This is a genomic window from Hominisplanchenecus sp., from assembly GCF_046967715.1.
In the GTDB taxonomy this organism is placed as follows: Bacteria; Bacillota; Clostridia; order Lachnospirales; family Lachnospiraceae; genus Hominisplanchenecus; species Hominisplanchenecus faecis.
Map to the genome: position 1 here is coordinate 1 of NZ_JBKVNQ010000013.1, position 50,755 is coordinate 50,755.

Annotated in this window: 42 protein-coding genes and 1 pseudogene; all 43 read left to right on the forward strand. The window is 46.5% G+C overall.

Features of this window, described 5'->3' with window-relative positions; all coding sequences use genetic code 11:
* Nucleotides 1-59 precede the first annotated feature (59 nt).
* Nucleotides 60-2,627, forward strand: a complete 2,568-nt coding sequence (locus tag ACLTL4_RS03080; protein ID WP_022119011.1) for a heavy metal translocating P-type ATPase — start codon at nucleotides 60-62, stop codon at nucleotides 2,625-2,627.
* Nucleotides 2,628-3,014: 387 nt separating this feature from the next.
* On the forward strand, nucleotides 3,015-4,403 hold the full coding sequence (gene mgtE / locus ACLTL4_RS03085; RefSeq protein ID WP_022119012.1) for a magnesium transporter: 1,389 nt from the start codon (nucleotides 3,015-3,017) through the stop codon (nucleotides 4,401-4,403).
* Between the two features lie 170 nt (nucleotides 4,404-4,573).
* Nucleotides 4,574-5,017 carry an RrF2 family transcriptional regulator gene (locus ACLTL4_RS03090; RefSeq protein WP_022119013.1) on the forward strand — a complete coding sequence of 148 codons (444 nt, stop codon included), beginning with the start codon at nucleotides 4,574-4,576 and terminating at the stop codon, nucleotides 5,015-5,017.
* A 176-nt stretch (nucleotides 5,018-5,193) separates the two neighbouring features.
* Nucleotides 5,194-6,240: a [FeFe] hydrogenase H-cluster radical SAM maturase HydE gene (hydE, locus tag ACLTL4_RS03095; protein WP_248836008.1), complete on the forward strand. Its 1,047-nt coding sequence runs from the start codon at nucleotides 5,194-5,196 to the stop codon at nucleotides 6,238-6,240.
* Between the two features lie 17 nt (nucleotides 6,241-6,257).
* The gene (locus tag ACLTL4_RS03100; RefSeq protein ID WP_330589915.1) at nucleotides 6,258-7,397 is read left to right on the forward strand and encodes a rhodanese-like domain-containing protein; all 1,140 of its coding nucleotides are present in this window, start codon (nucleotides 6,258-6,260) and stop codon (nucleotides 7,395-7,397) included.
* Nucleotides 7,391-8,170 carry a ThiF family adenylyltransferase gene (locus ACLTL4_RS03105; protein WP_022119017.1) on the forward strand — a complete coding sequence of 260 codons (780 nt, stop codon included), beginning with the start codon at nucleotides 7,391-7,393 and terminating at the stop codon, nucleotides 8,168-8,170. The genes ACLTL4_RS03100 and ACLTL4_RS03105 overlap by 7 nt, the downstream gene beginning before the upstream one ends.
* Nucleotides 8,171-8,214: 44 nt before the next feature.
* Complete coding sequence (locus tag ACLTL4_RS03110) at nucleotides 8,215-8,586, forward strand: heavy-metal-associated domain-containing protein (protein ID WP_412290435.1); 372 nt, start codon at nucleotides 8,215-8,217, stop codon at nucleotides 8,584-8,586.
* Nucleotides 8,587-8,717: 131 nt separating this feature from the next.
* A complete protein-coding gene (locus tag ACLTL4_RS03115) occupies nucleotides 8,718-9,086 on the forward strand; it encodes a DUF6110 family protein (protein WP_147631144.1) in 369 nt (122 codons plus the stop codon).
* A 14-nt stretch (nucleotides 9,087-9,100) separates the two neighbouring features.
* Nucleotides 9,101-11,186, forward strand: a pseudogene (locus ACLTL4_RS03120) (heavy metal translocating P-type ATPase).
* A 280-nt stretch (nucleotides 11,187-11,466) separates the two neighbouring features.
* On the forward strand, nucleotides 11,467-11,679 hold the full coding sequence (locus ACLTL4_RS03125; RefSeq protein ID WP_022120021.1) for a FeoA family protein: 213 nt from the start codon (nucleotides 11,467-11,469) through the stop codon (nucleotides 11,677-11,679).
* Between the two features lie 50 nt (nucleotides 11,680-11,729).
* The gene (locus ACLTL4_RS03130) at nucleotides 11,730-11,951 is read left to right on the forward strand and encodes a FeoA family protein (protein ID WP_022120022.1); all 222 of its coding nucleotides are present in this window, start codon (nucleotides 11,730-11,732) and stop codon (nucleotides 11,949-11,951) included.
* A 150-nt stretch (nucleotides 11,952-12,101) separates the two neighbouring features.
* Nucleotides 12,102-14,606: a ferrous iron transporter B gene (gene feoB, locus ACLTL4_RS03135; RefSeq protein ID WP_412290433.1), complete on the forward strand. Its 2,505-nt coding sequence runs from the start codon at nucleotides 12,102-12,104 to the stop codon at nucleotides 14,604-14,606.
* A 34-nt stretch (nucleotides 14,607-14,640) separates the two neighbouring features.
* Nucleotides 14,641-14,778, forward strand: a complete 138-nt coding sequence (locus ACLTL4_RS03140) for a FeoB-associated Cys-rich membrane protein (RefSeq protein ID WP_022120024.1) — start codon at nucleotides 14,641-14,643, stop codon at nucleotides 14,776-14,778.
* A 13-nt stretch (nucleotides 14,779-14,791) separates the two neighbouring features.
* Complete coding sequence (locus ACLTL4_RS03145; protein ID WP_173896295.1) at nucleotides 14,792-15,238, forward strand: Fur family transcriptional regulator; 447 nt, start codon at nucleotides 14,792-14,794, stop codon at nucleotides 15,236-15,238.
* A gap of 200 nt (nucleotides 15,239-15,438) precedes the next feature.
* On the forward strand, nucleotides 15,439-15,726 hold the full coding sequence (locus tag ACLTL4_RS03150) for a DUF2325 domain-containing protein (RefSeq protein ID WP_022120026.1): 288 nt from the start codon (nucleotides 15,439-15,441) through the stop codon (nucleotides 15,724-15,726).
* Between the two features lie 14 nt (nucleotides 15,727-15,740).
* On the forward strand, nucleotides 15,741-16,292 hold the full coding sequence (locus ACLTL4_RS03155) for a DUF3793 family protein (protein WP_022120027.1): 552 nt from the start codon (nucleotides 15,741-15,743) through the stop codon (nucleotides 16,290-16,292).
* A gap of 111 nt (nucleotides 16,293-16,403) precedes the next feature.
* A complete protein-coding gene (locus tag ACLTL4_RS03160) occupies nucleotides 16,404-16,826 on the forward strand; it encodes a flavodoxin (RefSeq protein WP_022120028.1) in 423 nt (140 codons plus the stop codon).
* 313 nt (nucleotides 16,827-17,139) lie between these two features.
* On the forward strand, nucleotides 17,140-17,373 hold the full coding sequence (locus tag ACLTL4_RS03165) for a hypothetical protein (RefSeq protein WP_022120029.1): 234 nt from the start codon (nucleotides 17,140-17,142) through the stop codon (nucleotides 17,371-17,373).
* Nucleotides 17,374-17,445: 72 nt separating this feature from the next.
* Nucleotides 17,446-18,921, forward strand: coding sequence for a UDP-N-acetylmuramoyl-L-alanyl-D-glutamate--2,6-diaminopimelate ligase (locus ACLTL4_RS03170; RefSeq protein WP_147631149.1), 1,476 nt, complete (start codon nucleotides 17,446-17,448; stop codon nucleotides 18,919-18,921).
* The gene (priA, locus tag ACLTL4_RS03175) at nucleotides 18,922-21,228 is read left to right on the forward strand and encodes a primosomal protein N' (RefSeq protein ID WP_412320215.1); all 2,307 of its coding nucleotides are present in this window, start codon (nucleotides 18,922-18,924) and stop codon (nucleotides 21,226-21,228) included. It begins immediately after the preceding gene.
* A gap of 21 nt (nucleotides 21,229-21,249) precedes the next feature.
* Nucleotides 21,250-21,726, forward strand: coding sequence for a peptide deformylase (gene def, locus ACLTL4_RS03180; protein WP_022120032.1), 477 nt, complete (start codon nucleotides 21,250-21,252; stop codon nucleotides 21,724-21,726).
* Nucleotides 21,727-21,762: 36 nt separating this feature from the next.
* Nucleotides 21,763-22,692: a methionyl-tRNA formyltransferase gene (fmt, locus tag ACLTL4_RS03185; protein ID WP_022120033.1), complete on the forward strand. Its 930-nt coding sequence runs from the start codon at nucleotides 21,763-21,765 to the stop codon at nucleotides 22,690-22,692.
* Nucleotides 22,692-23,387 carry a zinc metallopeptidase gene (locus tag ACLTL4_RS03190; protein WP_173866525.1) on the forward strand — a complete coding sequence of 232 codons (696 nt, stop codon included), beginning with the start codon at nucleotides 22,692-22,694 and terminating at the stop codon, nucleotides 23,385-23,387. The genes fmt and ACLTL4_RS03190 overlap by 1 nt, the downstream gene beginning before the upstream one ends.
* Complete coding sequence (gene rsmB / locus ACLTL4_RS03195; RefSeq protein ID WP_412320216.1) at nucleotides 23,380-24,726, forward strand: 16S rRNA (cytosine(967)-C(5))-methyltransferase RsmB; 1,347 nt, start codon at nucleotides 23,380-23,382, stop codon at nucleotides 24,724-24,726. Before ACLTL4_RS03190 ends, rsmB begins: the two co-directional genes overlap by 8 nt.
* A gap of 9 nt (nucleotides 24,727-24,735) precedes the next feature.
* Nucleotides 24,736-25,782: a 23S rRNA (adenine(2503)-C(2))-methyltransferase RlmN gene (rlmN, locus tag ACLTL4_RS03200; RefSeq protein WP_412320217.1), complete on the forward strand. Its 1,047-nt coding sequence runs from the start codon at nucleotides 24,736-24,738 to the stop codon at nucleotides 25,780-25,782.
* A 4-nt stretch (nucleotides 25,783-25,786) separates the two neighbouring features.
* Entirely contained in the window at nucleotides 25,787-26,530 is a 744-nt protein-coding gene (locus ACLTL4_RS03205) for a Stp1/IreP family PP2C-type Ser/Thr phosphatase (RefSeq protein ID WP_022120038.1), read from the forward strand.
* Nucleotides 26,524-28,587, forward strand: a complete 2,064-nt coding sequence (gene pknB / locus ACLTL4_RS03210; RefSeq protein ID WP_022120039.1) for a Stk1 family PASTA domain-containing Ser/Thr kinase — start codon at nucleotides 26,524-26,526, stop codon at nucleotides 28,585-28,587. The genes ACLTL4_RS03205 and pknB overlap by 7 nt, the downstream gene beginning before the upstream one ends.
* Nucleotides 28,588-28,611: 24 nt before the next feature.
* A complete protein-coding gene (rsgA, locus tag ACLTL4_RS03215) occupies nucleotides 28,612-29,490 on the forward strand; it encodes a ribosome small subunit-dependent GTPase A (protein WP_022120040.1) in 879 nt (292 codons plus the stop codon).
* Between the two features lie 5 nt (nucleotides 29,491-29,495).
* The gene (rpe, locus tag ACLTL4_RS03220) at nucleotides 29,496-30,170 is read left to right on the forward strand and encodes a ribulose-phosphate 3-epimerase (protein ID WP_022120041.1); all 675 of its coding nucleotides are present in this window, start codon (nucleotides 29,496-29,498) and stop codon (nucleotides 30,168-30,170) included.
* The gene (locus tag ACLTL4_RS03225) at nucleotides 30,167-30,817 is read left to right on the forward strand and encodes a thiamine diphosphokinase (RefSeq protein WP_022120042.1); all 651 of its coding nucleotides are present in this window, start codon (nucleotides 30,167-30,169) and stop codon (nucleotides 30,815-30,817) included. Before rpe ends, ACLTL4_RS03225 begins: the two co-directional genes overlap by 4 nt.
* Nucleotides 30,818-30,973: 156 nt before the next feature.
* The gene (gene ychF / locus ACLTL4_RS03230) at nucleotides 30,974-32,071 is read left to right on the forward strand and encodes a redox-regulated ATPase YchF (protein WP_022120043.1); all 1,098 of its coding nucleotides are present in this window, start codon (nucleotides 30,974-30,976) and stop codon (nucleotides 32,069-32,071) included.
* A gap of 24 nt (nucleotides 32,072-32,095) precedes the next feature.
* On the forward strand, nucleotides 32,096-32,962 hold the full coding sequence (lgt, locus tag ACLTL4_RS03235; protein WP_022120044.1) for a prolipoprotein diacylglyceryl transferase: 867 nt from the start codon (nucleotides 32,096-32,098) through the stop codon (nucleotides 32,960-32,962).
* A gap of 27 nt (nucleotides 32,963-32,989) precedes the next feature.
* Complete coding sequence (locus tag ACLTL4_RS03240) at nucleotides 32,990-33,163, forward strand: hypothetical protein (RefSeq protein ID WP_022120045.1); 174 nt, start codon at nucleotides 32,990-32,992, stop codon at nucleotides 33,161-33,163.
* Nucleotides 33,164-33,404: 241 nt separating this feature from the next.
* Nucleotides 33,405-39,167: a CotH kinase family protein gene (locus ACLTL4_RS03245; protein WP_412320218.1), complete on the forward strand. Its 5,763-nt coding sequence runs from the start codon at nucleotides 33,405-33,407 to the stop codon at nucleotides 39,165-39,167.
* A 307-nt stretch (nucleotides 39,168-39,474) separates the two neighbouring features.
* On the forward strand, nucleotides 39,475-39,906 hold the full coding sequence (gene mraZ / locus ACLTL4_RS03250; RefSeq protein WP_022120047.1) for a division/cell wall cluster transcriptional repressor MraZ: 432 nt from the start codon (nucleotides 39,475-39,477) through the stop codon (nucleotides 39,904-39,906).
* 15 nt (nucleotides 39,907-39,921) lie between these two features.
* A complete protein-coding gene (rsmH, locus tag ACLTL4_RS03255; RefSeq protein WP_147631159.1) occupies nucleotides 39,922-40,875 on the forward strand; it encodes a 16S rRNA (cytosine(1402)-N(4))-methyltransferase RsmH in 954 nt (317 codons plus the stop codon).
* 42 nt (nucleotides 40,876-40,917) lie between these two features.
* A complete protein-coding gene (locus tag ACLTL4_RS03260; RefSeq protein WP_022120049.1) occupies nucleotides 40,918-41,433 on the forward strand; it encodes a septum formation initiator family protein in 516 nt (171 codons plus the stop codon).
* A 22-nt stretch (nucleotides 41,434-41,455) separates the two neighbouring features.
* A complete protein-coding gene (locus ACLTL4_RS03265) occupies nucleotides 41,456-43,834 on the forward strand; it encodes a peptidoglycan D,D-transpeptidase FtsI family protein (RefSeq protein ID WP_412320219.1) in 2,379 nt (792 codons plus the stop codon).
* A gap of 386 nt (nucleotides 43,835-44,220) precedes the next feature.
* Entirely contained in the window at nucleotides 44,221-45,948 is a 1,728-nt protein-coding gene (locus tag ACLTL4_RS03270) for a peptidoglycan D,D-transpeptidase FtsI family protein (RefSeq protein ID WP_412290502.1), read from the forward strand.
* 146 nt (nucleotides 45,949-46,094) lie between these two features.
* Nucleotides 46,095-47,057 carry a phospho-N-acetylmuramoyl-pentapeptide-transferase gene (mraY, locus tag ACLTL4_RS03275; RefSeq protein ID WP_179966530.1) on the forward strand — a complete coding sequence of 321 codons (963 nt, stop codon included), beginning with the start codon at nucleotides 46,095-46,097 and terminating at the stop codon, nucleotides 47,055-47,057.
* A 106-nt stretch (nucleotides 47,058-47,163) separates the two neighbouring features.
* Entirely contained in the window at nucleotides 47,164-48,519 is a 1,356-nt protein-coding gene (gene murD, locus ACLTL4_RS03280; RefSeq protein ID WP_022118344.1) for a UDP-N-acetylmuramoyl-L-alanine--D-glutamate ligase, read from the forward strand.
* A gap of 24 nt (nucleotides 48,520-48,543) precedes the next feature.
* The gene (locus tag ACLTL4_RS03285) at nucleotides 48,544-49,638 is read left to right on the forward strand and encodes an FtsW/RodA/SpoVE family cell cycle protein (protein WP_022118343.1); all 1,095 of its coding nucleotides are present in this window, start codon (nucleotides 48,544-48,546) and stop codon (nucleotides 49,636-49,638) included.
* 47 nt (nucleotides 49,639-49,685) lie between these two features.
* A partial coding sequence (murA, locus tag ACLTL4_RS03290) for a UDP-N-acetylglucosamine 1-carboxyvinyltransferase (protein ID WP_412320220.1) occupies nucleotides 49,686-50,755 on the forward strand: 1,070 nt, incomplete at its 3' end.

The window sequence follows — 50,755 nt, forward strand, 5'->3', positions numbered from 1 at the left end:
AGTAGGAATGAAACATAAAGGTTTATAACTTTTTATAAGTTTTCAGTAACGGAATTGCGATGGAACAATATTCGGTAACCGGGATGAGCTGTGCCGCCTGCAGCAGCAGAGTAGAAAAAGCAGTCAGTAAAGTTCCGGGTGTGACTTCCTGCTCGGTGAGTCTGCTGACAAATTCGATGGGCGTGGAAGGGACGGCAACTTGCGATGCGATCATCTCGGCGGTGGAAGCTGCAGGATATCATGCAGAAAAGAAGGGAACGGGCACAAAGGGAAATCAGGGCAGTGCGGCAAAGGATGATGCACTGCTGAAAGATACGGAAACACCAAAACTGAAAAAAAGGCTGTTTGCTTCGGTTGGTTTTTTACTGGTACTGATGTATTTCTCGATGGGGCATATGATGTGGAACTGGCCTCTGCCATCTTTCTTTGCGGGAAACCATGTGGCGATGGGACTGCTTCAGCTGCTTTTGACGGTCATTATCATGGTCATCAACCAGAAATTCTTTATCAGTGGTTTTAAAGGACTGCTGAATAAATCCCCGAACATGGATACGCTGGTAGCTCTTGGATCCGGAGCATCGTTTCTTTACAGTGTCTATGCACTGTTTGCGATGACGGATGCCCAGGTAAAGGGTGATATGGCAGCTGTCATGGCGTATATGCATGAATTTTATTTCGAATCTGCGGCGATGATCCTGACACTGATCACGGTCGGCAAAATGCTGGAGGCACGTTCGAAAGGAAAGACAACGGATGCACTGAAGAGTCTGATGAAACTGGCACCAAAGACAGCAGTTCTGCTGCAGGACGGTCAGGAAGTGACCGTTTCCATCGAAGAAGTACAGGCGGGTGACATTTTTGTAGTGCGTCCTGGAAAAAATATACCGGTGGATGGTATCGTTCTGGAAGGAAACAGTGCAGTAAATGAAGCGGCACTGACCGGTGAGAGTATTCCGGTTGACAAAGCAGAAGGAGATAAAATTTCTGCGGCAACAGTCAATCAGTCCGGATTTATCAAATGCCGTGCGACCAGAGTCGGAGAAGATACCACGCTTTCACAGATCATTCAGATGGTCAGTGATGCGGCAGCCACAAAGGCACCGATCGCCAAGATCGCAGATAAGGTTTCCGGTGTGTTTGTACCGGCAGTCATTACGATCGCAGTGATCACCTTCATCGTATGGATGCTGGCAGGCCAGACCTTTGGATATGCACTGGCAAGAGCCATTTCCGTTCTGGTTATCAGCTGCCCGTGTGCCCTCGGACTTGCGACCCCGGTTGCGATCATGGTCGGAAATGGTATGGGTGCAAAGCATGGAATCATGTTTAAAACAGCTGTTTCGCTGGAAGAGACCGGAAAAATGCAGATCGTAGCACTCGATAAGACCGGTACGATCACAAGCGGAGAGCCGAAAGTAACCGATATCATTCCGGCGGAAGGCGTAAGCGAAGAGGAGCTGCTTCAGATGGCATTTGCTCTGGAAAAGAAAAGTGAGCATCCGCTGGCAAAAGCGATCCTGCTGGAGGCAGAGCGGCAAAAAGTCAGAGCAGAGGAAGTATCGGATTTTCAGGCACTTCCGGGAAATGGTCTGACAGCCAGTCTTCATGGAAGCCGCCTCTTTGGTGGAAATATGAAATTTATCTCCGAAATCTGCAAAATTTCAGAGAAACAGAAACGCCAGGTGGAAGCACTGGCAGAAGATGGAAAGACGCCGCTGTTTTTTGCAAAAGAAGACCGTTTGCTCGGTGTGATCGCAGTAGCGGATGTGATCAAAGAAGAGAGTGCAAGAGCCGTAAAAGAACTGCAGAACATGGGAATCCGGGTAGTCATGCTGACCGGGGACAATGAGCGGACAGCAAGGGCGATCGGACGGCAGGCAGGCGTTGATGAGGTCATTGCCGGAGTCCTTCCGGAAGGAAAGGAAAGTGTCATCCGCTCTCTGAAAGAAAAAGGAAAGGTTGTCATGGTAGGTGACGGCATCAACGATGCACCGGCCCTGACAAGGGCAGATATGGGAATTGCAATCGGAGCCGGAACGGATATCGCAATCGATGCGGCCGATGTTGTGCTGATGAAGAGTAAGCTGGATGATGTACCGGCAGCGATCCGTTTGAGCCGTGCGACACTGAGAAATATCCATGAAAATCTGTTCTGGGCTTTTATTTACAACATCATCGGCATTCCGCTGGCAGCCGGAATCTGGATCCCGGTCTTTGGATGGCAGTTAAACCCGATGTTCGGGGCAGCAGCCATGAGCCTTTCAAGCTTCTGCGTGGTAACAAATGCACTGCGTCTGAATTTCTTCGGAATGTACGATGCAAAAAAAGATAAAAAAATAAAAAATCAGGTTACGTTACAGACTGTGAATGCAAAATCACAGATGCAAAATAAATCAAAGGAAAAGGAGAATCATACTATGGAAAAAACAATGGAAATCAAAGGAATGATGTGTGGACACTGCGAGGCAACCGTAAAGAAGGCACTGGAGGCACTGCCACAGGTAGAGGAAGCGATCGTCAGCCACGAAAAAGGAACTGCAGTTGTAAAGCTGAATGCAGAGATCGCAGATGAGACACTGAAAAAGACCGTAGAGGATAAAGACTATCAGGTAGTGTCTGTAAAGTAAGGCATAACGCATCTGTCTGCAATATTTGCCGCATGGCTGAACGGCTGCAAACTTTACAAAAACCATACAAAAGTTTGCTTTACAATTAAAGAAAAAGGAATTATAATGGTTGAGGGTCTGTAAAGCCCTCAACTTTTTTCTTAAATTTCAGTACAAAGGCAGGTGAACAGAATGGACAGTTGTGACAGTCATGGGCGAAGTAGAAGCATAGGATGGGAAGTGAGCAGCAGTCCGTTCTGTCTGGTTTTCTGATTTCTTATCCTATTTTCCGACTCCCCTGGACCGTTATGAAAGTTCAGTCATGTGCAGAAAATCATTTACAGTTTTGTTTTTCTGTATTTTTGTGTGGCTGAACGGTTACGAAAACAGAATAAGGAGGATGAGACATTGGAAAACAAAGATTATACATCAGAGATCCTGGGTATCATCAGAAGCAATGCTTCACCGGGCGTTATGCGGAATCAGCTCGAAGATTACCATGAGAATGACCTGGCAGAGGTGTTCCCGGATCTTACCATTGTAGAAAGAAGAAAGATCTGTCGTATCCTGGATACGGAGATGCTTTCCGATATTTTTGAACATATCGATGAGAAACCGGCAGCGGAGTATCTGGATGAGATGGATGTCAGAAAGGCAGCAAAGATCCTCTCCAGTATGGAGACCGATGCGGTGATCGATGTCCTGAAGATGATCCCGAAGGAGAAAAGAGCACTGCTGATCGAGCTGACCGATGCAGATACAAGAGAAGATATCGCTGTGATCGCTTCTTTTGATGATGAAGAGATCGGAAGCAGGATGACGACCAACTTTATCATGATCCGCGAGAATCTTACGGTAAAGCAGGCGATGAGCAGCCTGGTAGAACAGGCAGCAAAGAACGATAATATTTCTACCATTTTCATGGTGACGGAGGATCAGACGTTTTACGGAGCCATGGATTTAAAGGATTTGATCATTGCAAGACAGGATTCTCCGCTTGAGGATCTGGTTGTAACTTCTTATCCATATGTATATGGTCATGAGCTGATCGATGACTGTATTGAAAAACTGAAAGATTATTCCGAGGATTCTATCCCGGTATTAAATAATAACAATAAACTACTCGGTGTTATCACATCGCAGAGCATCGTATCACTGGTCGATGACGAGATGGGCGAGGATTATGCGATGTTCGCCGGTCTGACTGCGGAGGAAGATTTAAAAGAGCCTCTGCGTGAGAGTATCAAAAAACGTCTGCCATGGCTGCTCGTTCTGTTAGGTCTTGGTATGGTTGTTTCTTCTGTTGTAGGTATATTTGAGACGGTAGTAAGCCAGCTGACGATCATCATGGCATTCCAGTCACTGATTCTGGATATGGCAGGTAACGTCGGTACGCAGTCACTGGCTGTAACGATCCGTGTCCTGATGGATGAATCTCTGACCGGCAAACAGAAGTTCCAGCTTGTTTTGAAAGAAATGAAGATCGGATTCTCGAATGGTATGATCCTGGGAACGATATCGTTTGCTCTGGTGGGATTATATATCGCACTGTTTAAAGGCAAGACATTCCTGTTTGCCTATGCGGTGTCCGGATGCATCGGCCTCTCTCTGGTACTGGCGATGGTCGTTTCCGGAGCGGTTGGTACCTGTATCCCGCTGTTTTTCAAGAAGATCCATGTAGACCCGGCCGTTGCGTCCGGCCCGCTGATAACAACGATCAACGACCTTGTCGCAGTTGTGTCTTATTACGGACTGAGCTGGATTCTTCTGATCAATATACTGCATTTGGCAGGCTAAATTCAAGTCGAAAGAAAAAAAGACAATTGCACAGCGGCAGTTGTCTTTTTTTTGACGAAAGATAACATACCATATCGCTATGTTTTGAAGGTATTGACAAGTTTTCTGTTTTATGATACCATAATTAAAACCTAGTAAACATATGTGAAATATAAAGATAAGGAGTAGCTATGAAATTATCAATGAAAAGCAGATATGCATTTCGGGCATTGGCAGATCTGTCGATCCATTCCAAATCAGCACATGTGCCTCTGAATGTCCTTGCACAGCGAAATGGGATCTCGCCGCAGTTTCTGGAGCAGGTTTTCGCAAGCCTTCGAAGAGCCGGAATTGTCAGAAGCATCAAAGGACCGCAGGGAGGCTATTATCTGGCCAGACCGGCCAGTGAGATCACCGTCAGCGACATTGTCTATGCGATCGACGGTGATTATTATATAACAGACGAAAAGACAGCCGATCCCTGTAAAGATGAAGAAATATCCGATGTCATCCAGGAGCTGATCATCGATCCGCTGAACCGGCAGACGAAGAAAGTACTTCAGGGTGTCACACTCGAAGATATGGAGGAAGAATATTTAAAGCATAACGAAGAAGAATATATGTATTATATATGATGATGCCCGGGTTAAAAGCCTGAAACGAAACGGAGCAATCTGCAGGCATCCTTATTTTTAAAAGAACAAAACAGCGGTAAAGCTGACATAAAAAGTCGGCTTTACTTTTTTGCGTTTTCCATGTAGAATAACAGCGATAATAAAAACAACGGCAGAAAAAGGGTTGGGGGAATGGCATGGATTGCAGACCGATCATAGAAAAACTGAGAAAAGAACAGGATGCACAGATGGAGGAGCTTCGGTATCTTCTGGAGCATCTGGATGAAGAATCCAGTGCGTATCTGCGGGCGGCAGCAGCAGAAGAAGCGGTCAGGCACTTTGGCAGAAAGATTTATCTGCGAGGGCTGATCGAGTTTACCAACTACTGCAAAAATGACTGTCTCTACTGCGGTATCCGCAGGGGCAATCAGAATGCAGTGCGTTACCGTCTGACACTTTCACAGATCATGGAGTGCTGTAAGATGGGCTATGAACTGGGCTATCGGACTTTTGTGCTGCAGGGCGGCGAGGATGCTTATTTCAATGATGAACGGATGTGTGAGATCATTCGCTCGATCAAGAAAGAATATCCGGACTGTGCAGTGACGCTCTCGCTTGGCGAACGTTCAGAAGAATCTTACCGTGTGATGCACAAAGCAGGGGCAGACCGCTATCTTCTGCGAGAAGAGACATCCGTTCCGGAGCATTATGCGATGCTGCATCCAAAGCAGATGAGCCTGGAAAACCGACTGCACTGCCTTGAAATATTAAAAGAAACCGGTTATCAGACCGGATGTGGATTTATGGTGGGTTCACCGGGCTGGCAATTAGAATATCTGGCACGGGAACTGTGTTATATCAAAAAACTGAGGCCGCATATGATCGGCATCGGACCGTTTATCCCACACAAAGACACGGTATTTGCAAAAGAAACAGGAGGCAGTCTGGATCTGACTCTGAATCTGGTTGCCATGTTGCGGCTGATGAATCCAAACGCTATGATTCCGGCGACAACAGCGGTTGGCACGATCGATCCGAGAGGGCGTGAAAAGGCAATCCTTTCCGGGGCAAATGTCGTGATGCCGAATCTTTCACCGGTATCTGTGCGGAAAAATTATATGCTCTATGACAATAAACTGTGTACCGGGGATGAGGCGGCAGAATGTCGGAAATGTCTTGATGCGAGAATCCGCAGCATCGGCTATGAGATCGTCACAGACCGCGGTGATTACCGGGAATTTTAAAAGACAGGAGAAAAATTTTGGAAAACGTAAAAAGCTGCTCCCTTGCGGAGCTTGAAAATATGGAACAGGAAACGTATCAGCTGCTGGATATCCGAAGCATGGAAGCTTTTGATCATGGACATTTAAAAGATGCCCTCAATATTCCGGCAAATGAGCTGATTGAGCGAAAAGACGAACTTCAGACAGAAAAAAAGATCATTGTATACTGCCAAAGCGGTGTGATCAGTACCGATCAGGCAGAACTGCTTTCCGGGTTTGGATTTGATGCCTGCAGTCTGGAAGGCGGTTATGATAAATGGCTGCTGAACCATTTTCAGGAGACAGCCAGAAATGCGGATATTGAAAAGAGCATCCGCAAAAAATTCCATAAATCTATTTTCAGCAAATTTACAAAAGCAATCAATGAATATCAGCTTGTCCGGGAAGGAGATAAAATTGCTGTCTGTATTTCCGGCGGAAAGGATTCCATGTTGATGGCAAAACTGTTCCAGGAACTTCAGCGTCATCACAAATTTCCATTTGAAGTGGTCTATCTTGTGATGGACCCGGGCTATAACGAACGCAACCGTCAGATCATAGAGCAGAATGCAAAAATCTTAAACATTCCGCTGACGATTTTTGAAACGAACATTTTTGAAGCAGTTTATAATATTGAAAAATCACCGTGCTATCTCTGTGCAAGAATGCGGCGCGGTCATCTTTACAGCAAAGCAAAAGAGCTTGGATGCAACAAGATTGCACTGGGACATCATTTTGACGATGTGATTGAGACGATCCTGATGGGAATGCTCTACGGCGGTCAGGTGCAGACCATGATGCCGAAGCTTCACAGCATTCATTTTGAGGGCATGGAACTGATCCGCCCGCTTTATCTGATCCGGGAAGAGGATATCAAACACTGGAGAGACTATAACAGCCTGCACTTTATTCAGTGTGCATGCAGATTTACAGACACTTGTACGACTTGCAGGCCAAATGGGGAAAGTGCATCGAAGCGTATGGAGATCAAGCATATGATCGCAGAAATGAAAAAGGTCAATCCTTATGTAGAGACCAATATTTTCCGCAGTATTGAGAACGTAAATCTGGACACCGTTGTGGCATATAAGAAAAACGGAGTCAGACATTCATTTTTGGAGGATTATGAATCATGTTAAATCAGTTTTCGAGAACAGAGCTTCTTTATGGAAAAGAGGCAATGGAACGCCTGGCAAATGCGAGAGTTGCAATTTTCGGACTGGGCGGTGTCGGCGGTTATACAGCAGAAGCACTGGCACGAAGCGGAGTCGGTACTTTTGATCTGATCGATGACGATAAAGTCTGCCTGACAAATCTGAACCGTCAGATCATTGCGACCAGAAAAACGGTCGGAAAACAAAAAGTAGAAGTTATGCGTGACCGTATTCTGGAGATCAATCCGCATGCCAGGATCCATCTGCATAACTGCTTTTATCTGCCGGACCAGCGTGATCTGATTGATTTTGCGTCATGCACTTATGTGGTAGATGCCGTTGACACCGTGACGGCAAAAATCGATATTGTCATGGCGGCAAAAGAAGCAGGAGTACCTGTTATCTCCGCAATGGGAGCCGGAAATAAGATCCATCCGGAACTGTTTGAAGTGGCAGATATTTACGAGACATCCGTCTGCCCGCTGGCAAAAGTCATGCGGCGGGAATTAAAGAAACGTAAAGTAGACAGTCTGAAAGTGGTGTATTCCAAAGAGAAGGCACGCACGCCGATCGAAGATATGTCGATCAGCTGCAAGGCACACTGCGTCTGCCCGCCGGGTGTACAGAGAAAGTGTACAGACCGCAGAGCAATCCCGGGAAGTACGGCCTTTACACCGTCTGTCATGGGACTGATCATGGCAGGTGAGATCGTAAATGACATCGCACTTGGCGAAGAAAACAGACGCAAAAAGAAGTGAAAAAGATTATCAATTTTTTCAGCGTTACGTCAGGAGGGATGTATATGTCAACCATTATTATCTGTGCTATTTTAGTTGTGATCTGTTTCTTCGGAATCCGCAGTTCCATGAAACGTGTTTCAAACGGCTGCTGCGGAACCGGTGATGATGTGAAAAAAGTAAAAGCAGAGGATACCGATGTCTCTCATTATCCATATCATTTTGAAGTGGAAGTGGAGGGTATGACCTGCAGTCAGTGCAAAAAGAGAGTGGAGAATGCTTTTAACGAAAAGAAAGGCTTTTATGCGAAAGTAAATCTGAAACAGAAAAAAGCACAAGTTTACGCAAAAGAGCAGATTAGCACACAGGAGATCCAGGGTATCGTCAGATGCAGCGGTTATGATCCTGGAACCTGCAAAAAGATCGAATCCTTATAAAGTTTATCCATAGATAAATCTATTGATAAAAATTATCAATAATAAAAGAAAAAAATAATAGAAAAACACAAATCAGAGTGATATAATGCAAGGAAATTCAAAAATAAAACAAAACCAGGAGGTACAAAAGAATGTTAAAATGTTTAAAAAATGCAGATTGGAAAAAAACAGGAATTTTTGCAGCAGGTGTTGCTTTTGGTACAGCCGGTATTAAAGCACTGTCCAGCAACGATGCAAAGAAATTTTACACAAATGTTACTGCAGCAGTACTTCGTGCAAAAGAGTGCGTTATGCAGACGGTAACGAAAGTTCAGGAAAATGCAGGTGACATCTACGAAGAAGCAAAACAGATCAACGAAGAGCGTGCGGCAAAAGAAGCAGTTTATGATGATGAAGATTTAAAAGAAGTAGAGGATGAAGTGGAAGCAGAGGCTGAAGAAGCAGAAGCGGAAACAGAAGAAACAGCGGCAGAAGAGACAACAGAGGAAACTGCAGAATAGAGGTTTGAGGAAGATTGAAATTCAGAATTAAACACGAGATAAGAGGCAGGATCCGTATCCATATGGAGGCGAAACGCCTGTCTTATAAAGAGGCAGATCTTTTCCAGTATTATCTGGAAGAGCTGCCTCAGGTAACAAAAGCAGTTGTATATGAACGTACCGCAGATGCAGTGATCTGTTATCAGGGAGAACGCAGTACTTTATTAAAGAAGGTAGCTGCCTATCGCTGCAAAGATGTAAAAGTTCCGGATGGCATACTGGAACATTCCGGAAGGGAGCTGAATTCCCAGTATCAGGAAAAACTGGTTAATAAAGTTCTGTTCCATTACGGAAGAAAAGTATTTCTGCCGGCACCGATCGCCGCAGCTTACACTGGTTTCTGCTCAATCAAATACATCTGGAAGGGAATTCAGACACTTGCAAAAGGCAAGATTGAAGTTCCGGTACTGGATGGAACAGCCATCGGAGTTTCTGTACTGCGTGGTGACACGGCGACCGCAGGTTCGATCATGTTCCTGCTTGGCATCGGAGAACTGTTAGAAGAGTGGACGCACAAGAAATCCGTTGATGATCTGGCAAGGACGATGTCACTGAATGTAGATAAAGTATGGATAAAAGAGGCATCCGGCCAGGAAGTACTCGTATCCGCATCCAGGATCAGAGAAAATGATCAGATCGTGGTACATATGGGCAATGTGGTTCCGTTTGACGGAACTGTATCGGACGGAGAGGCGATGCTTAATCAGGCTTCTTTGACAGGAGAGTCTGCACCGGTACGCAAAACAGCCGGGAATACGGTATTTGCAGGAACCGTCGTAGAAGAAGGCGAGATCACGGTTCTTGTCCGCAAAGCAGGCGGATCAAGCCGGTATGAGAAGATCGCAGCCATGATCGAAGAGTCTGAAAAACTGAAATCCGGACTGGAGAGCAAGGCAGAGCATCTGGCAGACAAGCTGGTTCCGTATACACTTGCAGGAACCGTCCTTACCTGGCTCTTTACCAGAAATGTGACCAAGGCTCTCTCAGTGCTGATGGTAGATTTCTCCTGTGCACTGAAACTGGCAATGCCGGTATCCGTTCTTTCTGCGATCCGCGAAGCCGGAAGCTTCAAGATCACGGTCAAGGGAGGTAAATTCCTGGAAGCAGTGGCAGAAGCAGACACAATCGTATTTGACAAGACCGGAACGCTTACCGAGGCGAAACCGATCGTTGCAAAAGTGATCTCCTTTAACGGATACAGTGAAGACGAGCTGCTTCGCATCGCAGCCTGCCTGGAGGAGCATTTCCCTCATTCTATGGCAAAAGCAGTGGTAAATGCAGCCAAAGAGCGGCATCTGGATCACGAAGAGATGCATACAAAGGTAGAGTATATCGTGGCACACGGTATTTCTACTACGATCGAAGGCAAAAAAGCTGTGATCGGAAGCCATCACTTCATTTTCGAGGATGAAAAGTGCACGATACCGGAAGGAATGGAAGACAGGTTTGAAAACCTGCCGGAAGAATATTCCCACCTGTATCTGGCAATCCAGAACGAGCTTGCAGCCGTGATCTGCATTGAAGATCCGCTCCGAAAAGAAGCAGCAGGTGGTTGAACAGCTGCGTGAAGCAGGACTTTCCAAGATCGTTATGATGACCGGAGACAGTGACCGTACCGCAAAAGCAATCGCAAAACGTGTCGGTGTCGATGAATATTATTCCGAAGTACTTCCGGAAGATAAAGCAAACTTTGTTGAAAGGGAAAAACAGGCAGGACGCAAAGTCATTATGATCGGTGATGGAATCAACGATTCACCGGCACTGTCTGCGGCAGATGTCGGCATTGCGATCAGCGAAGGAGCAGAGATCGCAAGGGAAGTGGCAGATATCACTGTCGGTGCAGACGACCTCAAAGAGATCGTCAAACTCAAGAGACTGAGTGATGCACTGATGCAGCGTATCCGCAGGAACTACCGGATTATCGTCGGATTTAATACCGGACTGATCGTATGCGGCGTGACAGGCGTACTTCCGCCTACGACATCCGCACTGCTGCACAATACATCTACGCTGGTGATCGGACTGCAGAGCATGAAGAATCTGCTGGATGAATCGGAATAAAAGAAACAACAGCTGAAAACAAGAAACAGAATACATGGCAGTTACATTTTCTATATCAAAAGATATAACGGCCACCGTGTTCTGTTTTTTTAGTCGAAAAATCTCGTAGTATTCGTTATTTTTGAGAAATAAATATTAATAAAAAGTGTTTAATGAGAAAATGTATCAATAAAAACTAAAAAAAGTTGTTGACAGCTAATGAACATTAGCATATACTAACCATGAAGAAAAAGAAAAGGAGCCTGTTTTGAGCTTACTTTTATAAAAAGGGAGGTTGCAAATGATGCCTTTAACGATGGTGAACACAGGAGAACCGAGTGTGATCAAAAAGGTCGGTGGCAAAGAAGAAACCAGAAGATTTCTGGAGAAACTTGGATTTGTGCCAGGCGGAACTGTGACAGTTGTTTCTGAAATAGAAGGAAACCTGATCGTGAACGTAAAAGATTCCAGAGTTGCCATTGGCAAAGATATGGCCAACAAGATTATGGTCTGATGAAAAATGCTATCTCCGGAAAAATCAGAAAACAGAAAGGGTAGGCAGAGATGAAAACATTAAGAGAAGTTGCCTGTGGACAGACTGTCACAGTGAAAAAACTGAGCGGTGCTGGTCCGGTCAAAAGAAGGATCATGGACATGGGAATCACAAAAGGTGTCAGCATTTATGTAAGAAAAGTTGCACCACTTGGTGATCCGATCGAAGTAACCGTTCGCGGCTATGAATTATCTCTTAGAAAAGCAGATGCGGAAATGATTGAAGTAGAATAATTTTTTTTGTTCGTGGATTAGATGATGCTAACATAAATAAGAGATGCAAAATATAAATAAGTAAACACAAATAAAAATAAGCTGTGTAAATCAGCTCCCGGAAAAATGAGCCCGAAGGGTGATTGTTTTTTTGAGAAAGAGGAGGAAAGTATGTCAATTAAAATTGCATTGGCAGGAAATCCGAACTGTGGTAAGACTACACTGTTTAACGCACTGACAGGGTCTAACCAGTTCGTGGGAAACTGGCCTGGTGTAACCGTTGAGAAAAAGGAAGGTAAGCTCAAAGGCCATAAAGATGTAACCATTATGGACTTACCTGGTATTTATTCTCTGTCTCCATATACACTGGAGGAAGTGGTTGCCAGAAATTATCTGATCAACGAAAAACCGGATGCGATCATTAATATCGTAGACGGAACCAACATTGAGCGTAACCTGTATCTGTCCACACAGGTTCTGGAACTCGGTATTCCGGTGATCATGGCGGTTAACATGATGGATATCGTTGAAAAATCCGGCGATAAGATCTATGTTGACAAACTGAGCAAAAAGATCGGATGTGAGGTAGTTGAGATTTCCGCACTGAAAGGTACCGGAATCCAGAAAGCAGCAGAAAAAGCTGTCGCTCTGGCACAGAAAAACAAAACTTCCATTCCGGTTCATGAATTTACAAAAGATGCAGAGGACATCATTGAGAGAGTAGAAGACAAACTGGTCGGTGTTGTACCGGATGCACAGAGAAGATTCTTTGCGATCAAACTTCTGGAAAAAGATGATAAGATCCAGGATCAGATGAACACCAGCGTGGATGTATCCAAAGAGATCGCTGAGATGGAAGAAAAATTTGATGATGATACCGAAAGTATTATCACAAACGAGAGATATACTTACATATCTTCTATTATCGGAGAATGCTTAAAGAAAGACAGAAAAGAAAAACTGACTACTTCCGATAAGATTGATAAGATTGTAACAAACCGCTGGCTGGCACTGCCAATCTTTGCGGCAGTTATGTGGCTGGTATACTTTGTATCGGTAACAACCGTTGGTGACATCGCAACAGGCTGGGCAAACGATGGTGTATTCGGTGATGGATGGCATCTGTTCGGTATCGGAACAGCGTCCTACACAGAAGTTGCAGATGAATACACAGATGCAGAAACGATAGTAAATGGTTTCCTGGATTATGAAAGCGAGCAGGGCGTAGACGTAGAAAGCGTTCAGACAGCTCTGGATTCAGAAGCAGATGATTATGATCCGGCAGCAGCAAAAGCAGCTCTGACAGAGTTTGCAACAACCATTTCTGATGCAGATACAGCAACCTATTCTGTAGTAGATGAAGAGACAATGGCAGACGAAGAAGTAACTTCTACCGGTGCAGATTTCCAGGAAGCAGTAGCAACCATGGATAAATATGATTACACAGCTCCGGATCCGGCAGACTACGGCGTATGGATTCCAGGTATTCCGGTTCTGGTTGAGAATGTACTTGACAAAGTCGGCTGTGCAGAATGGCTGAGAGGTCTGATCCTGGATGGTATCGTAGCAGGTCTTGGTGCGGTTCTCGGATTCGTTCCGCAGATCCTGATCCTGTTCATCTTCCTGGCATTCCTGGAAGGATGCGGATACATGGCACGAGTTGCATTCATCATGGACCGAGTGTTCCGCAAATTTGGTCTTTCCGGTAAGTCCTTTATCCCAATGCTGATCGGCTCCGGCTGTGGCGTTCCGGGTATCATGGCTTCCCGTACGATTGAAAATGAAAGAGACCGTCGTATGACGATCATGACAACAACCTTTATCCCATGTGGTGCAAAACTTCCGTTTATCGCCATGGTTGCAGGAGCAATCTTCGGTGGAGCATCCTGGGTAGCACCATCTGCATACTTCCTTGGTATCGCAGCGATCATCTGCTCCGGTATTATCCTGAAGAAAACAAAAATGTTTGCAGGTGATCCGGCACCATTTGTAATGGAACTTCCGGCATATCATATGCCGACGATCGGAAGCGTTTTAAGAAGTATGTGGGAACGTGGCTGGTCATTTATTAAAAAAGCTGGTACGATTATTCTGGTATCTACCATCGCTGTATGGTTCACAACTTACTTCGGTGTCATGGACGGCAAATTCCAGATGCTTTCCGAAGACCAGATCGATTACAGTATTCTGGCTACGATCGGTAAAGCAATCTGCTGGATCTTCATTCCACAGGGATGGGGCAACTGGCAGGCAACCGTTGCATCTGTTACAGGTCTGGTTGCAAAAGAGAACATTGTTGGTACACTGGGCATCCTTTACGGAGGCGGAGACGCAAGCGTTTACGCAACCATGGGAGCAGCTTTCACAGCAGTAAGCGGATATTCCTTCCTGGCATTCAACCTGCTGTGTGCACCGTGCTTCGCAGCTATGGGTGCGATCAAACGTGAAATGAACAATACAAAATGGTTCTGGACAGCAGTCGGATATCAGTGCGGTTTTGCATATCTGGTATCTCTGGTTGTAAATCAGATCGGCGGACTGTTCACAGGAGCCGGATTCAGTATCTGGACGATTGTGGCGATCGCAGTTATTGTAGCATTCATTTACCTGCTGGCTCGTCCTTACAAAGAGAGTCAGACTCTGAACGTATCCGTAAAGACATCCAGGGCAAAATAAAGATTTTGCCGAAAGCCTGAAAGGAGGATTTTTTATGGGAACAGTTGTAGTTGGTATTATTGTGGCAGGAGTTGTAGCACTTGCTGTCCGCAGTATGGTACGCGATAAGAAAAACGGAAAATCCATTCAGTGCGGCGGAGACTGTAAGAATTGTGGCGGTCACTGCCATTAAGGGAGGGACGCTTGTGCCACAGAGAGAATATATCATCCGCAAGCTAAAGGAGCGTGGCTGCAGGATTACAAGACAGAGACTGATCATCCTGGATATCATCCTGCAGGAGGACTGCTCCTGCTGTAAGGAAATTTATTACAAAGCTTCCAGACAAGATACAAAGATTGGATTTGCAACGGTTTACCGTATGGTGAATATGTTGGAAGAAATCGGTGCCATCAGCAGAAAGAACATGTACAAAGTGGCATGTGAAGAACTGTGCGAAAATGGCAGCTGTGAAGCAGAAAAGAAAAAAGCTGCAAACAGCTGCATCGTGGAACTAAGTGACCGCACAACGTACTGTCTCTCGGCAGAGAAACTGGACGCAGTATTTCAGGCAGGTCTAAAAGCGTGCGGATATATTGAAGATCAGGAAATAAAAAAAATAGCCTGGAATTCTGACATGTGTTGTGCCAGATAAAGGTGGAAAACGGACTGTTTCAGGATAGTCTTGGCAGTCCGTTTTTTTAAAATCATAGGTTAGTTAAAACTAATTTAAGGTAGTCGCAAGAAGCATCGGGGCAAGGATGTCATAAAACCAATCCTGTACAAGCACGTCGTGGCTTCAGGTTTTTGACCCTGGCATCTTATAATTTTAAGAAAGATGGAGAGGATAAGAACATGAGTGTAGTGATTATTGGAGGAAACGAAAGAATGGTCTGTCAGTACGCTGACATCTGCAAATGCCATGGCTGCAAAGCAAAAGTCTTTGCAAAAGAGCATGGTTCAGTAAGAAAAAAAATCGGTTGCCCGGATCTTCTGATCCTGTTTACCAACACGGTATCACACAAAATGGTAAACACTGCGATCCAGGAAGCAAAACGGAACAACATTCCGGTTGCAAGGATCCACAGTAGCAGTGCAAGTGCACTGCACTCAGTACTGGAAGAACACTGCGTGGCAATGTAAAAAGGAGGTTTCTCATGCTGGAACGATATCTGATCGAACACTGTTCGCCGACTCTGGCATCGGTGAAGACGGCAAATTTGTTTACCTGGTCTTTTGCACCGGAGGAAATGCCAGAGCAGCAGGTACGGTACTGGAATCAGGAATTACAGGCGAGGGGGATTTCACTTGTTGTCCTGAGAGTACAGAATCAGAAGGCACTGATGTATGTATGTCGCAAACAGAGACTGCAGGAGCGGCTCGATGATCAAGAAGTGCAGAACTTCCTTGGAAAATACGGCTATGTACAGAAAGATGCCGATTATGCATTGCAGAGACTGAAAGAGCGTCTTGCAAAAGCAGAAGGATTCCCACATGAGATTGGTGTGTTCCTTGACTATCCGCTGGAAGATGTGGTTGGTTTTATTGAGAACGCAGGGCAGAATTACAAATGCTCCGGCTGCTGGAAAGTATACTGCAATGAATGTGAAACAAGAAAACTTTTTGCAAAATACAAAAAATGCAGAGAAGTCTATCGAAGACTGTGGAAGCAGGGGCGGGACATCCGTACACTTACTGTCGCGTCATAAGACTGCAAACATGATTTTGCAGCAGATGCTCCGCAGATATTGTTAAAAAATGTCGGAGGGCAAAAGTCCGACAGCATGAAAAATATAAAGAAGAAAGAAGAGGAATAAAACATGAGCAAAGTAGCAGTTGTATATTGGAGTGGAACAGGAAACACAGAGATCATGGCAAATAAAGTAGCAGAAGGTGCAAAAGCAGGCGGAGCAGAAGTAGAAGTATTTGAAGCAGAAGGTTTCTCCGCTGATAAAATGGATGAGTTTGATGCAGTAGCATTCGGATGCCCGTCCATGGGATGCGAAGAACTGGAAGATACCATTTTTGAGCCGATGTTTGCTTCCTGCGAATCCAAACTCCAGGGCAAGAAGATTGCACTGTTTGGTTCTTACGGATGGGGCGATGGAGAATGGATGCAGAACTGGGAAGAAACCTGCAAAAACGACGGTGCGTCCCTTGCATGTGACAGCGTGATCTGCAACGAAACACCGGATGATGAGGCAGAAGCAAACTGCGTCAACCTCGGAAAAGCACTGGCATAAGCAGAAACTGAAATTCATAAAACCGCAATAAGAAAAGAATGAAAACCTTCAGGGCAGATGAAAAAACGGATGCTTTGGAGGTTTTTGTTATGGAGGCAAAACAAAGAACTTTGGCGGAAGTTCCCACAGTTGCGATACCGCTGTTTCCTGTGTTAGAATAATAAGATGATGCCAGGGTGCTATGTGCCAGTGGCACATGTTTAGCACCGACCGAAGCGGAGCGTAGAAAGGATTGTGGGAGTACGAAGTACGGAGCAATTCGTAAGGCATCTTTATGTAAACGTCAGATAGCAGAAGAAAGGGGAGCAGGCAGATGCGTCTTGAAAAAATACAGGCTTATTTAAAAGAGAAACAGTGGAACTACGAATACACGGAGGAGGACGGGCTTGGAAGCATTGATTTTGAGCACCGTGGACTGAGCTATCACATCTGGGAATTTGAGGATGGTGGATACGGTGCGGAGACAAATGTGCGTACCGTGGGAAGACAGGAAGACATCATGGGGAACTACGAACAGGAGATCATCGAAATCCTGAAAACCTGGTAAGATGAAAGGAACGGAAAATGTTTGAAATAGCACGGTAGATGTGCTATCCTACTGTCTATGGAGGTGAAAGCCATGAAATTAACAAAATTACTGGAAAGAGTAGAATATGAATGTATAAATGGCTCTGTAGATGTCGAGGTGGCAGATCTTGTCAATGACTCCAGAAAAGCAAAAGAAGGTTCTCTGTTTTTCTGCATCAAAGGAGCCGTTTCTGACGGACACAAATACGCAGCAGATGTGATCGCCAAAGGAGCAAAAGTTCTGGTCGTGCAGGATGAAGTAGAAGCTCCGAAGGATGTGACGGTGATCAAAGTGGCGGACAGCCGCTATGCGATGGCAATGATCTCAGCAGCATATTTTGATTATCCGGCGGAAAAAATGAAAGTGATCGGTATCACCGGAACAAAAGGCAAGACCACGACCACGTATATGATCAGATCCATCCTGGAAAGTGCGGGACACAAAGTCGGACTGATCGGAACGATCGAGGCGATCATCGGAGAGGAGCATATCCCAGCGGCCAATACGACACCGGAGTCCTACACCGTGCAGTCTTATTTTGACCGGATGGTAAAAGCAGGATGCGACTGTGTTGTGATGGAAGTATCTTCTCAGGGACTGATGCTGCACAGGACGGCAGGCATTCCGTTTGAGATTGGTATTTTCACGAACATTGAACCGGATCACATCGGACCGGCAGAACACGCAAGTTTTGAAGACTATATGCACTGCAAAGGGCTGCTGTTCCAGCAGTGTAAGCTTGGCATTGTCAATATGGATGACAAACATCTGGAGCAGGTGTTAAAAGGTCATACTTGCAGGATTGAGACATTTGGATTCTCAGAAAAAGCAGATCTTCGTGCCGAAAACACAAAACTGGTATCAAGACCGGGTTATCTTGGTATTGATTACACGGCGGAAGCAAAGGATTTCCATCTGGATGTCGAGATTGATATCCCGGGTAAATTCAGCGTCTACAACTCTCTGACAGCGATCGCAGTCTGCCGTCATTTCGGTGTCTCAAAAGAGGACATCTTAAAGGCACTGGCACAGGCGAAAGTAAAAGGCCGTATCGAGATGATCAAAGTTTCCGATGATTTTACGCTGATGATCGACTACGCCCATAATGCCATGAGCCTTGAGAGCCTTTTGACGACATTAAAAGAATATCATCCAAAGAGACTGGTATGTCTGTTCGGGTGCGGCGGAAACCGTGCAAGATCCAGAAGATTTGAGATGGGAGAAGTCTCCGGAAGACTTGCGGATCTGACGATCATCACATCCGATAACCCACGTTTCGAGAAACCACTGGACATTATTGCGGACATCCGGACCGGCATCGAAAAAACGGATGGTAAATACATCGAGATACCGGATCGGAAAGAGGCGATCGCCTGGGCGATCCACCACGGTCAGAAGGGGGATGTCATCGTTCTTGCCGGAAAAGGACATGAAGATTACCAGGAGATCGAAGGCAAAAAATATCCGATGGATGAGCGTGTGCTGATCCGGGAGATTCTTGCGGAAGATGCAGCGAAAGGAAAGTAAGTGTCAGGAACAGAACAAGTACTTTACGCAAATGTGATCGTAGATATCAGCCACGAAAAGCTGGATAAGATTTTTCAGTACCGCGTGCCGGATGTTCTGCGGATGCAGATTCATCCGGGAACAGCCGTTACGGTTCCATTTGGAAACGGCAACCGCAGGATACAGGGCTATGTGGTCAAACTGACGGACCGGACCGATTATCCGCCGGAAAAGATCAAAGAAATACAGGGAGTCTGTGCAGGTCAGACAGGCGTAGAAGGAAAGCTGATCGCACTGGCTGCGTGGATGCGGGATTATTATGGTTCCACGATGATCCAGGCATTAAAAGCAGTGCTTCCGGTCAAACAGAAAGTGGCACAGAAAGAACAGAAACAGATTCGTCTGCTGCTGCCGGAAAAAGAAGCACGGGAAATGCTGCAGGTTCTGGAAAAGAAAAATCAGAAAGCCAGGGCAAGACTTTTAGATGCTTTGCTGGTGATTGCGAAGCAAAACGAAAAAGGCATGGCAGTTCTTTCCTGGGAGCGGGCAAAGGAGCAGTATGGCGTTACCATGCCAGTTGTACGGGCAATGGAAGAAAAGGGTATCGTAAAGCTGGAAAGCATGCGGATCTACCGCGATCCGCTGGATCTGATGATCTCCCGGTCCAATCAAAAGCAGGAAGAGGTAAAAATGCAGACAGGCAGAGACTTTTTTCTGAACGAAGAACAGCAGCTGGCAGTCCAAACGATTTTAAAAGAGTGGGATCAGAAAGATAAGTCTGTTTATCTGCTGCATGGTGTGACTGGGAGCGGAAAAACAGAAGTCTACATGGAACTGATCGATTTTGTGCGAAAACAGGGCAAACAGGCGATCTTTTTGATTCCGGAGATCGCTCTGACGTATCAGATGGTGTTGCGGTTTTACCAGCGGTTTGGAAGTCGTGTATCCATTCTGCATTCACGGATGTCAGCCGGAGAACGCTATGATCAGTACGAAAAAGCAAAAAATGGTGAAATTGACATTATGATCGGGCCAAGGTCGGCACTGTTCACACCATTTTCAAATCTTGGCATTATTATTATCGATGAGGAACACGAAGAGTCCTACAAAAGTGAGACGGTCCCTCGTTATCATGCAAGAGAAACAGCACAGAGACGGGCCGAAATGGAAGGTGCGAAGCTCATTCTGGGATCGGCAACCCCGTCGGTGGAGTCGTATTACCGGGCAGAAAAGGGAGAATATTGCCTGCTGGAGATGAAGAGGCGGGCGAACAGACAAAAGCTTCCGTATGTCTGGATTGGAGATATGCGAAACGAGATGCGGGAGGGCAACCGCAGTATTTTAAGCCGATATCTGCAAGAGCAGCTTGGGATGTGTCTCGAGAGGGGCGATCAGGCGATGCTGTTTTTAAACCGACGCGGTTATGCCGGTTTTGTGGCATGCCGTTCCTGCGGTACGGTGATCGGGTGTCCGCACTGCAACGTGTCCCTGTCACTTCACAAAAAAGGTACGGCAGGCGAAAAGCTGGTGTGTCATTACTGCGGCTATACACAGCCAAATCCACGCCTCTGTCCGTCCTGCGGTTCTCCTTTTATCGGAAGTTTTCAGGTGGGGACACAGCAGGTAGTAAGCCAGGTGCAGCGTATGTTTCCGAAGGCACGTATTTTGCGTATGGATGCCGATACGACCAGAGGGAAAGACGGACATCATAAAATTTTAGAGACCTTTGCAAAAGGCGGAGCCGATATTCTGGTCGGGACGCAGATGATTGTCAAAGGGCATGATTTTGCAGATGTCACGCTGGTAGGGGCACTGGCAGCGGATCTGTCGCTCCACATGAGCGATTACCGGGCAGCCGAGCGGACCTTTCAGCTGCTGACGCAGGCGGCCGGACGTGCCGGCAGAGGTGAAAAAACGGGAAGTGTCGTGATCCAGACTTATGAGCCGGATCATTACAGTATAAAAGCGGCGGCAGCTCAGGATTATCAGGCTTTTTATGAAGAAGAGATCCTGTACCGCAGCCTGATGGATTATCCGCCGGTCGGCGGTATGCTTGCCCTGCACGGGCAGGGGGAGGATGAAAGTTACCTTCAGATGGCGATGGAATATTTGAAAAAATACCTGGATGTACTGGCGAAGAAAACACAGGCAAGAGTGATCGGACCGGCAGATGAAAGCGTTTCGAAAGTTGCGGATATTTACAGAAAAGTGATTTATGTAAGGCATGGGCGAAAAGAAGTGCTGGATCAGATCAAAGAGCGGACAGAACAATATATTGAAATAAACAGAGGTTTTGATAAAATTACCATTCAGTATGACAGAGATTAGAGAAAGCGGAGGATAAAAGAGATGGCAACCAGAACAATAAGGACAATCGGAGACGATGTACTGACGAAAGTATGTAAAGAAGTAAAAGAAGTAACGCCAAAAACAAAAGAACTGATCGATGATATGTTTGAGACAATGTACGATGCCATGGGCGTCGGACTTGCAGCAAACCAGGTCGGCATGCTGAAAAGAATCGTAGTTATCGACTGCGGGGATGATCCACACGTATTGATCAATCCAGTGATCATCGAGACAGCCGGAGAGCAGAGAGGTTATGAGGGATGCTTAAGTGTTCCGGGAAAAACGGGGGTCGTTACAAGGCCTGATTATGCGAAAGTAAAAGCATATGATGAAGATATGAATGAATTTATTCTGGAGGGCGAAGGACTTCTGGCCCGTGCCATCTGTCACGAATGCGAACATCTGGATGGGCATATGTATGTAGAAAAAGTAGAGGGCGAATTAGAAGATGTCGCTCCTTATGATGAAGAAGAGTGATGAAAATATAGTAAAAAAGAAACAGGAGGCGATAAGATGAAGATCATATATATGGGAACACCGGATTTTGCGGTTGAGGCACTGGAAGCCCTGGCTTCATCCAGACATGAAGTGACCGCGGTCTTTACACAGCCGGATAAGCCAAAGGGACGCGGAAAAGCGATGCAGTTTACGCCGGTCAAAGAAGTGGCACTCCGGGAGAATATTCCGGTCTATCAGCCGAAAAAGGTAAGAGATCCGGAAGTGATCCAAAAGATCAGGGAACTTGCACCGGATGTACTGGTTGTTGTGGCGTTTGGACAGATCATACCACAGGAGATCCTGGACATCGCACCGTATGGCTGCATCAATGTGCATGGTTCACTTTTACCGAAATATCGCGGAGCTGCTCCGATCCAGTGGGCGGTGATCGACGGTGAAAAGGAATCCGGCGTGACAACCATGCAGATGGATGCCGGACTGGATACCGGTGATATGCTGCTGAAAACCGTCGTGCCGCTCGATGAAAAAGAAACGGGAGGAAGTCTGTTTGACAAACTGAGCAAAGCAGGGGCAGATCTGCTTCTGGAGACGCTTGATGCACTGGAAAATGGCACGGTTACCCCGCAGAAACAGGGTGAGTCGCCGACCGCTTATGCAAAAATGCTGACCAAAGATATGGGAGCGATCGACTGGAACCGCCCGGCGAAAGAGCTGGAACGTCTGATCCGCGGACTGAATCCGTGGCCGAGTGCCTATACGAAACTAAACGGTAAGACCCTGAAAATCTGGGCAGCAGATGTATGTGGGCAGACCGGTGAAAAAGCACAGCCCGGAACGGTGCTGAAAGCAGAAAAAGACGAGTTCCTGATCCAGACAGGAGAAAAGATCCTGTCCGTGAAAGAACTTCAGTTAGAAGGTAAGAAACGTATGGACACGGCAGCCTTCCTTCGCGGCTGTCATCTTGAGAAAGGGATGATTTTATAATGTATGGATGGTATTATGATCCGACTTTTATACTTGTTTTTGCGGGGCTGATTCTGACGCTGATCGCATCGGCTGGCGTGAAAAGCACCTTTTCAAGGTATTCACGCGTTCGCTGTATGGCAGGCTATACCGGTGCACAGGCGGCACAGGAAGTGCTCCGCATCAGCGGTATCTATGATGTCCGCATTGAGCGTGTGGCAGGAGAGCTGACTGATCATTATGATCCGAGGGCAAAAGTGCTGCGTCTTTCAGACAGCACCTATGGCTCCAATTCCGTTGCGGCAGTATGCGTGGCAGCACATGAGTGTGGTCATGCAATCCAGCATCAGAAAGGATATGGACCTCTGGTACTTCGAAGCACACTGGTTCCGGCAGCCAACATCGGTTCCAGTCTTTCCTGGCCGATTTTTGTTGCAGGGCTGATTTTCAGCATGCGTCCGCTTCTGATGCTCGGTATTCTTCTGTTTGGACTGGCTGTGATCTTTCAGCTTGTGACACTGCCGGTTGAGTTCAACGCATCCAGCCGTGCGATCAGGATCCTTGAGGGAAACGGAATGCTTGGAGAGAGTGAGATCACAGGAGCAAAAAAAGTGCTCAGAGCGGCAGCTATGACTTATGTAGCAAGTCTTGCATCATCCATACTGCAGCTGCTGCGTCTTGTCATTTTAGCAGGAGGAAACAGAAGAGATGATTAATCTTAGAGAAATTATCCTCGGTGCACTGATGGATATCGTGGAAGAAGAGCAGTACAGCCATATCGTGCTCAAGGATGTGCTGGAAAAATATCAGTACCTGGACAAACGTGACCGGGCATTTATTACGCGTGTGACCGAGGGCACGCTGGAAAATATGCTCCAGATGGATTATATCATTGAGCGTTTTTCAAAAGTAAAAGTGGAAAATATGAAACCGGTGATCCGCAACATCCTGCGTATGTCGGTTTATCAGTTAAAATATATGGACAGTGTACCGGATTCTGCCGTCTGTAACGAAGGCGTGCGTCTGGCACAGAAACGAGGCTTTTATCAGCTCAAAGGTTTTGTGAACGGCGTTCTTCGAAGTGTTGCAAGAAATCTGGACAAAGTGGAATATCCTTCAAAAGAAAAACAGCCGTTGTTTTATCTTTCAGTCACCTATTCCATGCCGGAATGGATTGTAAAGAGCTGGTGTGAACTCTACGGCTTTGATGCCGTGGAGAAGATCTGCCAGGATATGCATGAAGAAAAACCGACTTCGATCCGCTGCAATCTGGATAAAACAGAAAAAGAGCAGATTATCGAGAGCCTCAAAGAGCAGGGGATCCAGGTAGAGCAGAGTCCGTATCTGGACTATGCACTCGGCATCCGCGGCTATAATTACATGAAAGCGGTGCTTGCCTTTAAACGCGGCTGGTTCCAGGTGCAGGATGTCAGCTCCATGCTGGTTTCTGAGATTGCAGCACCGAAATGGGGCGACTACTGCATTGATGTCTGTGCCGCACCGGGAGGCAAAAGCCTTCACCTTGCAGATATGCTGCACGGAAGCGGTCATGTGGAGGCAAGAGATATCACCGACTACAAAGTCCAGCTGATGCAGGAAAATATTGAGCGTATCGGCGTGATCAATATGTCTGCGACCCTGCAGGATGCGACCGTTTTTGATCCGGAATCTGTGGAGCGTGCGGATATTCTGCTGGCAGATGTGCCTTGCTCCGGACTTGGCGTGATCGGCAAAAAGGCGGACATCCGCTACAAGATGACACCGGCAAAACAGACGGAGATCATCAAACTGCAGCGTAAGATCCTCGATACGGTCTGGAAGTATGTCAAAGTGGGCGGAACATTGATTTACAGTACCTGTACGATCGGGGCAGAAGAAAATCAGTACAACGTCAAATGGTTTCTGGAAAATTATCCGTTTGTGCTGGAAAGCATTGATCCGTACATCTGCGACGAGCTGAAGGGTAAGACAACCAGTGCCGGATATCTTCAGCTTCTGCCCGGCATACATAAATCAGACGGATTTTTCATTGCACGCCTGAAACGCGTAAAGTAGGAGTGTGGCATGGAAAAAACAGATATCAAATCATTGGATTATGACGAACTGAAAGATTTTTTTGTCAGCATCGGCGAAAAGCCGTTCCGGGCAAAGCAGGTCTATCAGTGGATGCATGAAAAACAGGCGGATGGTTTTGAAGAGATGACCAATCTCTCAAAAAGTTTGCGGGAAAAACTGGCAGAAACCTGTGAATATACCTGCCTTGAGAACGTACAGACGCTGGTTTCCAAACTGGACGGAACGAGAAAATATTTGTTCCGCCTTTCGGACGGCTATGTGGTCGAGAGTGTGCTGATGCGTTACCAGCACGGCAATTCGGTGTGCATTTCCACGCAGGTCGGCTGCCGCATGGGATGCCGTTTCTGTGCCTCCACGATCGGAGGAAAGACAAGAGATCTGACGGCGGGGGAGATGCTCGATCAGATCTACCGTATCCAGAAAGACATCGGGGAGCGGGTATCCAACCTGGTGATGATGGGTACCGGAGAGCCACTGGATAATTACGACAATGCGGTAAAATTCATCCGGATGCTGAGTGATGAACACGGACTGAATATCAGCCAGCGAAACATTACCTTATCAACCTGCGGGATCGTGCCGCGGATGCGTCAGCTTGCAGATGAAGGATTTCAGATCACACTGGCACTTTCGCTCCACGCACCGAATCAGGAAAAACGAAAAGCACTGCTTCCGATCGCCGGAAAATATGAGATCCATGAGGCGGTGGATGCCTGCCGGTATTATTATGAAAAGACCGGACGTCGCATCACGTTTGAGTACAGCCTTGTTGGCGGACAGAATGATTCAAAAGAAGATGCAAAGCAGCTTTACGAACTGATCCATGGCATCAACTGCCATGTGAATCTGATACCGGTCAATCCGGTAAAAGAACGTTCTTATGTGCAGTCGGAACGAAAAGTGATTGTGGAGTTCAAAAATAAACTTGAAAATTGCGGAATAAATGTTACTATTAGAAGAGAAATGGGACGTGATATTGGCGGTGCTTGTGGACAACTTAGGAAAAGTTATATGGATAAAGAAAAAAAGGAGTAAAGGCATGAGATCATGCTGTGTTACAGATGTAGGGCAGAAAAGAACCACGAACCAGGATTTTGTGTTTGCTTCTGACACTCCGGTAGGACCATTGCCGAACCTTCTGATCGTTGCGGATGGTATGGGAGGACATCAGGCAGGCGATATGGCATCCCGCTATGCGGCCGAAGTGATCGTCAGTCATATTAAAAGAAGCAGAGAACGAAATCCGATCCGTGTACTTCGAAGTGCAATTGAAACAGCAAACGAAAGAGTGCTGGAAAAGGCAGCAGAAGACGAAGAACTGAGCGGTATGGGTACGACCGTCGTAGCCGCAACCGTGGTTGAAAATTACCTTTATGTTGCAAATGTAGGAGACAGCAGACTGTATCTGATACGGGATCACATCAGACAGATCACCAGAGACCATTCTCTGGTAGGAGAGATGGTGCGGGCGGGCGAGTTAAGCCCGGAGCAGGCGAGAAATCACCCGAACAAGAATATCATCACCAGAGCAGTCGGTGCAGGACAAAAACTGGAGATTGACTTTTTTGACGAGGACTTAAGAAAAGGAGATATCCTGCTCTTATGTTCCGACGGACTGAGCAACATGGTAGAAGATGAAGAAATTGAAAAAATAATCAAAAGCGGCAGAGAGCTGCCGAAGATCGCCATGGACCTGATTGAACGGGCAAATCGCAATGGCGGCAAGGACAATATCGCGGTTGTACTGGCACAGCCGCTGACAGGTGAGGTGGAGCAATGTTAAAAGAAGGCATGTTTATCCAGGATCGATACGAGATCATCAGCAAGATCGGTTCCGGCGGTATGGCAGATGTATATAAGGCAAAAGACCATACACTGAACCGCTTTGTTGCAGTGAAAGTATTGAAACCTGAATTCCGAAAAGATAAGGGATTTATCACGAAATTCCGTGTGGAGGCACAGTCTGCGGCAGGACTGGCACATCCGAATATTGTAAATGTCTATGATGTAGGTGAGGACAACGGCATCAGTTTCATTGTCATGGAGCTGGTAGAAGGGATCACCTTAAAAGAATATATCGAGAAAAAGGGAAGACTCGCAGTGCGGGAAGCGACCAGCATTGCGATCCAGGTATCGATGGGGCTGCAGGCGGCACACAACAACGGCATCGTCCATCGTGATGTCAAACCGCAGAATATCATCATCTCCACAGATGGAAAAGTAAAAGTCACGGATTTTGGTATCGCAAGAGTGGCGACATCCAATACGATCAGTTCCAATGTTATGGGCTCGGTACACTACAGTTCACCGGAGCAGGCAAGAGGCGGTTACAGTGACTACAAGAGTGACATCTATTCGCTTGGTATCACGATGTATGAGATGCTGACCGGTCATGTACCGTTCGACGGTGACACGACGGTCGCCATTGCACTGAAACATCTGCAGGAGGAGATCCAGTCACCGCGTAAATATGTGCCGGAACTGCCGAAAAGTACGGTACAGATCATCTATAAATGTACGCAGAAAAGCCCGGATCGACGATACAGTGACATGGAAGAGCTGATCAGTGACTTAAAGGAGTCTCTGGTCAACCCGGAAGGTGACTTTGTAAAGATTGCACCGCTTGACAGCCGTGCACATACCGTGATCGTCTCTCAGGATGAGCTGAACAAGATCAAAGAAGGACGCAATGAGATGCAGCAGGCAGAAGAGCCTTATCCTGCAAATCAAGAACCGGTCAATACCGGCATGCCAAATCCTCAGAACCCGCAGAATATGGGAAATCCGCAGAATATGCAGGGCAGAGGACAGCAGTATGCAAACAATGGATATCAGAATCCACAGAATTATGCCGGCGGATATTATCAGCCGGAAGAGCCGCAGGAGCCGGAAGTCAATCCGAAACTGGAGAAATTCATGACGATCGGCAGCATTGTCGTAGGCGTTCTGATCCTGGCAATCTTTCTGGCACTGGTCGGAAGTGCGACCGGATTGTTTGACCTTGGATTTTTGGCAGGCGGAAGCAACAAGAAGCAGACAGAGACAACGACCGCAACTGAGACGACACAGATCTCCGGTCAGGTCGAAGTGCCGAGCATCCTTGGCAAAACAGAAGCAGAGGCAAAAGAAATGCTGGCAGATACTGGTCTTGGGCTTGAGTATGCCGGAGAAGAACCGTCCACCGATTATGACAAGGGTCAGATCATGGCTCAGCAGCCGGCAAAGGGCGAGATGGTTGATAAAAATACGACCATTTCTTACACGGTAAGTACCGGAAGCGACAAGATCACCCTGCCGGATCTGGAGAATGAGTCAGCAGACGATGCGAAAGCAGCACTGGAAAAGCTGGGGCTGAAATGTGACCAGCAGGAAGTGTATGATATTTCCATCGCCCAGGGACATGTCAGTTATACAAGTCCGGGAGCAGGACAGGAAGTTGCCCCGAATTCTACCGTTACACTTTACATCAGCAATGGCGGAGACGGAAGTGTCGACAGTTCCGATCCTGCATCGGACACGGAAACGGATACGGAAACACAGGAGACCGTCAAAGAGACGAAAAAGGAAACGGAATCCAAAGAAACCAGTGCAAAGGCAGAATATTCTACCGATGTAAAGCTTTATGCACCGCAGGACTACAACGATGAGAAAGTCCGCATTGAGCTGGTGCAGGACGGCAAGACAACGACTCTGGTGGACGGAGAAGTGGTTGAGTTCCCGTACAGCCTGAAAATGACATCCGATTCCGGCAGCAGTGCAACTGCGTATGTTTATGTGCTGGATGACGATGGAAATATATTGAAAAAAGTAGAATATGAAGGCGTACCGTTCAGCAAATAGCGGTGTGCAGAATACGGAGTTTTCATGCAGGGAAAGATTATAAAAGGAATTGCCGGGTTTTATTATGTCCATATCGCCGGAAAAGGCGTGTATGAGTGTAAAGCAAAGGGTATTTTTCGAAAAAATAAAATAAAACCGCTGGTCGGAGATGATGTGGTGATCGATATCCTGGACGAAGAAAAAAGAGAAGGAAATATCCGGGATATCCTTGCCAGGAAAAATGCACTGATCCGTCCGGCCGTTGCAAATGTAGATCAGGCGATGGTCATTTTTGCAATCAGCAGGCCGGCTCCGAATCTGAGTCTTCTGGATCGTTTCCTGATCTCAATGGAGCGTCAGAATGTACCAGTCGTTGTCTGTTTTAACAAAAGTGATATTGCAGAGCCGCAAGAGGCGGCAAGACTTCAGGAGATTTATGAAAACTGTGGCTGTCAGGTTCTTTTTACCAGTGTAAAAGAGCAGGCAGGGACAGAACAGATACGAGAGCTTTTGAAAGATAAAACGACCGTTGTTGCCGGCCCGTCCGGTGTCGGCAAGTCATCGATGATCAACTTTCTCTATCCGAAGGCAGAGATGATGGTCGGTGAGATCAGTCAGAAGATCGACCGCGGCAAGCATACAACGCGTCATTCTGAACTGTTCTCCATCGGTGACAACACGTATCTGATGGATACGCCCGGATTCAGTTCGTTGTATCTTACCGATTTTGAAAAAGAAGATTTAAAAGAATATTTCGCAGAGTTTCGAAAATATGAGCCATACTGTCGTTTTCAGGGCTGTATGCATTTGAGTGAACCTGACTGTGGTGTAAAAGAAGCACTGGCAGAAGGAAAGATCAGTTCTATACGCTACGAAAGCTATAAAGAACTGTATGAAGAACTGAAACAAAAAAGGAGGTACTAATTTTTATGAAGTACGAATTATCACCGTCTATTCTTTCCGCAGATTTTGCAAGACTGGGAGAGGAAATAAAGGCAGTTGAGCAGACGGGCGTAAACTATCTTCATATTGATGTGATGGACGGTATGTTTGTACCGAGCATTTCATTTGGATTCCCGATCATCAAATCCATCCGGAAAATGAGCAATATGGTATTTGACGTCCATCTGATGGTAGAACAGCCGGAGCGTTATATCGAAGAGACAGCGGCAAGCGGGGCGGATATCATCACGATCCATGCAGAGGCCTGCAAACATCCGGATCGTGCAATCGAGCAGATCCATCAGCTGGGAAAGAAAGCTGGTATTGCACTGAACCCTTCTACTTCTCTGCATGAGCTGGATTACCTTCTGGAGAAAGTGGACATGGTACTTCTGATGACCGTAAATCCTGGATTTGGAAACCAGAAATACATTCCGTACTGCACCGGAAAGGTGAAAGAGCTGCGTACCATGATCGAAGAGCGGGGACTTCAGACCGATATTGAAGTTGACGGCGGCATCAACGCTGCGACGATCGATGCTGTTTTAGAGGCAGGAGCCAACATCCTGGTAGCCGGATCGGCTGTTTTTGGCAAAGAAACGGCAAAAAATGCAGAAAAATACCGGAAACTGCTGGCAGATTATCAGGAGAATCACAAATGAAGCGAGCAGTGATCATAAGCGGGGGCAAAATTCAGACCGATTTTGCCCTTGCTTTTTTGAGGACACAGACCTGGGATTACGTGATCGGGGCAGATAAGGGAGTGATCTTCTGTCACAAAAATCAAATCATGCCCACACACATTGTCGGAGACTTTGATTCGGCTGGCGAGACGGAATACGAGTATTTTCAGAAAAATACCGACGTTCCGATCAAAAGGCTCAATCCGGTCAAAGATTATACAGACACCGATGTGGCTCTTCGTCTGGCACTGGAACTTGGGGCAGAAGAAATTACGATCCTTGGCGGAACCGGGGCACGCATCGACCATACCGCTGCAAATGTACGGATCCTGTTTCTTGCTCTGCAAAAAGGTGTGCGGGCATATCTTCTGGATGAACACAACAAAATGTGGCTGACGGATCATGCAGTATCCATAAAAAAAGAGGAACAGTTCGGCAAATATCTTTCTTTGTTTGCCATGGGAGGTGCAGTGAAAGATCTGACGCTGCAGGGTGTTTTTTATCCGCTTGATCATTATCTTCTGGAGGGAATGGATCCGCTCTGCGTAAGCAATGAGATCACAGAAGAGGCATGTCGGATCAACTTTTCGGAAGGGGTTCTGTTGGTGATCGAGTCGAAAGACTGATATTCCTGTCGAAAAAGGTCGAATAACGAAGAAAAACAGTAAAATTTTGTCGATGAGTTCTTTTTCTGGGGACTTGCAATCAGGAGGTTTACTGTGTTACACTGTTGGTGCTGATAAAGAGCAAAATGTCATTTACATAAAGAGAGGAAATTACAAATGAAACTTGGTATTGTAGGATTGCCAAACGTAGGAAAAAGTACACTGTTTAATTCTTTAACAAAGGCGGGAGCAGAGTCCGCAAACTATCCGTTCTGTACGATCGACCCGAATGTCGGTATCGTAACCGTTCCGGATGAAAGGCTGAATCTTTTAGCAGATCTGTATCACTCAGCAAAAGTGACACCGGCTGTGATCGAGTTTGTAGATATCGCAGGTCTGGTAAAAGGAGCATCCAAAGGAGAGGGACTTGGAAATCAGTTCCTGGCAAATATCCGTGAGGTTGATGCGATCGTGCATGTTGTCCGCTGCTTTGAGGATACCAATGTGATCCATGTAGACGGAAGCGTAGATCCGACAAGAGATATTGATACGATCAACCTGGAGCTGATCTTTTCTGATATCGAGATCCTGGAGAGAAGGATCGCAAAGAGCAGCAGAGGTGCAAGAAATGATAAGAAGCTTGCAAAAGAAGTGGATTTCCTGCAGAGATTAAAAGCATATCTGGAAGAAGGGAATCTGGCGATCGGATTTGAACTTCAGGATGAGGATGAGGAAGCATGGTTTGCAGAGTACAATCTTCTGACTGCAAAACCGGTGATCTATGCGGCAAACGTATCTGAAGATGATCTGGCAGATGATGGAGCATCCAACGCTTATGTGCAGGCAGTCCGGGATTTTGCAGCTAAGAACGGCAGTGAAGTATTTGTGATCTGTGCACAGATCGAGCAGGAGATTTCTGAACTGGATGAGGATGAAAGAAAAATGTTCCTCGAAGATCTGGGATTAAAAGAGTCCGGACTGGAGAAACTGATCAAAGCAAGCTACAGTCTGTTAGGCCTGATCAGTTACCTGACTGCAGGTGAGACTGAGACAAGAGCCTGGACGATCAAAAAAGGAACAAAGGCACCGCAGGCGGCAGGCAAGATCCATTCCGATTTTGAACGTGGATTCATCCGTGCCGAGGTAGTCAATTATCAGGATCTTCTGGATTGCGGAAGCTATTCTGCAGCAAAAGAAAAAGGACTGGTAGGATTGGAAGGCAAAGATTACGTAGTCAAAGACGGAGATGTTGTTTTGTTCCGCTTCAATGTATAATTGGAAAAATAAAGAGGTGATGTTATGAATACATCCATAAATTTTCCAAATCTTGGGATTCATTTATCAAATGTCGGAAAGTCGATCAGCATCGGTGGCTTTGAGATTGCCTATTACGGTATGATCATCGCATGCGGAATGATTCTGGGTCTGTGCATCGCCATGTGGGTGGCGAAGAAAACAAACCAGAATCCGGATCAGTATTTTGATGTGGCACTCTATGCGATCCCGATCGCACTGATCGGGGCGAGAGCGTATTATGTTATCTTTTCCTGGGATCAGTACAAAGACAATCTGATCCACATTCTGTATTTCCGGGAAGGCGGACTGGCGATATTCGGCGGTGTGATCGCGGCAGTGATTACATTTTATGTATATGTAAAAATAAAAAAACAAAATTTCTGGCTGATGGCAGACACCGCATGTGTCGGGCTGGTTTTGGGACAGATCATCGGTCGCTGGGGCAACTTTTTCAACAGAGAGGCTTTCGGCGGCTATACAAATGGTCTGTTTGCGATGCAGCTGCCACTGAATGCCGTACGCAGTTCCGATGTCACGCAGGAGATGATGGAGCACCTGCAGACGATCGACGGCGTACAGTATATTCAGGTGCACCCGACTTTTTTATACGAAAACCTTTGGAATATTGGCGTTCTGCTGCTGCTGTTGCTTTTTACGAAGCATAAGAAGTTTGACGGCGAGATATTTTTACTTTATCTTGCAGGCTACGGAATCGGAAGATTCTGGATTGAGGGACTCCGTACGGATCAGCTTCTGCTTCCGGGGATCAAACTTCCGGTATCGCAGGTGCTTTCCGCAGTGGTAGCCATTGTCTCCATCGCAGTAATATTGATTCAACGAAAAAGATGCACGGCAAAAAAAACCGTGTAAAAGCACAGAAAGATTGAGGGATGTACGATGAGTAAAATGAACGAAATACGCAGCGAAGTGGAAAAAATCAAAGAAAGTATTGAGTGTGAGCGAAGAAAACTGGATGAGATCATTCTGTCCGGAAACGCCGAAGAGATCTATCGTCAGAATATCAAAGTCGATCAGCTGATCGAGCAGTATATTGACCTGGCTCAGGTGTAAGGATAGCTGAAATGAAAAAGATAAGAAAGGCTGGAATATATAAAAGATATTCCGGCTTTTTTTGTTTGGTGTACGGAAATGTAAGAAAAATTTTCTGTGACCCCAACATCATATAAAATGCCAGGCGAAGTATTTCAGGATATTTTCAGCTAAAATTCACATGACAAACAAAAATACCTGTGGTAGAATGAAAATATTAGTAAAAAACAACAAAGAGAGAGTGAAAAATCAGGAGGTAGAAATGAAAAAAGTACAAAAATTGTTAAGGAGGAGTCTTGCGACCGGGCTGGCATTGGTGATGACCGTTTCCAGTATGACGATCGTTCCGGGATCGTGGCAGGTCCATGCGGCAGAAGCATCGGGGCAGATAGGGATTTCAAATGCAGACGAGCTGAAAAAAATAGGCAAAGACAAGGACTATCCGATGGACGGGGACTATGTGCTCACCGATGATATCGATCTTTCCGGCAGTGACTGGACACCGATCGGAGGAAGCGGCGGCAGTCAGTATGCCCTCGTTTCCGGTGAACGTGTTTTTAACGGTACGTTTGACGGAGCCGGTCATGTGATCTCCGGGCTTACGATCCAGTGTGACGGATCAAACAACAGCGGTTACCGCATCAGTCAGTCCGGACTGTTTGCAATGCTCGGAAGCGATGATGCATCGGATTATGCGGAAGTGAAAAATATTGTATTTACAGATGTATCCATCAGCCATAATCTTGGCGGCGGAGATACGATCGGCACGCTGGCAGCAGATGCCGACGGATTTGTAAAGATCGACAACGTTGCTGTGCTGGGCGGCAGCATCGAAGTGACGGCAAACAACGGCGGTGACCTGATCGGCGTAGGCGGTATCATTGGTCAGTCACGCAATAACACGGCAGGTGTACATATGAGCAACCTTTACAATGCGGCTTCTGTCAATGTGACATCTGCAGTTTCCACACCACCGGTGCGGTGTGGCGGCATCATCGGAAGGATTTATCAGGGTGGTGAGATCGGAAGCCTTACTTCCTGTCTGAATATCGGAACTGTGACATACAAAGGTTCCGGCGGTTATGCGATCAATGGCTACAGCCAGAATACAGCAGCGTCCTCCAACACAGCAAATATTACAGGCTGTTATTATCTGGAAGGCAGCGGAATTGCCTATACGGAGGGCGGTTCCGTCAGTGAAAGTGACCTGAAAAGTGAAGCACTGGCAGAAAAACTTGGTGCGGATTACTGGTATATTTCCAAATCCGGTCAGGTTATGCCAAAAGTTACGGACGGAAAAGTAGTGGTGCCGATCCCGTCACCGACGTTTGCGGACGGTGACAAAGCATCTTCTGTCACCAAAGATTTCACCCTGCCGCTGACTTACGCAGGAGAAGACGGAGAAGAGACGATCAGCTGGAGCAGCAGCAATCCGGATGTGATCACAATAAACGGAAGCAGGGCAGAGGTAAAAGGCGTGCTGGCAGATACCGAAGTGACGCTGACTGCGACCACATCGAAGACACAAAAGACAAAGATGGTCAAAGTAACCGTCAAATCCGATCTGGAGATTGAATTTGACCGGGAGTATGCAAAGCCGGGACAGCTGATGAAAGCTTCTGTAAAAAATGCACCGGCAGATACCGAGTTTACTTATGTATGGCAGAAAGATAAGAGTACTCTATCAGACAGTGATAGTTATACACCGACAAGTGCGGATCTCAATACCTTTATCACAGTGCGTGCGAGCCTGAAAAGTACCGGAGCGACCGTGGCAGAGAAAAAGATCTACTGCAGCAAACTTCCGGTTGTCTATATCAATACGAAAGATGGATATGGCATTACAAGCAAAGAGACCTACAAACAGGCAACCATGAAGATCCAGGGCAATGACAGCTTTAACAGCACGAACACCACGCTTTATGACGGCGGTATTTCCATCCGCGGTCGTGGAAACAGTACCTGGAATATGGGATATTCCAAACTTCCATATAAGATCAAACTGGATTCCAAAACCAATCTGCTCGGATTTGGCAACAGCAAACACTGGGCACTTCTGGCAAACTATATGGATGAGTCTCTGCTGCGTAACAAGACATCCTACGACCTGTCCGGAAAGATGGGTATGGTCTATCTGAAATCCACCAATGTAGAAGTGATCCTGAACGGTGTCTACGCCGGAAATTATCAACTGGTAGGAAACGTAAGGATTGATAAATCCAGAGTGAATATCCACAACTGGGAAGATGTGGCAAGTGATGCGGCAAAGGCGATCGCCAAAAAAGAAGGCATCAAGGGTGACGCAAAGGATGCACTGGAAGATTATATGACTGAACATCTGGAATGGATCACCAGCGGAAGCCTCAGTTATAATGGAAAAACTTATCAGATTGAAGATTACTACACAGATCTTCCGAAAGATTCCAGCGGAAAGATAGACGTATCCGGCGGATATCTGTTTGAGCTGGATGCATATTATGACGAAGTCTCAAAATTCCATACAAAGAAAAATCAGCCGATCATGTTCAAAAATCCGGAGTTTGCCAATACGAACACCGAGCTGTTTACAGCGGCACAGAACTATGTACAGGCTGTCGAGGACAGTATCAATTCTGAGGATTATTATACGACCTACAATGGAGAGAAGAAGCACTACACCGATCTGGTGGATCTGGATTCTCTGGTCCGTTATCTGATGTTAAATGAATTTTACTGGAACACGGAAACCATGAAAAAGAGTACCTACATGTACAAAGACCTCGGCGGAAAGCTCTTTATCGGACCGGTATGGGATATGGACTGGACCTCCAACAGCCAGATCAGTGCCGGAGAGACCAGCAATTACCGGGCATGGATGGTCGTGACAAGGTCGGCAGAAGCACAGGCAAATTCCTGGTATAAGACGCTGATCGGAGATCCGTATTTTGTAACGAAACTTTACGAATGTTACAAAGAAAACCGTCAGAATTTTGAGGACATTGTAAAGACAGGCGGTATCCTGGATCAGCAGAAAGAATATCTGCTGGAATCCGGAAATGCCAATTATCAGGCGGGCTATCTGATGCATCGCTCTACATTTGAGAGTGAAGTGGAACGGCTTCGCACCTTCCTGAAGAACCGTCTGGACTGGATGGATCAGCAGTTCACCAGTGTAGATACGCTGCTTGCTTCTCTTGGAAAGTACAGGGCATCTTCTGCAATCTCTGTGACAGAGACAACTTCAGCAGCAGGAAAAGTACTTCTGACGGCAGAGGTTAAAAACAATAACAGCATCAAAAAAGTCGGCTTCTATGTAAATGGTGTGCTTGGTGCAACCGTGACCGTAGAAAATGGCAAAGCTGTTTTTGAAGTATCCGATGATCTTCTGACCAGGACAGAGGGCGGACTGAACACCGTACAGGTACGAGGCATGGATGCCTCCGGCAATCTGCTTTCCGGCGGATCTTTGAGCAATTATGTTGATTTCACAAAGGCGATCGCCGCAGAAAAACTGACCGGAAAGGTTACGGTCAGCGGAGAAGCAAAGGTCGGTGCCGTTTTAAGTGCTGGCGTACAGGATTCCAATAACAGCGGAACACTGTCTTACCAGTGGATGGCAGACGGAAAAGCAATCGAGGGTGCAAACGGAGAGAACTATACACTGACAGAGGCAGAAATCGGAAAAGTGATCACCGTTGCAGTGACAAGCTCCATAGAAACAGGAAGCCTTGTCAGTGCACCGACCGATGCCGTGATCAAAGAAGAACTGAAAAACGATCATCTGATCATCAATCAGGTATACGGCGGCGGTGCCAATGACAGCACACCGGTAAGCCACAGCTTTATCGAACTTTACAATCCGACGGACAATGCAATCTCACTGGAAGGTTACAGCATCGGATATCTTTCAAACGGCAAGAGTAATACACCGCAGGAAGTAAAACTTGCACTTTCCGGAAGCGTACCGTCCCATACGTCCTATCTGATCCGATGTGAACAGCAGGATACATCCACACCGGATCTGATCAAGTTTACGGTAAGCAAATTTGACCAGGAATGGACACAGACGATTGACAATAAGAGATATCAGATAACGCTTTATAAAGGAAATAAAGTCGAAGATGCCGTTTCCGTAAACGAAGGAAATGTAGAAGGAAGTACACTTTCGGACGGTACGATCAGCAAGCAGAAAGCGATCCGCCGTATCGGATTTGCAGATACGAACAACAATACCGCAGACTTTGAGGTAGTCAGCTACAAAGACGATGCCACTGCTGCAACGGAGAAATATCCGAGAAGCCTGGCAGACGGAGCATGGGGCAGCGGTGAGACACCAAAACCGGACCCGGATCCGACCCCGGCAAAGCTGGCAGGCAGTGTATCCATCCGTGGAAATGCCATTGTCGGAGCAACACTTTATGCAGATGATGCAGGTATCACCAATAATACCGGAACACTGTCTTATCAGTGGATGGCAGACGAAAGAGAGATTCCCGGTGCAAACAGTGCATTTTTAAGTGTGGAGAAAGGACTGACCGGAAAGCAGATTTTCGTGAAAGTGACAAGCAGTGTGGAAACAGGCACACTGACCAGTGAAAAGACGGCAGCCGTTGTGGAAAAAGAAGCCCAGACGACACATCTGATCATCAATCAGGTATACGGAGGCGGCGGAAAAGGCAAAACACCGGTATCTGCAAGCTTTATTGAACTTTACAATCCAACCGCAGAGGATATCGGACTGAGCGGTTATACCATCGAATACCTCAGCGGAAGCACACAGAAACAGCTGGAGCTGACCGGAACGGTCACATCTCACACTTCTTATCTGATCAAAGGTCAGGAAGAGAAGACTTCTGCAGATCTGATCTGTACGATCGAGAAAGCAGATCAGGAATGGGATCTTGCGATCAGCAACAAACAGTACCGCATCCTGCTGAAGAAAGGCGAAGAGCAGATTGACGGTGTCTCTGTCAATGAAGAAGCAGCAGAAGGAACTGCACTGGCAGATCCGGAAAATGATACGATCATCTCCAAGAAAAAGGCGATCCGCCGTATCAGCTTTATCGATACGGGTGATAATGCAGCCGATTTTGAAGTACTCAATTATAGTAAGATCCCATCCGAAATTCTTGATCAGGTAAAGCCAAGATCAACGGCAGATGGAAGCTGGGGCATGAAAGACATCGTCAAACCGGAAAAATATTATACCGTTACCTTTGATGTGGACGGAGAAAAAGAGAGCGTTTCCGTAAAAGAAGGAGAGAAAGCAAGCGAAAAAGAAGCACCGCAGAAAGAAGGCTATACCTTCCTTGGATGGTATCTGGAAGATCAGAAATATGATTTTGAAACACCGGTTAGCACAGATATCACACTCTGTGCAAAATGGGAGAAGAACGAAACACCAACCCCGGATCCGCTTCCGGACATTGATCCAAAGCCAGAACCAAAGCCAAATCCGACCCCGGATCCGAAGCCGACACCTTCAGAAACCATTCAGGCTCCGCAGATCGTAAGCGTTAAAAGCATTGCCAAGAAAAAGATGACGGCAGTGCAGATCACCGTTGAGGCAGTACAGGGTGCAACCGGCTATCAGATCTACCGCAAAAAGGGAAGCAAAGTGACGATGATCGGTCAGACATCCGGAACCGTATTCTTGGATCAGAATCCGGTAAGCGGAACGTCTTCCTACTATGCAAAAGCCATCAAAGGCAGTCTGACCGGCAAAGAGGGCAGTGCAAAGAAGATTACACTTCCAAAAGCGACCACAAAAGTGACGGCAAAAGCCAAAACGGACAAAACCGTAGTTCTGAGCTGGAAGAAAGTGAAGGGGGCAACCGGTTATCTGCTATATCGTTCCACAAAGAAAAATGGCAGCTATCAGAGGATCGCAGTGCTGAAAAAAGGAACGAAATGCACATACACCGACAAAAAAGGACTGAAAAAAGGAATGAAATACTATTACCGTATCGTGACAGTGAAAAAGAAAACCTATAGTCCTGCAAAGACAACAAAAGCAGTAAAAATAAAAGCAGCAAAGAAAAAATAATAAACTGAGAAATATTTTCAGAACGGCAGAAAGAAAATAACGACTGCTTTTCCGAAAGCCGAAAAAGAATACCGTCGTAATTCGCAAAAGAATACGGCGGTATTCTTTTACGATTGGTGACATATCTGTGACAAACAACGGTGAAAAAAAGCGGAAATGTACAGAAAAAAATAAAAAATAACGCCAAGAAACACTTGCCTTTTTATGTGCTTTGGGATATTATTAACACATAAGTGGTAAAGAATGGTGCATAGTGGTAAAAAATGGAGTGAAAACCACAGCCACAGCACGAAAGAGGGTGTGCCGTATGTTCATGGGCGAATACAATCATACAGTTGATGCCAAAGGCAGACTGATCATCCCTTCCAGATTCAGAGAAGAACTGAAAAATGAGTTTATCGTTACGAAAGGTTTGGATGGATGTTTATTTGTATTTCCGGGAAATGAATGGCAGATCTTTGAAGAAAAATTAAAAGCATTACCGCTTACAAACAAAAATGCACGGCAGTTCTCCCGGTTTTTTGTGGCGGGAGCTACACCATGTGAACTGGACAGGCAGGGGAGAATTCTCTTACCGTTACCGCTGAGAGAATTTGCAGGTCTTGAGAAAGATGTAGTGCTTGCCGGTATGTTAAACAGGATTGAAATATGGAGCAAAACCAAATGGATGGAAAATAATTCCTGCGATAACATGGACGATATTGCAGAGCAGATGTCGGATTTGGGACTTTGCATATAGCCTGGGGAGGACAATATGGAATTTAAACACAAATCTGTACTATTGAAGGAAAGCATTGAAGCTTTGCAGATCAAACCGGACGGCATATACGTGGACGGCACGTTAGGTGGCGGAGGGCATTCTTATGAAATATGCAGACATCTTTCGGATAAAGGAAGGCTGATCGGCATTGATCAGGATGCAGCTGCGATCGAAGCGGCAAAGGAGCGATTAGGGGAGTTTGGAGATAAAGTTACTATTATTCGCAGCAATTACTGCAATATGGTAAAGGAACTGAAAAGCATTGGCATTTCATCGGCAGATGGGATTATTTTGGATCTCGGGGTATCCTCCTACCAGTTGGATACGGCTGAGCGGGGATTTACATACCGCGAAGACGCACCGCTTGACATGAGGATGGATCAGCGTCAGGATATGACCGCAAAAGATATTGTGAATGGATACAGCGAGATGGAGCTGTACCGTATCATCCGCGATTACGGCGAAGAGAAGTTCGCAAAAAACATCGCGAAGCACATTGTAAATGCAAGGCAGCAGAAAGAAATTGAAACAACTGGGGAGTTAATTCAAATCATAAAAGCAGCCATACCTATGAAAGTCCGAGCAGTAGGCGGACACCCGGCCAAAAAGACCTTTCAGGCAATTCGGATCGAACTGAACAGAGAACTGGAAGTTTTAAGGGATTCGCTGGACAGCATGATCGATTTTTTGAATGACGGAGGAAGGATCTGTGTGATTACATTCCATTCGCTGGAAGATCGAATCGTAAAAAACAACTTCAGAAAAAATGAAAATCCGTGTATATGTCCAAGGGAGTTTCCTGTCTGCGTATGCGGCAGGAAATCCAAGGGCTTTGTGGTCACCAGAAAGCCGATTATACCGGGTGAGGAAGAACTAACATATAATAAACGAGCAAAAAGCTCCAAACTTCGTGTTTTCGAAAGAAGACGGGAGGAAGAGGAGTCATGAAACAGGTAAACAGAGACAAATGTAAGAGACAGGAGGGTCGATATGGCAGAGAGAAATTATCGCAGAGATGATAACATAAGACAGACAGGTCGATATGCTTATATTGATGGCAGTACCGTTCGCAAATTACAGACTCGCCCTGTACCGGAAAAGAGAGAAACCGAGAGAAGACAGGAACAGCCGCGACGCAGAAAACGGACGAGTGCCAAAACAAGACGCAACCGTGCACGTGCACTGCAGATGCATCTGCGTGACGTTATCTTTCTTGGAATTGCAGGAATGATCGTGGTTGTTTCATGCATCAACTTTCTTCAGAAACAGGCATTGAATACATCCTATCGTAATCAGGTGGCGACACAGGAGGCCAAGCTTGCAGATCTCAAAGAACGCAATGATGCTGCCTATGAAAGTGCACTGAAGTCCGTAGATCTGGAGACGATCCGCAATATTGCCATCAACAAACTGGGTATGGTTTATGCCGGAGAAGAACAGGTAAAAACTTACGATGACAAGAGCAGCGACTATGTAAGACAGTACAGTGATGTTCCGACAGAGTGAGTAATCAGACAGGTGGTATAAAGTGGCAGAAAAGAAAAGAAAAAAAAGAAAGCACTTTTCAAAACTAATGCAGAAAAAACTGGTGGGAAGTTTTGCATTAGTTTTGTTTGTGTTACTGGGATTAAATTTAAGAATTGTATATATTACAGCCAAAAACGGCGATAATTATGCAAAACAGGTGCTGTCACAGAAACAGTATGACAGCAGAACGATCCCATACAAACGCGGAGAGATCCAGGATCGCAATGGAAATGTGTTTGCAAAAAGTGAAAAGGTCTATAATGTCATTCTCGACTGTGTAGCGGTAAACGGTGGTGATGAAGAAGAACAGGCAAAGCTGAAAGAGCAGGAAATTGATTACATTGAACCGACGATCGATGCACTTGTGAAAACATTAGGTCTGGATGAAGCAGAGCTTCGTTCACTGATTACTGATCCGGCAACATCCGGTAGTCGTTATCAGGTTCTGAAAAAGGGCATTTCTCTGGAAGAAAAGCAGACATTTGAGGACTATACGGAGATCGATTCTGAAAAGGAGTACACCAAGACAGACCTTGCAAGGCGGCGGTGTGTTCAGGGTGTCTGGTTTGAAGAAGATTACGTCCGGGATTATCCGCTGAAAACACTTGCGAGCAATGTGATCGGAGTCGGAAGCAATTCCGGCGGTGCAAGCGGGTTGGAATCTTACTACACAGATGTCTTGAACGGGACAGACGGCAGAGAGTTCGGTTATCTGGATGAGAACTCCGACCTGCAGAGGACGATCGTTGAACCGACCAATGGAAATACAATCGTTTCCACCCTGGATATCAACATCCAGCAGGTTGTGGAAAAGTACATCGCTGAATTTGATGCAGAGTACGGCAAAGATGCCGAGGACGGCAAAGGTGCGAAAAACATCGGTGTCATCGTCGGAAATCCGCAGAACGGCGAGATTTATGCGATGGCGAGCAACCACGGATTTGACCTCACGGATCCGGACGATTTAAGCGACAAGTATACGGACGCAGAGCTGAAATCCATGACAGAGGAAGAAAAATCAGATGCTCTGAATGAGAAATGGTACAATTACTGCGTATCCGAAAGTTTTGAGCCTGGCTCTACGTTTAAACCGATCGTGGTAGCATCGGCACTGGAGATGGGTGCGATCACGACAGATGCTACCTACGTCTGTGACGGTGGAGAATTTGTCACCGATACAGAAATCAAATGTGATAATATTTACGGTCATGGAGATGAGACGTTAAGTGATGTTATCAAAAATTCCTGTAACGATGCGATGATGCAGATCGGAATGAAAATGCAGATCACACCATTCCTGAAATACCAGAGACTGTTTAATTTCGGAAGCCGGACAGGGATCGACCTTCCGAACGAAAGTACCGGTGTACTGTATGACAGGGACAGCATGCACGAGGTAGAGCTGGCGACCAATACCTTCGGTCAGACTTTTACCAGCACGATGATCCAGGAATATGCGGCATTTAATGCAGTGGTAAACGGCGGATATTATTATGAGCCGCATATGGTAAAGCAGATCCTGGATGATAACAGCGGAGTGGTAAAGAATATCAATCCGGTCCTTCTGCGTCAGCCGGTATCCACGAAAAATGCAGATTTTGTGTTAAGTGCCATGGAGCAGACTGTTCTGGATGGTACCGGAAAAAAAGCAAGAGTGCCGGGCTACCGTGTGGCAGGTAAAACAGGTACTGCAGAGAAGATCAATCCGGAGACCGGAACACGTTGGGAAGGAAAATATCTGGTATCTTTCATCGGATGTGCACCGGTGGATGATCCGCAGCTTACAGTGTATGTTGTTGTCGATGAGCCAAACGTTGAAAATCAGGAAACTGGTGGTTACTCTATGATCATTTCCAGAAAGATCATGATGGAAGTGCTTCCGTATCTGAACATTCCACAGACGGAAGAGATCACAGATGAGTTGCTTCAGGAGCTGGAACTGACCAGAGAAGATGTGGAAAACGGAAGAAACGCAGCTCTGATCAAAGAAAAATCAGAGACAACGGAGACAGATGAATACGGAAATGTCATCTCTTCCGGAACGACCGCTGAGACGGACGAGTACGGAAATGTCATCTCTTCCGGTACGACCGCTGAAACGGACGAGTACGGAAATGTCATTTCCTCTGGAACGACATCCGGCAGTACATCCTCTGCGACAGGCACAACCGATGCTCAGACATCACAGACGGATGCTTATGGAAATGTGATCAGTGGCAGCGATTCCACGACGCAGGGTACGACGGACGATGAGGGATCGGCGTTTCATTCAAATATACCGGCTCCGCTCCAGTCACAGGACAGTGGTGACGGCGTGAGTACGCAGGACTGGATCACCAACGAAAAGCTTGGTATTGATGAAAATAATAACAGTTATTAGTCAAATGGATATTCGCAATTGAAGCAGGGGACTTCCTTGATTTGGTTAAGATATAAAGATGTGGGTGTCAAAAGTCCTCAACTATGATGCCTACGGATTGTTCCGTGCGTTGCACTCCCACAATCCTCTCCAGTATTCGCATATCGTGGGATTATCATCCCACTTTTATGCTCATATCTGGGCGGGTCCCAAGGTCTTTCATCCACTTATGAGCAAGCTCATGTGGATTTAGACCTTTTGACCCTGGCATCATATAAAGAATTTGCAGTTTTAACCTCACAGAAGCAGCGATATAATAATAGAAAGCTTTTGTGAGGTTTTTTGTATTGTTTGTAAAGATCAAAACATTTCACCGCAAAAAGATCGTGGCTGTTTTTGCACTGTGCATGGCGGCGATGCTTTTTCTGATTGGGCGGCTGGGGTATCTGATGCTGCTTCGGGCAGATTATTACAGCGAAAAAGCACAGGATCTCCATGAGAGGGAGCGAAGTATCAAAGCGGCCCGCGGAAAAATTCTGGACTGCAACGGAAAAGTGCTGGCGGATAATAAGACGGTATGTACGATTTCTGTGATCCACAGTCAGATCAAAGAGCCGGAAAAAGTGATCGATGTGCTGACAGAAGAACTGGGGCTGGAGCGTGACCAGGTCAAGAAACGCGTGGAAAAGAACAGTTCCATTGAGCGGATCAAAACGAATGTGGATAAACAGACCGGGGATAAAATAAGAGAATACGATCTGGCTGGCGTGAAAGTAGATGAAGACTATAAGAGAAATTATCCATATGGAAATCTGGCTTCCAAAGTGCTTGGATTTACCGGAAGTGACAATCAGGGGATCGTGGGACTGGAAGTCAAATATGAGAGCATCTTAAAAGGAACAGACGGGCAGATTCTGACCATGACGGATGCCAGAGGTGTGGAATTATCCGACACCGGAGAAGGAAGAAAAGAGCCGGTTTCCGGGAAAAATCTAATCTTAAGCCTGGATGCAAACCTGCAGGAGTATGCACAGCAGGCGGCTTACCAGGCACTGGAACAGAAACAGGCAGACAGTGTCTCCATTATTCTGATGCGGCCCGGGAACGGGGAGATCCTGGCGATGGTAAATGTACCGGAATACGATCTGAATGATCCGTTTAACCTGAAAAAAAGTACGAATGGCATGTCACAGCAGGAAATTCAGGATGAAAGAAACAAAATGTGGCGAAATGGCTGCATCAACGACACGTATGAGCCGGGTTCGACATTTAAGATCATAACGGCATCGGCAGCTCTGGAAGAGGGCGTTGTAACACCGGAAGATACTTTCAGCTGTCCCGGATTTCGGATTGTCGATGACAGGAGGATACGCTGCCATAAAACGACCGGTCATGGAAGTGAGACGTTTGTGCAGGGGGTCATGAATTCCTGCAATCCGGTTTTTATTGAAGTGGGACAGCGGCTGGGGACAGATGCTTTTTACAGGTATTTTCAGCAGTTCGGTCTGCTCGAAAAGACTGGGATCGATCTTCCGGGAGAGGCAGGGACGATCATGCATCAGAAAAAGGATATCGGGCCGGTGGAACTGGCAACGATCTCGTTCGGACAGTCCTTTCAGATCACGCCGATCCGTCTGGCAGCAACGGTGTGTTCCCTGATCAATGGCGGCCATAAGATCACGCCGCATTTTGGGGTGGAAGTGCGGGAAGATGACGGTACTTTGCTGGAAACACTTTCTTATAAGGAAGGAAAACAGATCGTATCGGAGCAGGTTTCCAAGACAATGAGGATGATTCTCGAAAAAGTCGTTTCCGAAGGAGGCGGCAAAAAGGCCTATATCGAAGGATATCATATAGGAGGAAAGACAGCGACTTCCGAGACACTGCCGCGAAGTGCAAATAAATACATTTCCTCTTTTCTTGGATTTGTTCCGGCAGAAGATCCCAGGATCCTTGGAATCTGTATTATAAACAATCCGCAGGGCGTATATTATGGAGGAACGATTTGTGCCCCGGTCATGCGGACGGTTTTTGAAAATATTCTGCCTTATCTCGGAATCGAAAAAGAAGCTGCACAGGAAACGGATGCGGTCAGAACAATGGATCAAGTCGAACATTTGCTGTCTGCTGAATAAAACAGAAGGGGAGTCTTTTCCGACTAAGATAAAACAGTTGCGAAAAAAGAGGAAAAGTTTTATACTAGCATAGAGTTATGCGTCGCAGACAAGCGGCCTGACAACCAGAAAACGAGGCCGCCGTTATGCGGCAGCAGGAGGTAAATATGAAAATAAGTACAGAAGTAATCATTGCATTGCTGGCATCCTTTGCAATCAGTGTCGTCTTGAGTCCGATCATTATCCCATTCCTGAAAAGACTGAAGATCGGTCAGACGGAACGAACCGAAGGTGTACAGTCCCATCTTGAAAAAGCAGGCACGCCGACTATGGGAGGACTGATCATTCTGATCAGTGTGCTGGTCACCTCTCTTTTCTTTATCCGCAGATATCCGAACATCATCCCGGTTCTGTTTCTGACACTGGGTTTTGGTATCATCGGATTTCTGGATGATTATCTGAAAGTTGTGCTTCGAAGATCCGACGGTCTGCTTCCGAAGCAGAAAATGCTCGGACAGATCATTGTTACGACCATTTTTCTGGCGTATATCCTGATCGTGGACAAAAGTTTCCTGACGATGAGGATCCCGTTCAGCGATCAGTATTTTGACTGCAAATGGATCACGGTTCCGCTGGTTTATCTGGCAGTGATCGGAACAGTCAACGGAGTCAACTTTACCGATGGACTTGACGGACTGGCAACAGGCGTTACGACAATGGTCGCTGTATTCTTTACTGCTGTATCCATCGGGCTTGGCGGCGGCATTGAGCCAATCACGGCAGCGGTTACCGGTGCACTGCTCGGATTTCTGTTATTTAACGTCTATCCGGCACAGGTATTTATGGGAGATACCGGATCTCTGGCACTTGGAGGATTTGTGGCAGGTGCAGCCTATGTGCTGAAGATGCCGTGGATCATCCTGGTTGTCGGACTGATCTATCTGGTGGAGGTACTCTCTGTTATGATCCAGGTCACCTACTTTAAGAAGACCGGCGGAAAACGATTCTTTAAGATGGCCCCGATCCATCATCATTTTGAGCTTTGTGGCTGGTCTGAGACCAGAGTTGTGGCAGTCTTTACCGTTGTGACAGCACTGTTGTGCTTGCTGGGACTCGTTCTGGTATCATAAACAGATATCAAGGTGGAGTATTAAGCCATAGCAAGACATCATAGCTTCAGGTTTTTAATTCTGACAGCATAGTATAAGATACGAACATCGAGGAGGAGAATAGAAGATGGATTTTAAAGATAAAAAGGTCCTGGTATTCGGAAGCGGCATCAGCGGCATCGGAGCCTGTGAGCTTCTGGAAAAAAGCGGTGCAACTGTAATTTTGTTTGATGGCAATGAAAAGCTTCACGAGGAAGCAATCCGCATGAAACTGCCTTCCGCAAGCAAGGCACAGATCCTGATCGGGCAGATCAGTGATGAGCAGTTAAAAGAGCTGGATCTTGTGGTATTAAGTCCTGGTGTACCGACAGATCTGCCGGTGGTAGAAAAAATGAAAGCAGCCGGCATCCGCATCTGGGGTGAAGTAGAGCTGGCATATGAAAACGCAAAAGGCGATGTTCTGGCGATCACCGGCACGAACGGAAAGACGACAACAACCAGCCTTTTAGGTGAAATCATGAAATGCTGGAAAGAGAGCGTTTATGTCGTTGGAAACATTGGAAATCCTTATACGCAGGCAGCTCCGAAGATGACAGAAGAGAGTGTGACCGTTGCGGAGATCAGCAGTTTTCAGCTGGAGACGATCGATCAGTTCCATCCAAAGGTAAGTGCGATCTTAAATATCACACCGGATCATCTGAACCGCCATCATACCATGGAAGAGTACATAAGAGTCAAAGAGCTCATCACCAAAAATCAGACATCCGAAGATACCTGTGTCCTCAACTACGAAGATCCGATCCTGCGTGCATTTGGAGAAAATCTTCAGATCAGGGTATTATTTTTCAGCAGTGAGCGTAAACTGAAACAGGGACTTTATCTGGAAGATGAGACGATCTGGTATGCAGATGAGAGTCAGAAACTTGCAATCTGCAAAACACAGGATTTAAATATCGTCGGCAAACATAACTACGAAAACGTAATGGCAGCAGCCGGCATGGCATTATCTTACGGCGTTCCGCTTGAAAAGATCCAGGAAGCAGTAAAAGCATTCCAGGCAGTAGAACACCGCATTGAGTTTGTGACAGAGAAAAGCGGTGTTGTTTATTACAACGATTCCAAAGGAACCAATCCGGATGCGGCGATCAAGGGCATCCAGGCGATGTCACGCCCGACTCTGCTGATCGGAGGCGGATATGACAAAGGCTCCGATTACACGGAATGGATTCAGTCTTTTGACGGCAAAGTAAAATATCTGGTACTGCTCGGTGTTACAAAAGAAAAAATTGCAGAAACAGCACGTAAGTGTGGATTTGATAACATCATCATGACAGAAAGCCTCGAAGAAGCCGTCAAAGTTTGTGCAGAAAATGCAGAAAGCGGCGATGCCGTACTTCTTTCACCGGCATGTGCGAGCTGGGATATGTTCCCAAGCTACGAAGTCCGCGGAAGAAGATTCAAAGAATTAGTAAGAAATTTATAATCCGGGAATGCAGGGAGTGATGCAATGAGAACAAAATCCGGCAGAGGAGATGTACTGCTGGTATGCATGGTGCTGTTTCTTGTTGTTTTTGGGCTAGCAGTGTTATACAGCACCGGTTCCTACAATGGGAGTGTCCGCTTCGGAGATGCTTTTTATTATATGAAAAAGCAGTTTTTTGCAGCGGCACTCGGGATGCTTGCCATGTACCTGATCAGCTGTATGGATTACCATATTTTTGAAAAATATGCCATCGCAGCCTATCTGATCTCCCTTGCATTATCCACCTTGGTATTATTTGCGGGCAATGCTTACAACGGTTCCAGAAGATGGCTCTCACTTGGTCCTCTTTCCTTTCAGCCGTCCGAGTTTGCCAAACTTGCCGTGATTCTGTTTCTGGCAAGAATGGTCGGAAGACAGAAGAAAAAAAGGAACAGTTTTCTGAACCTGGTGTTTGTGATTGCTCTGGTACTGCCGATCGTGGCACTGGTAGGGACGAACAACTTAAGTACGGCGATCATCATTCTCGGCATCGCAGTGATCGTAGTGTTTGTATCGGACAAAAGATATATGCAGTTTGTGTGGATCGCGGCGGCCGGAGCAGGCATGATGGCGTTGTTCCTTGGGATGGAGTCTTACCGCCTGGAGAGGATCGCCATCTGGAAGAATCCGGAGGCTTACGAAAAGGGCTATCAGACAATCCAGGGACTTTATGCGATCGGTTCCGGCGGACTGTTCGGCAGAGGATTCGGCGAGAGCATCCAGAAGCTCGGATTCGTGCCGGAGGCACAGAATGATATGATCTTTTCAATCATCTGCGAAGAACTTGGATTTGTCGGTGCCACGATCCTGATGCTTGTTTTTCTGGTGCTGATCTGGAGGTTTATGGTGATTGCTGTACATGCACCGGATCTTTTCGGGTCACTGATCGCGGCGGGAGCCATGGGGCACATCGCGATCCAGGTGATTTTAAATGTAGCCGTTGTGACAAACACGATTCCGAATACCGGGATCACACTTCCGTTTATCAGTTATGGAGGTACTTCCGTTTTGTTTCTGCTCTCGGAGATGGGGCTGGTTTTGGCAGTCAGCCGGTGGCAAAGCGAGAAAAAATGCATATGATAATTTTATAGAAGCAATTTCCAGATTGAGTAAGCGGAGGGGTTTGGGTGGAATACTTTGAAATAACAGGTGGAACACCTCTGCACGGAAGTATCACACTTCAGGGTTCCAAAAATGCGGCCCTGCCTTTGATGGCGGCATCCATTCTGCATCCGGGCAGGACGACGCTGCATCATGTTCCGGCGATTCGTGATGTTGATGTGATGATTGAAATACTGGAGAATATCGGCTGTACGGTACAGAAAGACAACGGGACGCTGATCATAGATGCTGCAAAAGCAGAACATTTTGAGGTCGCAGCATCGCTCGGCGAGCGGATGCGTTCCACGATCATTCTGCTCGGATCGATGCTTGGAAGAGCCGGGAGGGCGAAAATGCCGTTTCCGGGAGGCTGTATCATCGGGATGCGGCCGATCGACATCCATATCACCTCCCTTGGAAAGATGGGAGTTGTCTGTGAAGAGACAGACGGCATGCTCTGTGCAGTGACAGACGGCCTTTGCGGGAGCAGGATCCATCTTCGTTTTCCAAGTGTCGGTGCCACGGAAAATGTCATTCTTGCGGCTGTTTATGCCAGAGGGCGTACCCGGATTGAAAACTGTGCAAAAGAACCGGAAATTGCAGAACTTTGCAGATTTCTGCGTGAGAAAGGTGCAAAGATCGAAGGAGAGGGAACTTCCTGTATCCTGGTAGAAGGAGTCAGCCATCTGAGGGACAGCACCTACACGCTGATGCCGGATCGGATCGTGGCAGGCACCTATCTGTTTGCAGCGGCAGCGACCAGAGGCGAGATTTGTCTGGAAGGGATGCGTCCATCCGATATGGAGTCCGTCCTGGATGTGCTTGGCAGGATGGGTGCAGTGTATGAGAACAGGGAAGATGGATTTTACCTGGATGGAAGAAAAGCGATAAATCCGCTTCCTGTGGTCTGTACAGAGACGTATCCCGGTTTTCCGACGGATCTGCAGTCCCAGCTGCTTGCAACGCTCTGCGTGGCCAGGGGCAGAAGCGTGATCCGGGAGTGTATTTTTGAAGAACGCTTCCGAATTGCACCGTGGCTGAACCGGATGGGGGCGGATGTGACCACAGACGGCAGGGAAGCTGTGATCGAAGGAAA

What these genes read in the sequence shown, in the direction of transcription:
- ACLTL4_RS03080 (WP_022119011.1), top strand. Translation starts at nt 60, where the DNA reads ATGGAACAATATTCGGTAACCGGGATGAGCTGTGCCGCCTGCAGCAGC.
- ACLTL4_RS03090 (WP_022119013.1), top strand. Translation starts at nt 4,574, where the DNA reads ATGAAATTATCAATGAAAAGCAGATATGCATTTCGGGCATTGGCAGAT.
- hydE (WP_248836008.1), top strand. Translation starts at nt 5,194, where the DNA reads ATGGATTGCAGACCGATCATAGAAAAACTGAGAAAAGAACAGGATGCA.
- ACLTL4_RS03105 (WP_022119017.1), top strand. Translation starts at nt 7,391, where the DNA reads ATGTTAAATCAGTTTTCGAGAACAGAGCTTCTTTATGGAAAAGAGGCA.
- ACLTL4_RS03110 (WP_412290435.1), top strand. Translation starts at nt 8,215, where the DNA reads ATGTCAACCATTATTATCTGTGCTATTTTAGTTGTGATCTGTTTCTTC.
- ACLTL4_RS03115 (WP_147631144.1), top strand. Translation starts at nt 8,718, where the DNA reads ATGTTAAAATGTTTAAAAAATGCAGATTGGAAAAAAACAGGAATTTTT.
- ACLTL4_RS03125 (WP_022120021.1), top strand. Translation starts at nt 11,467, where the DNA reads ATGATGCCTTTAACGATGGTGAACACAGGAGAACCGAGTGTGATCAAA.
- ACLTL4_RS03130 (WP_022120022.1), top strand. Translation starts at nt 11,730, where the DNA reads ATGAAAACATTAAGAGAAGTTGCCTGTGGACAGACTGTCACAGTGAAA.
- feoB (WP_412290433.1), top strand. Translation starts at nt 12,102, where the DNA reads ATGTCAATTAAAATTGCATTGGCAGGAAATCCGAACTGTGGTAAGACT.
- ACLTL4_RS03140 (WP_022120024.1), top strand. Translation starts at nt 14,641, where the DNA reads ATGGGAACAGTTGTAGTTGGTATTATTGTGGCAGGAGTTGTAGCACTT.
- ACLTL4_RS03150 (WP_022120026.1), top strand. Translation starts at nt 15,439, where the DNA reads ATGAGTGTAGTGATTATTGGAGGAAACGAAAGAATGGTCTGTCAGTAC.
- ACLTL4_RS03155 (WP_022120027.1), top strand. Translation starts at nt 15,741, where the DNA reads ATGCTGGAACGATATCTGATCGAACACTGTTCGCCGACTCTGGCATCG.
- ACLTL4_RS03160 (WP_022120028.1), top strand. Translation starts at nt 16,404, where the DNA reads ATGAGCAAAGTAGCAGTTGTATATTGGAGTGGAACAGGAAACACAGAG.
- ACLTL4_RS03165 (WP_022120029.1), top strand. Translation starts at nt 17,140, where the DNA reads ATGCGTCTTGAAAAAATACAGGCTTATTTAAAAGAGAAACAGTGGAAC.
- ACLTL4_RS03170 (WP_147631149.1), top strand. Translation starts at nt 17,446, where the DNA reads ATGAAATTAACAAAATTACTGGAAAGAGTAGAATATGAATGTATAAAT.
- def (WP_022120032.1), top strand. Translation starts at nt 21,250, where the DNA reads ATGGCAACCAGAACAATAAGGACAATCGGAGACGATGTACTGACGAAA.
- fmt (WP_022120033.1), top strand. Translation starts at nt 21,763, where the DNA reads ATGAAGATCATATATATGGGAACACCGGATTTTGCGGTTGAGGCACTG.
- ACLTL4_RS03190 (WP_173866525.1), top strand. Translation starts at nt 22,692, where the DNA reads ATGTATGGATGGTATTATGATCCGACTTTTATACTTGTTTTTGCGGGG.
- rsmB (WP_412320216.1), top strand. Translation starts at nt 23,380, where the DNA reads ATGATTAATCTTAGAGAAATTATCCTCGGTGCACTGATGGATATCGTG.
- rlmN (WP_412320217.1), top strand. Translation starts at nt 24,736, where the DNA reads ATGGAAAAAACAGATATCAAATCATTGGATTATGACGAACTGAAAGAT.
- ACLTL4_RS03205 (WP_022120038.1), top strand. Translation starts at nt 25,787, where the DNA reads ATGAGATCATGCTGTGTTACAGATGTAGGGCAGAAAAGAACCACGAAC.
- pknB (WP_022120039.1), top strand. Translation starts at nt 26,524, where the DNA reads ATGTTAAAAGAAGGCATGTTTATCCAGGATCGATACGAGATCATCAGC.
- rsgA (WP_022120040.1), top strand. Translation starts at nt 28,612, where the DNA reads ATGCAGGGAAAGATTATAAAAGGAATTGCCGGGTTTTATTATGTCCAT.
- rpe (WP_022120041.1), top strand. Translation starts at nt 29,496, where the DNA reads ATGAAGTACGAATTATCACCGTCTATTCTTTCCGCAGATTTTGCAAGA.
- ACLTL4_RS03225 (WP_022120042.1), top strand. Translation starts at nt 30,167, where the DNA reads ATGAAGCGAGCAGTGATCATAAGCGGGGGCAAAATTCAGACCGATTTT.
- ychF (WP_022120043.1), top strand. Translation starts at nt 30,974, where the DNA reads ATGAAACTTGGTATTGTAGGATTGCCAAACGTAGGAAAAAGTACACTG.
- lgt (WP_022120044.1), top strand. Translation starts at nt 32,096, where the DNA reads ATGAATACATCCATAAATTTTCCAAATCTTGGGATTCATTTATCAAAT.
- ACLTL4_RS03240 (WP_022120045.1), top strand. Translation starts at nt 32,990, where the DNA reads ATGAGTAAAATGAACGAAATACGCAGCGAAGTGGAAAAAATCAAAGAA.
- ACLTL4_RS03245 (WP_412320218.1), top strand. Translation starts at nt 33,405, where the DNA reads ATGAAAAAAGTACAAAAATTGTTAAGGAGGAGTCTTGCGACCGGGCTG.
- mraZ (WP_022120047.1), top strand. Translation starts at nt 39,475, where the DNA reads ATGTTCATGGGCGAATACAATCATACAGTTGATGCCAAAGGCAGACTG.
- rsmH (WP_147631159.1), top strand. Translation starts at nt 39,922, where the DNA reads ATGGAATTTAAACACAAATCTGTACTATTGAAGGAAAGCATTGAAGCT.
- ACLTL4_RS03260 (WP_022120049.1), top strand. Translation starts at nt 40,918, where the DNA reads ATGGCAGAGAGAAATTATCGCAGAGATGATAACATAAGACAGACAGGT.
- ACLTL4_RS03270 (WP_412290502.1), top strand. Translation starts at nt 44,221, where the DNA reads ATGGCGGCGATGCTTTTTCTGATTGGGCGGCTGGGGTATCTGATGCTG.
- mraY (WP_179966530.1), top strand. Translation starts at nt 46,095, where the DNA reads ATGAAAATAAGTACAGAAGTAATCATTGCATTGCTGGCATCCTTTGCA.
- murD (WP_022118344.1), top strand. Translation starts at nt 47,164, where the DNA reads ATGGATTTTAAAGATAAAAAGGTCCTGGTATTCGGAAGCGGCATCAGC.
- ACLTL4_RS03285 (WP_022118343.1), top strand. Translation starts at nt 48,544, where the DNA reads ATGAGAACAAAATCCGGCAGAGGAGATGTACTGCTGGTATGCATGGTG.